This is a genomic window from Paenibacillus dakarensis (genome assembly GCF_001373415.1).
Taxonomy (GTDB): domain Bacteria; phylum Bacillota; class Bacilli; order Paenibacillales; family Paenibacillaceae; genus Paenibacillus_AQ; species Paenibacillus_AQ dakarensis.
Genome location: NZ_CDSE01000087.1, coordinates 1 through 57671 on the forward strand (window position 1 = coordinate 1; position 57671 = coordinate 57671).

The following is a 57671-nucleotide window of genomic DNA, read 5'->3' on the forward strand; positions in this document are numbered from 1 at the left end:
CCGCGCCCGCCATAACCATTTTAATCAGCTGACCGATGTAATCATTCATGATTACTCCTCCTTTTTTGTGAAAATCTATCCGTAAATAGAAAAATGAAATATTCTTCCCCCTCTCTTCCCTTAGAAATAAGTGTTCATATCCATTCACTCCTCTTGTCCCTTGCCTTTTGGCACTGAGTCACTTGTTCACTTGCATTACGAATATATGTTCGTATTTTTTATTAACATACCACTATTTGGTCATTCTAGTAAAACACAAAAATAACCGGTTCTATCCACTCTTCCGCCTAAAACCGGTACATTATCTTCATTTTTCTTGCCTTTTGGCAATGATATCTTCTTTTGTTTTACCTGTTGGCAAAGACCCTCGGCATGTTTATACTAGTATAAGAAGCACATAAGGAACTCAGGTAAGGAGTGGCCAGCACGTGGAGGAATCATTTGGTTCATATTTAAAACAGTTAAGGGAAAAGCGCGGCTTGAGCATGAATCAGCTTGCACAGGCTGCGGAGATCAGCGGTTCTCAAATATCGCGGATTGAAAGTGGGCTAAGGGGTATTCCCAAACCACAGACTATTCGTAAAATTGCTGACGCCTTGGATATTTCATATGAAGAGTTGATGAGACAAGCGGGTTATTTGCAGGATGAGCATTCTCAGGGGACATCCTCAGCAGGCTCGTCCATTCCTGATTGGGCAACAAGCAGGGACAAGCGTGACTTTAAACAAATGCTGGAGGATGACGGTGAGCTTATGTTTGATGGAATTCCACTGGATCAGGAGGACAAGCAGCGCATTAAGGACGTGCTGACAGGACTGTTCTGGGAGGCAAAACAGATGAACAAACGCAGCAAAAAATCGTAGGATTCTCACAAATGCATCATTTTTCTGAACAACATACTACTATTTTGCAGGTGAATTGGCATGGATGATCTTGTACAACCTCTAGTCCACAAACTGATAAAAAAACATCATACCAACTGCCCCTTTCAATTGTCAGCAGCACTTGGAATACAAGTACGCTATGCTGATCTCGGCAAAACGACCAAAGGCCTATACTTCCGCAAGCTTAAAAGGCGGTTTATCGTCATACATGCCCATCTTCCTAATGAATGGCAGCGTTTCGTATGTGCCCATGAATTGGGACACGATATGCTTCACAAAGGCATCAGCCGTTTTTTTCTGGAAGAGCATTCATACTTCTGCCCCGGCAAGCTAGAGAGGCAGGCAAACCGCTTTGCTGTTAATTTGTTAACCGTCGATATCACGCCACTGCCCGATGAAAGTATGCAGGAATATTACCGCCGGGCAGGCATCCCGCAAGAAATGCTATATTTTTTTGACACTTAACCAAACATATGCTCTTTAAAGAATATGATTTCCCATTAGAATCCAAATAGGACCGGACGCTGATAGCGCCGGGTCCCTTCTATGGAATCTGTTAATTATGCCTTCGGCCTCGCTTCAGCTGTGCTCTAATGAGGCACTTGTGAAGTAAAATCACTCTTGCTCGACTGATCTGCATGATAGAATACCGTGTCCCCGTCCTGTAGTACAAACCTGTGACCGTAAGGATTGGTGTAAGAATCCCCATATCCTTCCAGCCGCCATTGATTCATCAAGGGAGCATGGATGTATTGAAGATGAGGCTGCCTCAGATTGCCTGCCCGGATTGTCTCGATATTAAAGTTCACCACAATATAGCCTTTCTTCAGAAAAACATTCGACTTCTCATCGAGTCCATTCACACGGCTGTAAGCAGCGAGATCTGTCCCTTTTTTGACAACGTAGACGTCGGAGGGAATACTATATTCTCCGTACCAGCGCTGAACAGCAGCGTTAACACGCTCTTTGTCCACGGCTGCAGGAATCCCTGACTTAGGTCCGATAAGCGTCCGTACTCCTGAGGGGAGAAGCATCCAATCATAACGTCCGACCCAGGTCTTGTTCTTCGTTATTTTCCCGATGTACTGTTTGACGAAAGCCTGACTGGAACTGCCGCTTGGAGCACCCCCGTGATTGTACAAATACGATGCTGTGTCCTGAAGCTCACTCTGCGGCACATTGCGCAGCCTTTCATTAAGAATGACATACCGCTTCTCCTGATCCTGCGGTGATCCAATCCGGATGAAATTACGGCTGCCGCTATGATAATAAAGGTCAACCGGCTGGCGGCCTGTCCCGTCCTTATTCACGAAATAGAAGCTTGGGGTAATCGAGATGCCATCACTATCGCCGAACATATTTCCTTTGGTTTTAAGGTCGAACTTGAAATGGTAGCCTGTTTTTACTGAAACATTCTTATACCCCTGCTGTGGATGCTTGCCCGGTGCAATAGGCAGGGTATATGGCAATTGGTTTCCTCTTGCCGCTCCGTCAATGTCACGCTGACCTGTCCAATAGGAAATCCCACGCGGTACTGAGCTTCCCTTCTGTGTTCGGAAAACACTCTCCCAGTTATAATCCGTAATATCTGTAATTCGAAAATCATAGACACGCCCAATGACCTCCACCGGCTCCACATCTGTCGCTACATGGTGCGTTAAGTTCTGATTGGCGCTTGGCTGAGTGGAATAATCCGCAGGTGCATTCTCAGCAATTGTACGGAAAGAAACGGTATAATCTCCTTCATCCACCCATACCGGCAGGAAGAATTCTGTCTCGGTCTGATTTACCGGAATCGTGATCCAGGTATTCTTGGGATAGAAGATGGTCCGGTCCCGGCTGTACACGTCAAACGGAAAATACACCTGCTTCGTTCTCACATATTTGGCATAGTCCTTATTACCGTAACCTGGATAATTGACATGCTGGCCCGCGGTTGGAATCCGGACGGTAAATGGCCGATCCAGTATAAATGCTGCCCGGCTTGCATTCGGATTTGTCTTCTGATTATGCGCCTGATCATCTGATACGGATGAATAATTAACAACTGGAGTATGTACGGTTACGGTATTGATCCCGTTTATCGTAAACTGCTTGTTACTTCCACCGTTTATATTGCCAGGCATTAAACCATAGTGGATTTCGCCTTGGCTCGGTGTATTGGCCTTATTGATTTTATTGCTGCTAATCATATGGTTAGGACTGTACAGCACATTTTGCCCGATTTCTGTTGGTGCTGGCATTGTCCCAGGTGAGGGTCCGTTCTGGTCTACTCGGGCACCATTCATAATGGTCTGACTATTAAAATTTAATGTGTCGTTGGTAACCTGCACTTTTCCCACTGCTTTTTCTGCATAACTCTTTAAGTCCTCCTGGGGTGGGGACGGCCTTTCTTTTCCTCCGTTTTGGCTTCCCCCCGGAGCTGTAACCGTTCCCGGATCCGGCGGAGGATAATAGTTCCCGGTTTTATTTGCAGAATACTGCGGTGCTGTATATCCTTGCGGATACATAGTTATCGTTTCACCCGGCAGTGCATAGTTTCTAAGAATCCCCTGATCGATCTTGTAAACTTCGAGATTATCAATCACCCAAAAGGAGTAAGGACGTTCAATCGTGTAAGTCTGTGTTACCGTTTCACTATCTGACTGTGGATCCGGAACAGTAGTTTCTTTTCCATCTTTATCTTTTTCTGTCTTTCCGGGGTCCCATGTTAATGTCCAGGTTTTCTCAACATTCACGTTAAACGTACATATGCCTTTCATATTTACAAACTTATTTTGATACAGATAATTTTTGGCCAAGATATTTCCATATAGGGATTCAGATGTTGGAATGCCCCTTAGAACATCGAACCGCTCGCTGCCACGTTGATCGGCCAGGATTTTTGCTGTGGCGTCTGGATTCAAATAACGACCTTCTAATGGAGCGCCGCTAGGTGATGGAGCTGTGCAGGAAGCGGGCTGCGGTGGCGGTGGCGGATCGCATCCTGGGTCTCCTGGTTTGCAGGGGGGTGGTATGTCGTCTCCGACGGTTATAGTTATGTAATCATAAATGTAATATGGACCGTTCTTCCATTTAGCTGTGATTTTTGCAGTTCCTTTACCGCGTGCGGTTACTAATCCCGTATTAGGATCTACTGTAGCAACTGATGTTTTGTCAGAGGACCATTCAGTTTGATCTCGTTTGCTAACATCGATTGGGTCAGTAAATCCGTTCATATCATATTCTTGGGTTCGTACTTCAGCTTTTAGCTGTTTGGTCTGTCCCTTTTTTAAGGTTGCATTTGATGATACTGTAAGTTCTTTGGTTTCCTCTACATATCCCGAGTAATCAATTTCTAGTGGAATGTAATAATGTGCAATGTATTTGGGCGCCTTGTCGGGCCTATTTCCGTACTTAATCTTAGATGTGTATTCTAGGTCCCATCCTGTCCACGTCCACAAATTAGCAAATACGCTACCCTTTTCAAAGTCTGGCTTTTCCCCTTTTCTTTCGTATGATTTAGCATCAATATATCTAATATCATCAATACCTAGATTTTTTACATATTGCCTTTTATAAGCGTTTATGTTCTTGTCCAGTAATGAACTAGGAGCATAATCACGAGAATCTATTCTATTCCTAACCATACCTTTTAGTGGTTCTGCCTTTTCCCCACTTCCATGCGTACCTGTTTCAACTCTTTCTTCAATCCCATATTCATTAATTCTAGTGGCTGCCCAAATTTCTTTATCACCTTGAGTCCAAATGATATCTCCTTGAGGTTTAGCCCGACCCTGTACATTCACCTGAATTTTTTGTTTTTTGTAAGCTAGATTTTCTGGAATAATCATTATTTCTTCTGTTGGATATCCATTTGAAAAGTTAGCATCTGCGTTTAGAGAAATATTTAATAAGAGAATAATTATTATTGGTATTAATGAGAGGCATTTCTTCAAAACGGACTACGCCCTCCTTACTTTTGTCCAAGATATACGACCGATCCATCATCCATATCAATTTGACCCATGAAATTACCATCGTCTCTTAAATAGTGTACTACCCAAAGAGTCACTCCTTTTGATTTATCAGCAAAAAACTCTTTTGATCCCATTCGCGGCACGCTATAGTAGCCAAACTTTTTCGGTAAATCATTTGAAATAGGACCGCCACTTGTAAAATCAATTGTGCCCATATAATAATGACCAGCATCAAAGTTCTTGGATTTAGGGTAAATTGTAATCTGCAAAAAGGCTGGATATAATCCTTTGGTTTTAGTTAAAAATGATTTATCACTATCATCAATAAAGAATGAGGCATAGACACTTTTCTTGTCATTCCAATTTTGCGTATTTACAGCAATTAAGCGATGAACATTAAGGTATCCTGCACCATTTCTAAACGTTTTTTTCTTGCCTTGGACATCCGCAAACGAAGTATTTCCCGTAGTAAATGGCGTTACCAGCTCCAAATTCGTTTTCTTCGTCCCTACCATTCTCAACTCATTCAAATCTGCAAAAGAATCAGCTGACTGGCTGCTCACTTTTTCTAACCTTAAAAGAATCGCAGAGGTCTCAGCCCGTGTTGTCGTATTCTTTAATCCAAATGATCCATCGGGATAACCACTCATGAGATTGGTGCCCATAGCTACTGCAATATATGGAACACTAGCTTGTGAGATTCCTGGATTAAATGCCTCTTTCGCTGGAATAAGAGTCGTTTTCGTATCGATTAACGCCTGTTTGAACTCTTTATCAGCTGCTGCTAATCCAGAACTTAACCATTTGGCCATCTCTTCTCGGGTAAGAGCTGTATTAGGCTTGAATCCATTCGGATAATCCGCAGGGTTAATAAAACCCAAAGATACCGCACGATCTACTTCATTTTTACTCCAATGATTCTTCAAATCGTTAAACACATTCGCCTTTTCTATATTAGGGACTTCTTTAGATACGCGAGCCATCAAGGCAGCAAATTCTGCTCTTGTGACCGTTGCATTAGGTTTGAAAACACCGTTCCCATACCCCTTGAAATACCCCTTCTTCACAGCAGCCTCAATAGAAGAACTGGCCCAGTGACTTGCCGGTACATCCTTAAATTTCGCAGTGGTCGCTAACGCCGGATCAGCTCCGGCCAAACCGAACACTGCACCGCTTGTTACTACGGCGGCGAGAATCCCTTTAAAGATCGTCAACAAAGTAATCCCACACTCCCTCAACATATTCAGTCAGCATAAATTTCTCCTCATCCCATCAGCAGTAAAATTGTAACTATATTATCATATTTTAAAATATTTTAGCATAATATACCTATTCCTCCTTCTACTAAAATGGACATACTTTCATTCATCTCGCACATAGATAACAAAAAAAGCAGAGCCCGCCGCTATTTCGGCAAGCTCCGCTTTATACGGTAGCAGGAACGTATTTACAAGCAGTTTATCATCGTCTGCTCCCAAAATCAACAAATAAGCCCCGCTATTCATCAATCAGGTATAAGCTGATCGAAAACACACGGATCACCCAAAATTTTCAAGGTCTTTTATTTCAAATTGGCTTTTTATTGATTTACCCCCTATTCTATGTCAATATTATTCAGAGTGCGGATTGCCCTTGCTTCCCTTCCGCCTATTGTTAATGCATGTGAGCATTTTGCAAAATGCTGACGCACAAAAGGAGAATCACATGGCTAAACAATTGCTTAGATTGATGACAGAACTCTCATCCCGTAAATGGTTATCCCGTATCATGGGGCGTTTTTCCCACAGCAGATGGAGTCGTTATCTAATACCAACGTTTATCCGGATTTATCAAATTCCCGCCCACGAAGCGGAAAAGGAAATACATGATTACCGTTCGCTGAATGAATTCTTCTCCCGCCGATTGAAAATGGGTATGCGTCCCATCGACGAAACTGCAGGAGCGATGACCAGCCCTGTGGACGGGATTATCACGGGTATGGGACCTATTCATGCAGGTTCAATTCTGAATGTGAAAGGTCAGGATTATACGATTGGCGATTTGCTCGCGAATTCACCGCGCATGGAAAACTATATAAACGGATATGTATTCGTGCTGTATCTCAGTCCTACAGACTACCACCGAATTCATTCTCCCGTAACCGGAAAGAAAGCGGAAAGCGAGCATCTTCGCGGTAAGGTTTATCCGGTCAATGATTTTGCAATGACGAATATCCGCACGGTCCTTAGCCGTAACGAAAGGCTTATTACATATATTGCGCATGAACATGGCGAAGTGGCTGTCGTAAAGGTTGGGGCCATGAATGTCAGCAGTATTCGATACACAGATGAATCTGTAACCGAATGGCGTAATGGCGATGACCTCGCCTACTTTGAATTTGGATCCACCGTTGTCCTGCTGACAGAGAACGGAACCTTTACCCCACGCGGTGACCTAAAGACGGGATATAAAGTGAAAATGGGTGAACTGCTCGGTCTTCTCCATCATCCATCAGGTAAAAACCAATAATTTCAATCGTACAGAACCTCCTGATCATCTCTTGCTTAACATTTTCAAGACGATGCTCTGAAACCACCGGAAAGGAAGCAGTACCTTTGCTGCAACCGTCAGTCGGGTTCCTAAAGGCAGCCTGTACCTGAACCGAGGGGAAGCGCTTCGGGCGATTTCCCCGACCAGGGCAGCGACCTCCTGCGGATCACCGCTCTGGTCCGCGGTTGTTTTGGAGAAATTCAAGACCTCGGTCAGGGTTTTACGATAAGGAGACTCCTCCTTCGCCTGAATATCATTAAAACCCTTGCCCCAGATCGGTGTACCGTAAGCTCCAGGCTCGATCAAGACCACGTCTATGCCAAGCGGCTGTAGCTCAAACGAAAGACTTTCAGCCATCCCCTCTAACGCGAACTTTGAAGAAGCGTACGGCCCGTAACCTGGGAACCCAACAATCCCGCTTATACTGCTCATAAATATGATTCTGGATTTTGAAGACCTTCGCATGAGCGGCAGAGCGATTTGTGTAACGGATACAGCGCCAAAAAAATTCACTTCCATCTGATTTCTCCATGCCTCCAGCGGAACCTCCTCAACCATTCCTCCCAAGGCCTCTCCCGCATTGTTCACCAAAAGATCCAGCCTGCCCCATAGATGATCCATCTCCGCTATAGCATTCTTGATCTGTTCAGGCTCACATACATCCAGTTTAATGATATGGATTCTTGAGGTTAGCCCAGCTTTTCTGGCAGCGTCCAAAAGAGCTCCTGAAGCTTCCGGCCTTCGCATTCCTGCTGCCACTCGATACCCCTGTGCTGCAAGCTCGATGCAGATTAATAGTCCAAATCCGCTCGAGGCTCCGGTCACAAGAGCGACTTCACCTGTTCGTTCTCTAGGTTTCCCCATTCGTTATGCTCCTTTTTATTCAGCAAGCCTTATATGTATAATTCATGAGAAAAAGCACCCCGTAAGTCCACCGGATGATTCATATTTCCGGGAACGAACAAAGGTGCTGGTATGTGATAAATATTTATTAGAACCACAAATCCTGCTCAGGTCTTACATTTTTATACCGACGCAGCCGGTTTCTAAAAATGCCGCAACCTCCACGACTGCAGATCAAGCTGCGCATTCTTCTTCTTTGGCTCATTGTCGGCACCCCCTCTCTCCCTTTTCCATTTACTTCATCCTATTTACTACCCATTCTTATTCTTCTTGAAACATATGACTGACTTCCTCAACGAACTTCTGAAGGGCTTTTGCCCGTGTATTGTTTGAATTGACGACTGAAAAAGAAAATATCCCGATAACCCAAGGCATCTGCTACCTCGGTTACATTCATTCCTTGATGAAGCAGCAGATGCTGCGCCCGCTCAATCCTCATTTTGATAATATAGGACTGAACCGGTGTACCGATTAATTCCTTAAATTTGATCGAGAAATAACGTGGAGACAACCCGGCTCTGGCAGCCAAATCCTCAACCCGGTGAGGCAGTCCAGGATGCAGCCGGACATAATTCGCAATCTCATGAATCGACTCCGACAGATGGTTGCTCGCTTTCTTGCTCACCGGCTTTTCCCGATCATCCCGGAGCAAATAAATCATCAGCTGCTTTAAGATCATCTTTCCTTCTTCTTCCGCCCCGTAAGGATGGTCCAAATAAAGCCGGACGTATTTGGCAAGCAAATATTCAAAATCCATCGTCTCCTCCAGCCTCCGGTAAGGAACCGGCACCTCGCTGACAGGATCGGCAACATCGAAGTGTATATAAGTCAAAACCAGCGGCTTCTGCGGATTGTGCGTCGCACTCGTATGATCTCCGGGAGAGAACAGAAAACAGCTTCCCTTTCCTACTTCATAAGGCACATCATTAAGCACGACGGTTCCTTCACCGCTCCAAACGTAAAACAGATCATAATTTTGCATCGGTTTTTCACGCTTTTGCCATTTCCATCCGGGTTCGCAGACAATTTTGGCCAAAGCAGGCATTATTACAAAAGAAGACGACGATGCATTCAGCATCAAGTCATTCCCCCTTGTCTTTCAAAATAGAAATCTATTAACCTAGCACTATTTACTATGATACTCTCTTTCTAACCATTTTGCATGTCCTTCCAAGCTAAAGCCATTCTGGTAATGCCACTCTCAAGCTGGTCCTGGTCCAAATGTGAGAATGTGAAGCAGGCCGCAGGGGTCCCCATTGATAGATGGTATAAGGCAGCATCCCTGAATTCTACTCCCCGATTACGGCAGGCTTTTTTAAAAATATCATAGGTTTCTGGTCCATGCAGCCATTCGGCGTATACATGAAGGCCTGCATCACCCGGATTCATTCGAAACAAATGTGATAGCTTAGCTTCCATCAGCTTACCCAGCCGGGAATGCAATCCCTTATAAATCCGGGTCATCCGGCGCAGATGCCTGCCATATCCTCCTCTAGCCATAAAATGAGCCAGCGCCCTCTGTTCCAGAAGAGCGGGTGACACCGGTTCATACAGTGCTTTGGCAGACACCACGGGTTTAACAAGCATTTTCGGCAGCACGGCATACCCCAGACGAAGTCCAGGAAACATGGTCTTGGAGAAGGAGCCGATATAAATAACACGACCCGTATCGTCCAGCGCCTTAAGCGGCTCCATCGGACGGCCGCCAAAGCGAAATTCACTATCGTAATCATCCTCGATAATGATAGCCTTGTGAATATTCGCCCAGTTCAGCAGTTCTCTTCGCCGCTCCATAGACAGCACAGCACCGGTCGGATACTGCCGGCTGGGTGTGACGAATAAGAGCCGTGAGTCCCAGCGTTCAGGAATGAGCCCGGCGCTGTCAACCTGAGCAGGTACAATTCTTCCGTCGCAGGACAGCACTGCATGGCGAATTCCATGATATCCCGGATTCTCTATAACAACAGGGTCACCCGGGCTTATTAACAATTGGGAGAGCAGCATTATCCCTTGCATGGAACCGCTGAAGATCACAATATGTTCAGGATCCGCCTGTATTCCGCGAGTAAACTTTAAATGCCCCGCAATAGCCTGGCGAAGCTCAGGGTTACCTGCAGAAGGCAATTCCAGCTGGCTCTGGTGCCTTGGGTGGCCGGCTGCATAATGGATAGAGCTTTTCCATTCTGCAAAAGGGAAATGTGCTGACTCTGCGCGGTCACCGATAAACGATATAAGCTCCCTGTCCTCCATGGGCTGTTCGTGACCCAAATTAAATGATCCTCCATGGGACAGCATCCACTCTGTCATCCGCTGCCCCCAAATCGATAACACCGGTTCACAATCATGCTCTTCATGAGCCTGCTCTAATAATGATATTCCCATCGCCACATAAGTCCCGCTTCCTGTCATTGTCACTACATACCCTTCGGCAAGCAGCATGTCATAGCTTTGAGCAGCAGACCCCCGGGACATTTCATACAGACGGGCAAGCTCACGTGTGGCTGGAAGACGTGTTCCTCCAGGAAGAATCCCCGCAAGAATGGCATCCCGAAGCGCATGGTATAACGCCAAGTATTTATAACGATATTTCTCCAAGTAAGCCTCAAGCGATAATCCCAGTTCCATTTTGCCCTCCCATATTGGACCATTTAAAATAATGTAAATTGGATCTTTTTTCTTGTCAATTCGAAAGATATGCTGATTAAAAAACGAAGGGAATGCTGCCCTATGAGAAGAAGTGAATTTTTGATAGATAATCCAGAGGAAGTGGAGCAATTTCTGGGGGAAATGAGTTTTGGCTTTCTCGGGACCGTTGATGAAGCTGGCTGTCCGCGTGTTACGCCACTAAATTTTGTATTTGCAGAAGGTGCATTTTATTTTCATGGAAGCCGTTCCGGCGAAAAAATGGACCATCTGTTTCGGAATCCTCAGGTTAGCTTTACGGTAGCGGACGAATATGCTCTGATTCCTTCCTATTTTTCCGATCCGGTGATGGCATGTCCAGCTACAGCCTTTTTCAAAAGTGTCACTGCAAGCGGAAATGCTGTGGTCGTGGATGATCTTGAAGAAAAAGCATTGGCCCTTGGACATTTTATGCATAAGCTTCAGCCTGAAGGCGGATATGATCCGATTGATGCCGGTGATCCCAGATATGTCCCTCAATTGAAAGGTGTTGCACTGATCAAGCTTATTCCAGACCGCATGTCAGCCAAGTTTAAATTCGGGCAAAACATGAAACCACGCAGACGGGACAAGGTTGTGAACGGGTTAAAGAACCGTAATGAAAACCGTGATGCGGTTACCGTCGAACAGATATGTAAGTATCATCCTTCTTCTCCATAAACATGTCTCTTTCCCGTGACGCTTTTGCAGTCAAATGTTATAATGTTAGTCAATGAAAATAAATGAGAGATACTGCACCTTAACCTATAGTATTCGGAAGGATGGAATCCACTCATGAACCCATTGGCTGAACAATTGAACGAAAGCATCAAATCAGGGAGTCCTCATGTATACGAAATGCTGTCGACTCTTGGTAAAGAAATTTATTTCCCTAAGGAAGGTATACTGAGTCAATCAGCTGAAGCATCAAGCCATGCCAAAAAATATAACGCCACGATCGGTATTGCGACAGAAGGCGGTATTCCTATGCACCTGGATGTCATCCAGGATAAGCTGTCTGCATATCAGCCGAAGGACCTGTACAGCTATGCTCCTCCTGCCGGTAAACCTGATCTGCGTTCTGCCTGGCGGAGCAAGATGATCAAGGAGAACCCTTCACTTGAGGACAAAAGCATCAGCGATCCGATTGTGACCAATGCACTTACACATGGACTGAGCATTGTAGCCGATCTGTTTGTGAATGAAGGAGATGCCGTGGTCTATCCGGATAAGAACTGGGAGAACTATGAGTTAACTTTCGGGATCCGCCGTCATGGCGTTACAGTAAACTATCCGCTGTTTACAGATGACATGAAATTCAATGCAGCAGGCTTGCGTGAAGCTCTGCTCAGCCAGAAGGACAAAAGCAAAGCTATTGTGCTGCTGAATTTCCCTAACAACCCGACCGGCTATACTCCGGGAATTGAAGAAGGTAAAGCCATCGTAGCAGCAATTCAGGAAGCTGCAGAAGCGGGCATAAACGTTGTTGCTGTAACTGATGACGCGTACTTTGGTCTCTTCTTCGAGAATTCACTTAAAGAATCCTTGTTCGGACAATTGGCTGATCTCCATCCACGCGTATTAGCTGTAAAGATCGATGGAGCAACCAAGGAAGAATATGTATGGGGCTTCCGTGTCGGCTTCATTACGTATGCTTCGGATAATAAAGATGTGATTTACGCGCTGGAACAGAAAACACTCGGTATTATTCGGGCTACGATATCCAGCGGCTCCCATCCTTCTCAGACCTTCGTGCTGGATGCCCTAAAATCACCGGAATTCGAACAACAGAAATTAGAGAAGTTCCATATTATGAAAGGCCGCGCGAACAAAGTCAAATCCCTCCTGGATAGCGGCAAATACGGCGATGTATGGGAATATTACCCGTTCAACTCCGGGTATTTTATGTGCCTGAAGCTTAAGGACGTCTCAGCAGAGACGCTTCGTACCCACCTTATTCATCAATATGGGGTCGGAACAATCGCTCTTGGAGAGCATGATCTGCGGATTGCCTTCTCCTGCATTGAGGAAGAGCATCTTGAAGATCTGTTTGATCTGATTTACAAGGGAATCCAGGATCTGAAGCAGTTATAATCCCAAATATCAATTACGATAAGATCGGGCTAATCCCCGATCTTATTTCTTTATATAATCAACACTTGCCCATACCCTTAGCCTACGGGCTACATACTATACTGTGTACCAACCAAGAATCGAAAGGGGAATGAAGATGAGTGGAGTTGAAGAAGCAAGATACGGTGGATACGGGATGTGCGGAGGATTCGGAAGCGGCATTGGAGCCATTCTGGTACTGTTTATCCTTCTTGTCATCATCACACGTTCGTTCTGGGTATAATAAATAACTTGTGAAATGTTTGAAATCATAGGCTAAACCGATAATAAGGGCATCCTCATCCGTTCCATAGAACGGCGGGATGCCCTTTAAATCATAAGTAATAAGCAGTTACCTTTTTAGTTTATAAATCATCATCGTCTTCGTCTTCGTCTTCTTTACGCCCCCGTCTCAGAGCCGAGAACCGGAATAAAAAGACAAGTGCCACTCCGCATACTCCCGTGCCAAGCACAAGGGTGGGCTCGGTGCCGATTGAGGCCAGCAATGGAAGCCACATGAACAAGGCCCATAACAGCTGCACCTGAAATACAAGCTTTACTTCATTAGCACGCCGCGTGCCCTCAGGCAGAGGATATACATGCAGCCAGAAAGATTCATGGTGCAGCTTTCGCAGTGATGTAAGCTGCAGCCCGGCAATCATTAGGCTGGCCAGATAAACCACACTGGAAACGATCCCCCCTCGTGTCCACCAGACAAGCAGTGCACCAAGAATGCCAACTCGAATCAGAATACCGAAAATATCGCTCCGGACAAGGCTTTTGATTAATAAATAACGATAGGCTGTATCCTTGCGCCAAGGAAGCCCGCTCCCCCACCGGGAAAGCCACTTCCGCGCATATACCCGCTGCTCCCGCTGTGGAACATTTACGAACCAGCTCAGAATCATCATCACCCGGCCTGCCTGCCGTTTCTCCACCTGGATCAACCGTTCCCAAGGGACCGGATGCTTAGCCGGTATAGCCAAAGAAGCAATATAAGCAGCACCGATCAGTACGATAAACAAGAGGCTTTTGAGTTCCGGGTACCATAACCACGATGCAATCGCTAATGCCGTTATGGACCAGCGGAGGACACGGTAAGCTGCGGCTGCACTTCTCGATGTCATAGCAAGCTCCTTCCAGCTTCCATAGCTGGAGAGAAGCTTCAGTACGATCAGCACCGCCAAGGTGATCAGGAGAGATTTGGGAGCTTGGTCGCTCCGTATATACAGAGGCCATAACGTGAGCAGCACAAGGGCCAGACCCACTATTTTATAGATCGTTCCGCCTGCCCAGCCCTTGGAGAAATATTGCTTCATTCTTGATTCCTGAGGCATTAAAAATACGGTATCCGCTTGCTTGAGATAAGTCCGGACACTGCTGTTTACGGTTAAAGGTAAAAGGACAATCAGCATGATCCAGCGGATCGGTAAATTGGGCGGAATATGCTGTACCAGTGAAGTGTACCACGCCGAGAAAGCAATGAGCAGAAACAGAAAAACGACCGCTACACCACTTTGAATTACATATCCTAGGTAAGGCAGAATCTCGCCCCAGAATTGACTTCTCCTTTTGGCAAATAACTCCCGCAGATTCATCCGCCATTCCCGCCTTGAATGAGAGCATAGAACAATTCCTCTAGTGGAAGATCCGATTTTCCAGCCTGCTCTGCAATCTCCTGAAGCGTTCCCTGAGCAATAATTCTTCCTTGATGCAGAATGATAAACCGATCACAGTAATTCTCTATAGTCGATAAAATGTGGGAGCTCAGGAGCACCGAAGATCCGCCAGCTTTTAACTCCAGCATAAAGTCCAGCAGAGACCTGATGCCGAGCGGGTCCAATCCCAGAAAAGGTTCATCAATGACGTACAACGAAGGTCTTGCAACAAATGCGCACATGATCATGACCTTCTGCCGCATCCCCTTGGACAAGTGTGCGGACAGGCTGTCCATCTTGTCCTCCATACGGAACATGCCAGATAAATGGGCCGCCCGGCTTTCAAATTCCTCACGGGGCACGCCGTATGATCTTGCTGTAAATTCAAGATGCTCCCTCACCGTCATTTCCTCATATAGAAGGGGAGATTCCGGCACAAAAGCCAGTGCGCCATGATATGCCTCCGAGTTCTCATCCCGGGTCTGGCCCTGAACCCGGACTTCTCCTTTGTGCGGCTTCATAAGCCCCAGAATATGCTTCATCGTGGTGCTCTTGCCTGCTCCATTCAGTCCGATCAATCCGACCATTTCACCTGGCTGAACATGAAAATTAACCTCATGCAGAACAGGTCGGTTCAAGCTGTAACCCCCGCTTAAGTTTTGAACGGATAGCACTGGATTCTCATTCATTCCTGTTCACCCCGTTTTCAGCAGCGCTCGCTTTATTCCATACGTAAGCTGAGAGCGCTGGACAATATAATATTCCTAGAACCTTACTTATGCCTAACCTTGAGGCGGCTTATTCTTTAACCATTTCGGGGCACCCTTATTCTTACGGTCGCGCTCCCGCTCATTCTGCCGGGGCTTAGATACCTTACCCGATTCCGCTGAAGGACTCTTCTTTCCGGGTAACTTCGCCTGATTTCCGTTATTACCATGCCGCTTCGGCTCCGTGCGTTCTCTTGCCGGAGACGGAGAAGCCTGGCTCGAGCTGCGAATCACCGAACCCGAAGCCGCATCCCTGGGTGATCTAACCTTTCCGCCAAACATAGCCTTCTCCTCAATCGAAATGCCAAGCTCACGACTGAATTTTCGCATGATAAAGATTTGACGGTCCGTTACGACCGAGATGACCAGCCCGCTGCGTCCCATACGTCCTGTTCGTCCGGCACGGTGAGTATAAAATTCGGCATTCAGCGGGGGATCATAGTTTATGACCATACCAAGTCCCTCGATATCGAGTCCCCTTGCTGCCACATCACTAGCGACCAGCAGCTGTGTACGGCCTTCGCGGAAGGCATTCAACACTTTGCTGCGTGTCATTTTGTCCGCATCCCCATACAATGCCGCGGCGCTAAGTCCTACAAAATTCAGCTTGGCTTCTACTTCAGCGAGATCGGCAGTCGCATTCACGAATACAATTGCACGGTCCGGCTTATAGTGACGAACAATTCGGCGCACCATATCAACCCGGTCACGATCTTCACTCACGAAGTAGTAATGTTCCAATGCTGATGGAGTTCTTTGCTCAGGATTAATACCAATCTCTATCGGTCTGTCCATTTCCCGTTTGACCAATTCTGCGGTTTGAGGGCTTACTGTAGCTGACAGGAACACAAGCTGGCGGTCCCGCATTGCACTTCGGAGAATCCGCTCCACATCGCCTGCAGCCCCCAGATTAAACACCTGATCCACCTCATCCACAACGATGGTCGTTACGGCGTGCATTTTAAGCTTCCGAATTTCAATCAGCTCGCGCACACGTCCGGGTGTACCCACGATCAACTGAGGATGCAGCTTCAGCTTTTCCAGCTGGCGTTTCGCCGAAGCGCCTCCAATGAGCCCAAGGACCCCGATTCCTCTGTAGGTTCCGTAACGCTCCCCTTCCCGGACAATCTGGATCGCAAGCTCCTGGGTTGGTGCCAATATCACTTTTTGTACAGCCTTACTATCGGTATCAATACTCTGAAGCACAGGCAGTAAATACGCTAATGTCTTTCCGGTTCCTGTCTGGGAAGTTGCCAATACATCCTTGCCTTCCAGTACTTGCGGAATCGTCTCTGCCTGCACAGGTGAAGGCGTATGTATTCCAAACTCGCCCAAACGGGCGGCCAAATCCTCGTCAATACCGAGGTTCATAAATGTCGTTGAAGTCATAGGTTTGTCCATCCTTTATCTATGAGTATTGTTCACTCATGTTTCATTATATGCTAAAACAGAAGCTCCCACCAAATGAAGCTTAATGCATTTTGATTTCAATACATCTGTGCAGTCCAAAAAACCGGCTCAAGAGAGCCGGCTCCATTCATCCATGCTGGGTTTCGTCTATTTTATTTCTTATTCATCCACCGGTATGACAGCCGGTCAACCAGACGCGGAAACAGATTATAAAGCCTTATGCCGACACCTGCCAGCTTCGGCAGATCGATCTCGTCCTTGCGTTTGCGGATTAATGTAACGATACGCCCTGACACATGTTCTGGCTTCATCATAAACCAGCTCACATTCTTCACATAACCGCCTGATGGATCGGCAATCGAAAAGAATGGCGTATCAATCGGCCCCGGATTTACTGCTGAAACCGTTATCCCCGTTCCCCGCAGCTCCTGGCGCAGAGAATTCGTTAATCCCAAAACCGCATGCTTCGTTGCCGAGTATGCTGTTGATTTCGCTGAGCCCATCTTGCCGGCCATGGATGCGATGTTGACGATGTGCCCATCTTTTCGCTCAAGCATTCCAGGCAGGACAGCCTGAGTGCAGCGTACAATCCCCATATAATTAACATCCATCATATCTTCAAACTGGTCTTGCGGCATTTCGAGGAATGTTTCAAAAATACCATACCCGGCATTATTCACAAGCACATCTATTCTGCCATGCTTGTCCTCAATCTGATCAAATACCTCTTTTACCTGATATGTATTCTGCACGTCAAGCTGCACCAGCTCATGGGGACCCTTCATTCGGCTTCCGACCTGCTTTAGACGCTCTTCCGAACGGCCGGCAAGAACCACATAAGCGCCTTCACTTGATAGCATCTCGGCTGTGATGGCACCGATACCGCTGGATGCTCCGGTAATAACAATCACTTTATTCTCAAGCATGATTTCTTCTTCCTCCCTGCAGTCCGGCGGTCTACGACTAGCCACACATCCGTTAGCAAAGGACTGCTCTCTTCTCTATTCTAAGAAATCATGACTTGAATATCCAGTTCTCCAATTCCGTCCATAAGAAGTGGAATGCTTAGTGCCTTCTTGCGGGCGAAATCTGTTACGTTCACCGATCTAATAACTTTAGGTGGTGTAATATCTACACTGACCCCTTGATTGAATAATATGGTGCTGGCATTGCCGCTTATCATATTACCAAGTTCCGAAATTGCGCTCTGTCCCATTTCGTCCATTTCAGTCAGTACGTATCCGCCCATCATTACTGAAACCATACGCAATGCCACTTGCTCCTGTAATCCGAATACAATATCGCCATTCATTTGCCCGGTCATGCCTATCTGAATCCAAATATGGTTATCGATTAAAGATATCTCCTTAACCCCGAGATTGCCTGTGGAAGGCGAGACCTGTATGACCTGTTCAATGACGCGTCTTGCGGATTCTAAAAAAGGATTGATTACTTCCGCTTTCACAACCGATTAATCCCCTTTCACTGGGTTTGTGGTCAGGGTCCCAAAGTCCCATTCAAATATTGGTACAATCATTATAATGTATACCCTGCAATAAATCATCATAAATTAACGCTTAAAGACATAATCTTCTGGAAATACAAGAAAAATGTCGAATGAATTGCTTGCTATGTAGTTCTTTAGTCGTAGTCCGTGTTGCAACCTTATTATTATCGGTTTTTACTCATCATCATTGAATAATGATCGACCGAATCATGAAAAAAAATAAAACCAGTCCGCTTAGAACTGGCTAAAAAGTGCATGCATCATGCTGAATGAAAAGCTTCACATTGCTCCTCATTGCATAATAACCTATAATTTATAAGTAAACTATAACGCTTTAAAGTCACGGAACCTATGAAATCATGTTAGGAGGACGGCCATGAACATTAGCCAACTGGAGACGCTTATCACCATTTCCAAGACGATGAGCTTTCGTAAAGCGGGAGAATTACTTAATTTAACCCAGCCGGCCGTGTCGGCTCAAATCAAGAGCCTCGAAGATGAATTCAAAACCGTGCTTGTGGATCGAAGCCAGCCTGTTACATTAACGGATCGGGGCCAGGTGTTTGTAGAACACGCTGAGCATATCCTGAGAATTGTAGATGAGATGAAACAAAGACTGGCCGATTTGGAACAGATCCCTCAGGGTCATATTCGGCTGGGAACGACCACATCGATAGCTATTCAAATTTTGCCGCGTGTGCTCTCTTATTTCCAGGATCAATTTCCGCATATCAAGACAACGATCCAATCCATGGCCTCTTCCCAAATTTATCACAGTGTTGAGAATAACCTTATCGATATTGGAATTGGATATCTAATTGAACGGAATCCTAATGTTAACTCCTCTATTCTGTTTTATGACTCCTTTGAACTTGTCGTTTCTCCGCAGCATCCCTTAGCCAAAGCAAGCAAAGCAGAAATCGAAGTCCTTGGCCAAACACCTCTCATCTTGTTGACCCAAGATACCGTCGGTCGAAGATTTGCTGATGAAGTTATGCATTCTCATGGCATTCAGCCACAAGTGGTTATGGAGCTGTCCAGCAGCGAGGAGATTAAGCGAATGGTCGAGATTAATCTTGGAGCGGCGATTATATCCAAGCAATCCGTTTCATCTGAGCTTCGAAATGGCTCACTGAAGATTGTCCCTCTTACCGAGCTGGAGGTCAGCCATCCTGTCGGCGTTATTTATAAAAGCGGAAGATACGTCAGCTCGGCCATGCGTCAGTTTATAAGCGACCTGAAGGGAATGCCGGAAACCCAGTTCATCAGCAGCGAATAAGTATTGAATATTCTTTTTTTTAAGGAGGACATCATGAAATTCGATCTGCACACGCACCATTTCCGCTGCGGACACGCGGACGGTAACATCAGAGAATACATTGAGGCAGGGATAAGCTCCGGCCTTAGGGTCATTGGCATATCCGATCACACGCCTTACTTTGGGAGCCCGGAAGACCAGCCCTTTCCTTACATTGCCATGGGCAAGGCGGAACTGGCGAACTATGTAGATGAGGTCCTTCAATTGAAGCAGGAATATGAGGGGAAGATCGATGTACTGCTCGGGATTGAATCTGACTTTTTTCCTCAGCATGCTGAAGTTTATCTTCAGACTCTTTCAAAATATCCATTCGATTACATCATCGGCTCCGTTCATCAGGTCAGCGGTGTAAGTATTTTTAACAAGAATAGATGGAAAAACCTTGGTTCGAAACAGAAGGTAGCCGTGAAAGAAGAGTACTTCTCTCTCATCCGGCAATCGGCCCGCAGCGGCATGTTCCAGATTCTTGGACATATTGATGCCATGAAAGGAAACTATCCTTCCTTCACTGACATTATGACCGAAGACGCACTGGAAGAAACATTAAAGGTGATAGCCGAATGCGGTATAGCAATTGAGATTAACACCTCTGGCAAAACCAAACTAAGCGGCGGGTGGTACCCCTCCAACGCCATATTGGAACGTGCTCTTTATCATGGAGTTGAGGTTACATTCGGCTCCGATGCCCATAAACCATCCCGGGTCGGGGACGAGTTCGAAGAAGTGGCGGCAGCACTGAAAGATATAGGATTTAAAGAGTGGGTATACTACAAGCAAAAACGGAAGGTAACCGTCCCTCTTTAATTAGGGGCTGCGGTTGTCCTTCCGCTTTTTTTTATGTTCATACAAAAAAAAGAGACCCAGAACTCTGGGTCCAAAACCATTTATATATTCTCAAAAGGGGGTCATGTGATAAGTTTACCCTGCCGCTGTTAGAGTTTCATAACAGATATATTTCATTTGTGTAACAAAAATCATGCGTCGATACATGATTGCCATTTTTCATTTTCCTTCAGCCTCCTTTATAATCATAGAGAGAGAAAGAGTGCATCATTGCCCTATGTCCAAGAAAATCGGGCAGAGAGGAGTTCCCTTATGAACCTAAACAATTCCATTGAGGATTTGGTTTCAGCCCAGCGCCGTTTTTTTAAATCAGGTACGACCAGAGATATTCATTACCGGGTCACACAGTTGAAGAAACTGCGCAGTGCATTAATAGCAAAAGAAGCCGAGGTGATCCAGGCGCTGCGAACGGATTTAAATAAAAGCGAACAGGAATCATTCACCACGGAAATCGGTATTGTGTACAAAGAGCTTTCCTATGTGATTCGTAATATCCATCAATGGGCTAAGCCCCGTAAAGTTAAAACGGCACTGACGCATATCGGAAGCCGCGGAAGGATTCTTCCTGAGCCTTACGGGACAGTGCTTATTATTGCTCCATGGAACTATCCCTGGCAGCTGGCCATTTCGCCTCTCATCGGAGCCATGGCAGCAGGAAATACAGCTGTGATTAAACCATCCGAGCTAACGCCTGCTGTTTCGGCCGTGATCTCGGCACTCATTAAAGATACATTCCCTGAATCGTATGCAGCCGTTGTGGAAGGCGGACCGGACACGAGCACCTGTCTGCTCCAGCAGCCGGTGGATTATATCTTTTTTACAGGCAGTACTAGAATCGGTAAAATCGTCATGCAGGCGGCTTCCCAACATCTCACGCCCGTCACTTTGGAACTTGGAGGCAAGAGTCCTTGTATCGTGCATCGGGACGCTTCACTGAAGCTGACTGCGAAACGAATTGTGTTCGGGAAGTTTACCAATGCAGGCCAGACGTGTGTTGCGCCAGACTATCTGCTCGTGCATGAAAGTGTTAAGGAGCCTCTTCTGCAGTATATGAAAGAAGCCATCACGGAGTTTTATGGCGAGTCACCTCTTAAGAACCCGGATTACGGCCGAATCGTATCGGAGAAGCATTTTTTACGGTTATCCCATTTTCTTGACAATGGTTCTGTTCGCCACGGTGGTAATTATGATGAAAGTAACCTTCTCATAGAGCCGACCTTACTCGATGATATCACATGGGATATGCCTGTTATGGAGGATGAAATTTTCGGGCCTATTTTCCCGATTCTTACTTACAATGATCTGAACGAAGTCATTGCCACGGTTAATGCCAGACCTAAGCCGCTCGCGCTTTATCTGTTTACGAATGATGCCGGTGTCCAAAAGCAGATCATGTCAGAGATATCCTTCGGCGGCGGGTGTATAAATGACACCCTGATGCATCTGGCTACCCCTTATCTTCCATTCGGGGGCGTAGGTGCAAGCGGAATGGGTGCTTATCACGGCAAGCACAGCTTCGATACCTTCTCTCATATGAAGAGCATTCTACATCAGACCAATAAATTCGACTTCAGCTTCCGTTACCCTGGTAAAGATGGTCTTAAGCTGCTCCGTAAATTGATGAAGCCTTAAAATAGAGCACATCCGGATATTATCCTGGTGTGCTTTTCTCTGTGCTGGCTCACCGATCTCATTCGGAGCGCGAGGAGTTTCGCAGCCTTCATTCGATTCGATTTTCCTCTAACCATTTTACTGCATAATCCACCATCAACCGTTGTTGTGCCAGTACACATCTGCTGTTCTGAACAAGCCCCCGGGTGTAACCTTCTCCTTCTTTACAATCTGCTTCAAAAGCTGCTCCAATCTGTTCAAAATCATCCGAGTTAAAGTTAATATCGTAAAATGTTTCCCATAACGTTCGGTTGTTTTCCCTTCGGATTGGAGCACTTAACGATTCTTCCTTCTTACCGCCCCACTTCGCCCGGTATTCTGCCAGATGAAAGGATGTATTATTCTCATATGCTGATCCTAACATCAGTACATAAGCCCCCAGATCATATAGCTTGGCTAGCGGTGAATTGTCACCCAAACAATAAGATAACGGATGGGAACTGGTTATTATCTCAGCATTTCGCCCTCTTGCCGTAAAAGAAACATGAGGATGCGCGCTGCGAATAACCCCTTTCTGCTTCCGAAACGTTTCTGGAATAACTCCTACGTATGATGTCTTAGTAAAGTCCGCGTCAAATGGAGGCATGGAATCGCGAATCATCTGCCACCACCTGGGATCTGCCGGCGGGTTCTGCCATGTTGATGGATCCGTTAAATCAGCGGAGTGTGCAGGCATAACCAATGTCCCTTTATCCCCCAGTACGTCCTCTAGTGCAATGATTACCGCCTCCGCCCCGCCTACAATCCATCCGCCCAGACTCTTTAAAGAAGAATGAACCAACAGCGTCATGCCGGGCCTCACTCCCAGCTGTCTTAAGTCAGAACTGATATCCTCTATTGTAATTGGCTTTTCAATAATCAACCGTTTCCCCTCCCATTACATCCTGTGTAAAAAAAGAGCACTTGTCCGAATGCATATGCATCAGGGACAAGCGCTCTCTCATGATTCTCAACGTTCTTACGCAGCTGGAATGTTCTTACACACTCAACCAGCGTTTGAACAGATGTTTCGTTGTTTCCTTATTCATCTCTGCAATGGAAGTCGTAAGCGGAATTCCTTTAGGACAAGAACGCACACAGTTCTGTGAGTTACCGCAGCCTTCAATACCGCCATCCTGCATCAGGGCTTCCAGGCGCTCTTCCTTATTCATCTCGCCTGTTGGATGAGCGTTAAAGAGACGAACCTGTGAAATCGCAGCCGGACCAATGAAATCCGTCTTCTCGTTGACATTCGGGCATGCTTCAAGGCAGACACCGCAAGTCATACACTTCGACAACTCATAAGCCCACTGGCGCTTCTTCTCTGGCATACGTGGTCCTGGACCGAGATCATAAGTACCATCGATCGGAATCCACGCCTTCACCTTCTTGAGCGCCGTAAACATACGGTTACGATCAATAATCAGGTCGCGAACGACCGGGAACGTCTTCATCGGCTGAATACGAATAGGCTGTTCCAGTTTATCAATGAGAGCTGCGCAAGCTTGGCGAGGCTTGCCGTTGATCACCATGGAGCATGCTCCGCATACTTCCTCAAGGCAGTTGGAATCCCAGCAGACAGGAGTTGTTGACTGACCTTGAGCATTCTTCGGATTACGCTGAATTTCCATTAATGCACTAATTACGTTCATGCCGGGACGATATGGAATTTCGAATTCCTCAGTATAGGCTTTTGATTCCGGGCTGTCCTGGCGGGTAATAATAAATTTGACGCTCTTCGAGGCTGCTGTGGTTTGAGCCATGTCAAATCCCCCTTCTTACTTAATCTTTCGAATAGTCGCGAATACGCGGCGGGATCAAGGATACATCTACATCTTCATACGAAATTTGCGGACCATCCGGTGTCCAGGCAGCTTTCGTTGTTTTCAGGAACTCTTCATCATTACGATCCGGGAATTCAGGTTTATAGTGAGCGCCGCGGCTTTCGTTACGCAATAGCGCACCAAGCGTCATCGCCTCAGCCAGCTCAAGCATGTTCCACAGTTGGCGGGTAAACGCTGCGCCCTGGTTATTCCACCGGGAAGTATCCGTCATATTAATATTCTTATAACGCTGTTTCAGCTCTTTAATCTTGCCAATTGTTGCTTCAAGCTTATCGTTATAGCGAACAACCGTCATGTTATTGGTCATCCATTCTCCAAGCTCTTTATGGATAACGTAAGCATTCTCTGTGCCCTCCATCTTCAGAAGGCTTTCGAACTTAGCCGTGTTCTCTTTAACAGCCCGGTCGAAAACTGAAGATGAAACATCCTGAGATGATTTCTTCAAGCCCTTCACATACTCAATCGCTTTCGGACCGGCTACCATACCGCCATAAATCGCAGATACGAGCGAGTTAGCACCTAATCGGTTAGCACCATGGAATTGATAATCACATTCTCCGGCTGCGAACAAGCCCGGGATGTTTGTCATTTGGTTGTAGTCAACCCACATGCCGCCCATTGAATAGTGGACTGCTGGGAAAATTTTCATAGGGATTTTACGCGGATCGTCGCCCATGAATTTCTCATAAATTTCAATAATTCCACCCAGCTTAACGTCGAGCTCTTTCGGATCCTTGTGTGAAAGATCCAGATAAACCATGTTTTCACCGTTGATCCCAAGGCCTTCATCAACACAGACGTGGAAAATTTCGCGAGTAGCGATATCCCGTGGAACCAGGTTTCCGTATGCAGGATATTTCTCTTCGAGGAAGTACCATGGCTTTCCGTCCTTGTAAGTCCAGATCCGGCCGCCTTCACCGCGGGCAGATTCGGACATCAGACGCAGCTTGTCATCACCCGGAATCGCTGTCGGGTGAATCTGAATGAATTCACCGTTCGCGTAGTGTACACCCTGTTGATACACCGCGCTGGCTGCCGTGCCTGTGTTAATAACCGAGTTGGTTGTCTTGCCGAAGATAATGCCCGGTCCACCGCTTGCCAGAATAACCGCATCAGCCGGGAATGAACGAACCTCCATCGACCGCAGATCCTGGGCAGCAATACCGCGGCATATGCCTTCATCATCGATGACTGCTTTCAGGAATTCCCAGTTTTCATACTTGGTTACGAGACCAGCTGTTTCCCAGCGGCGAACCTGCTCATCCAGCGCATACAAAAGCTGCTGCCCTGTAGTAGCACCAGCAAATGCCGTACGGTGACGTTTAGTTCCGCCAAAACGCCGGAAATCAAGCAAGCCTTCAGGTGTCCGGTTAAACATAACACCCATCCGGTCCATTAAGTGGATAATACCCGGTGCTGCTTCACACATCGCTTTAACCGGCGGCTGATTCGCCAGGAAGTCGCCCCCGTAAACCGTATCATCAAAATGCTCCCAAGGAGAGTCGCCCTCCCCTTTCGTATTAACCGCTCCGTTAATTCCGCCTTGTGCGCACACAGAGTGGGAACGTTTAACGGGTACTAGTGAGAATAAATGAACATGGGCTCCAGCTTCAGCTGCTTTGATGGTTGCCATCAAACCAGCCAAGCCGCCGCCTACTACAATAATGTTAGATGCCATTTCTTTGTTCACTCCCTTTTAGCTCAAGACTGTCTTGTACACATCAATAAAAGCTGTAGCCGCAAACTCCGAATCACGGAATGCAGTCAATGCGAGCACGAACAGTACACTCATTATCACGAAAAGACCCAAACAGATATAAGAGGAAACGCGTTGTGCACGCGGTCCTACCGTAACGCCCCAGCTAACAAGGAATGCCCATAAGCCGTTAGCGAAGTGGAACGTCGCACATACGATACCGATTACATAAAGTACAAATAATATAGGACTGCTAACAATGTTGTGAATAGTAGCACCTAATTCATCATGCGTTATCTTGCCAATTGCGACTTGAAAACGAGTGTCGTACATATGCCAGATGATAAATACAAATGTAATGACTCCGGTAACCCGCTGCAGTGTAAAGCGAATGTTCCGTTCATAATTGTAGTTGCCGACATTGTTATTTGCCTGATAAGCAATATACAGGCCATAAACGCCATGGTACAAAAGCGGCAGCCAAATCAGGAGCAGCTCAAGGAAAAATATGAGCGGCAGGCCGTTAATAAATTCGACACCCTTGTCAAACCCTTCCTTTCCACCGTTGAAAGCCTTGAAATTGGTAATCATATGCATAAGCAAGAAGGCTCCCAGCGGTATGATACCAAGCAATGAATGTAGCTTTCTGGAATAATACCCTTTCATCAGTTGACGTTCCCCTTTCTGATCAACAGCGTTTTCATAAGACTCGTCACGAAACCTAACTAACTAAATACTACACTACTTATACACCACATACCTACAACGACAAAACATAACATATTTCGTCGAATCTGTGAACATCCTGTGTCATGTTTCATGTTACTCTTTTTTTTCTTATAATGGAATTGCAATATAATTATTAACCGTTATACTCTATACGCATAAGCATAATATAGGAAGTGAAAATATGTTTGAAGAATTGGACGTATTTGCCGTTGTTGTAGAGCAGTCCAGCATTAATAAAGCTTCCAAGCTGCTGAATTTATCGCAGCCCGCCCTCTCCCGTAAGATTGCCAAGCTTGAAGATGAGTTCGGGGTTCAATTATTTAACAGACGCGGAAAGCGACTAGAGCTCACCTCCATCGGCCAGCTTGCTTACACATATGCCTTGGAACAGCGTCAGCAGCAATTAAAGTTTTTGCAAACGCTTGCGCATTATCGCGTAGAAGATCAAATTACAATCAATCTCGGGGCCAGTCTTACTACGCTTCAGACCACACTTCCGCCCCTGGTTAACGCATTCATGGTGAAGCATCCTTCCGCCGAGATCAAGCTGATCACGGGTAAGACACATGAAATTGTATCCTCTGTCCGCGATAAACGGGTGGATGTCGGAATTGTAGCCTCATCAATCAATCAGCCGGGTCTGCACTGTGTTCCATTATTTGATGATCATCTGGAGCTTGTCCTGCCATCCTCTCATCCACTGGCTGAAAGCGGGGACGTTGGCATTGAACAGCTTCAAGGTCTGCCAATGATTATATTTTCAACGGGAACCTGGTACCGGAAGCTGACAGACGATCTCTTTCACCGGTGGGGAATCATGCCGGATATCCGTATGGAAATCGATTCGTTCGAAGCAATCGTGCGCCTCATCCCGACCTGTAAAGCAGCCGCCCTGCTCCCCAAATCATATCTCCGTCCGCAGCTGCTGTCTGATAACGGACTTGTGGATATCCACATTCCGGCACTGATCGAGACCAGACGGACGACAAGCCTTATTTTCGGCGATCCTTCCGAGCTCAGTAATGCAGCTACCTTTTGGATCGCTGAGACGGAAAAGTTATTTCGGCAGCTGGATGAGGACAGACAGCAAACAACCTGACGGGAAGCCTCCAGGTTGTTTGCTTTAAATATATTCAAGTGTTCACAACTTCGCCCTCAAAGCGGTCAATATTCTCCTTGGACCCGATGACGACCATAATATCACCTGCACGTAACACATCCATTGCCGTTGGTGCTACAATAACACCCGCACGCTGATTCAGTGCAACGACACTGATTCCGTAACGTACACGTGTATTCAGCTCACTTAATGTTTTGCCGTCCATACATTCCGTTACCGTCATTTCAACAATCCGGTAATCCTTGGACAGCTCAATGTAATCCAGAAGGTTTGGAGTAACAAGCTGATGTGCAACACGTATTCCCATATCTCTCTCAGGAAAAATAACGCGGTCCACCCCCAGCTTTTGCAATGCCCGGCCGTGAAGTACGGAAACCGCCTTGGCCACAACCGTGTCTACACCTAATTCCTTCAGAAGAATCGCGGCGAGAATGCTCATCTGGATATCATCCCCGATCGCCACAATACCGCAGTCAAAATTCCGAATTCCAAGCGATTTAAGCACTTCTTCATCTGTAGCATCTGCAACCACGGTGTGAGTGAGAAGTTCACTCATATCCTCGACGACTTCTTCATCCCGGTCGATCCCGAGTACTTCATATCCTAAATCCATCAGTTCAAGTGCAAGACTTGACCCGAATCTGCCCAGCCCAATTACGGCAAACTGCTTTGATTTCATGTTCTAGCCAATCTCCTTATCCAATAATCATTTTTCCTTCCGGATGGCGATACAATTCTTTACCCTTTTTAGGTCCTAATGCATAGGCAAGCGTTAATGGCCCCAGACGACCAGCAAACATCGTAATACTGATCAGCAGCTTGCCGAAGAGTGATAATTCAGGTGTCAGTCCCATGGACAAACCTACCGTGCCAAATGCAGAAGTAGCTTCAAAAAGAATAGAGAGAAAACTGCTGTCCTCTGTTGTTGAGAGAATCATGGATACGGTGATAATCAGCAGCAGTGCGAGCAGTGTGATCGTAAGTGCTTTAAGAATCCGTTCCTGAACAAGCCGGAAGCGAAATAATACGATATCATCCCGTCCGCGTATCATTGCAATAACTGCAGCAATCATCATCGTGAAAGTTGTCGTTTTAATGCCGCCTCCGGTCGAGCCTGGAGAAGCCCCGATAAACATCAGAATGACCATGAAGAACTGAGAAGCCTGACGCAGCTCGGTAATATCCACCGTATTGGCTCCTGCCGTCCTCGGCGTAACCGATTGAAACAAGGAACCGAGGATTTTGCCGCCCCAGTTCAGAGACCCAAGTGTTTTTGGATTTGTGAATTCAAAGATAAATATAACAATTGCACCTATAAGAATAAGTGTTCCTGTCATGGATAATACCACTTTAGAATGCAGCGACAGCTTCCGTTTATTTTTATAATCAACCAGATCAGCCAGGACGACAAATCCAATTCCTCCCGAGACAATCAGGAACATAACGACAAAGTTAACCAGAGGATCATACACAAATCCGGTCAGACTTCTGAAATCACCAAACAGATCGAAGCCTGCATTATTGAACATGGATATCGCATGAAAGATACCATAGTACAATGCCTTTCCAAACGGCATATCAAATGCAAAGCGCACGGTCAGCAGCAACGCACCGCAAGTTTCTATCACAAAAGAGTACAGAAGTACCCTGCGGATTAACTGAACGATTCCCGCCATCGCAGACTGATTCAGGGATTCTTGCAGCACCAGACGGTCTTTCAAAGTAATACGCCGCTTCAACACCAGCGCAAACAGCGTAGCCATCGTCATGAAGCCCACTCCGCCGACCTGAATCAACAGCATAATAACGACCTGTCCGAAGGAACTGAAGAACGTCCCTGTATCCACCACAACCAGACCAGTTACGCAAGTGGCAGACGTCGCTGTGAAGAAGGCATCCATAAAGTTCAGCGGTTCCCCTGTCGTATTGGAAATGGGGAGCATAAGCAGCATCGTTCCAATCAGAATCGTTGCCGCAAACCCGAACACAAGAATTTGCGGTGGTGAGAAACGAAGCCATTTCATTTTGGAGGTCAACATGTTCACCTTCTTCAAAAAAATCAAAAGAAAAAAGACACTGGAAATCCAAGTGCCTTAGCGTTTGGTTCCTGTGGCAGCCTACGAGGTTAGCTGACGGATTCGGGCATAACACAGGTGCCCTATTCACTCCTTCAGGAAGTGAAATTCACCCCAATTAAATGGTTCCCCCATTTTCAAAACGAAATTCGGCTGATCTATTCAATTAACATGATGTGATTATAACGCAATCTCTAATGGATACCAAAGCCGGTTTTGACTTGAATTATCTTAAAAAAGAACGGAATTGGGCATATTCTAGAATAGTAACCCATGATTTTCTGAGGTTTTCGAAATATTTTCTTTACTTTCATCGTATTTTCATAATTTTAAAGGGGATAAGCTCCTTTTGTCTTTCATATCTATGTTATATTGGCTCTATACCTTCATGAGAAAACCTTATAATAGATGAAACTTATAACCCTATTACCAGAAAGAGGAGGAATTACATGAATAAAGCGGGACACCCTCTAAAGCTTCACTCAAACAAAAAGCCTTTAGCGATTCTGGGGGTCATCGGCCTAATTCTGTTTCTTGTTTTTCAAGTGCTTCCATCGATAGCCTCTGATTCATTGGAAGTCAAATCTCCAGAGTTAATCAGCAAGGAAGAAGCGGCAAAAGCAGCAGTACGATTTGCAGAGGAACAATTGCAATACAGCAAGACTACTTCGGAAGAACCTCTTGTTACATATCAATCCAAATCAGATGTTTACGGGTATTTATCCAAGGAAAATTTGCTGCAGGAGTATAATAAAAAATTCCAAAGCAAATATCCGTATGATGTATACCGCGTTCGTTTAAAGCAGGCCGATGGAAGTGCTCTAAACATCGATGTACATATGGAAAATGCGGGAATTTCAGGTTTTACTCATGAATATTCAAATTCGGTCTATGAAGGGGCTATGCTGCAGACCGGCGGCGTACGCAACCAAATGCTTCTTATGATTGAAGGTGAGATGTCAGCAGCCGAGAAGACAGCCCTGGCCGAGCCATGGATCCAGATGGCAGGTTACAACACTTCGGATCTGGAACAGATTACACAGGAAGGTGAGCCTGGACTGGTATTTCAAGATCCGGATACAGCTGTTGGAGAATCACACCTTCAGCTAAAGTTCTCCTTCGAGGACCGCCAGCTGCGGTCATACCAGCCCGTCTTTTCCGTTCCGAAAGAACATACAGCTTACGTTGAGAAGCAGACACTGAGCGCGACCTTGCTTACCTTGCTTGGTTATGGTTTATTTACACTCGTTCTAGGCATATTGGCCATTGTATACAGCGTAAAGACAAGAGCCTATACTTCGTTTAAAAGAGGTATTTTTCTTTCCGTCCTGCTATTTGTCATTCAAATGCTGAATACCTATAACCTGCGCCCGGTCTTTCAAGCCGAAGGAATGTCGGATTCCGGCATAACGGGGATAATGATTTTTTATACCATTTATTCGCTTGTTTTCTCTGCGTTATTGTACTTCTCACTCGTCGGAGGAAGCGGGCTGTGGCGTAAAGAGGATGGATTAAATCCGTGGCCGCGATCCAAGGAAGCCGGTTATGGTTCATATGTGCTGGAAAGTATGAAGCTCGGATATATATGGGCTTGTATTTTGCTTGGGGCACAGTCTCTAATCTTCATTGTTCTCAGTCTTACGCTTCATACCTGGTCAACGACAGATGCGTCCCAGTCACCTTATAATATGCTCTATCCTTGGCTGTTCCCGCTCATGGCCTGGCTAGCGGGTATATCAGAAGAAGCTGTATATCGCCTGTTCGGAATCAAAATGGTGAAAAAAATCGTACGGAGCACATTTGCAGCGAGTTTAATCACCTCTACAATCTGGGCACTCGGCCATACTCTATATCCGATCTACCCTGTCATCTCAAGACCGATCGAACTTATCATTATCGGACTGATGTTCAGCTATATCTTCTTGCGGTACGGGTACTTAACCTCCGTATTTGCCCATGTCGTATTTAACAGTATTCTCATGGGATTCAGCCTCATGCTGATGGATAATACTTTCAACTTATGGATGGGAATATTCTATATTGTTCTGCCGGCGATTGTCGGCTATGTAATTTACAAATTTAATGGTTCCCGAACACTGCATTCTGTCTGACTTATCAGGAAATTCATAGCTTGTATCAAGAACGGCTCTGCATCCATCCCGGACAGAGCCGTTTTTTTTCATAAAAAAAAGAAGCCGTATATTACGACTCCTCATCACGCAGGGCGTTCAATATTTCATTAGCCAGTTTATCTCCTATAGAAAGCGGCCGGAAATCCTCAACACTCGCCTCTTTGATTTTTTTGATTGATCCAAAATGCTTCAGGAGCAGCTTACGCCGCTTCTCGCCAATGCCGGGAATAGCATCCAGCTTCGAGGTAACCATCGATTTGCCCCGCTGCTCCCGGTGGAATGAGATCGCGAATCGGTGAACCTCATCTTGAATCCGCTGAAGCAAATAGAACTCCTGACTGTCCCGTGGAAGTGACACCGGTTCAGGCGGGTCCCCTACCATCAACTGGGCCGTCTTATGCTTTGCGTCCTTCACGAGCCCGCAGACGGGAATAAACAGTCCCAGCTCGTTCTCAAGTACATCTACGGCAGCTGAGATTTGGCCCTTCCCTCCGTCCACGACAATGAGATCAGGCAATGGCAAATTCTCTTTAAGCACTCTTTCATACCGGCGGCGAATAACCTCGCGCATCGTCCCGTAATCATCGGGTCCTTGGACAGAACGAATTTTATATTTGCGATACTCCTTCTTTTCCGGCTTCCCGTCGATAAACACAACCATAGCCGATACCGGATTTGTCCCTTGAATGTTCGAGTTATCAAACGCCTCAATTCGGTGCAGCGTATCCAGGCCAATAACCTCGCCCAGATTAGCAGCAGCAATCGTTGTCCGCTCCTCATCCCGCTCAATAAGTCTGAATTTCTCATCCAGCGATACCTTGGCGTTCTGTGCCGCCATACCAACCATCTGGCGCTTCAATCCTCTTTGCGGCACGTGAACCTTCACACCGATCCACTCCTGCAGAGCGGCAGCGCCTCCGGCAGCATCCACGGTTCCTGCTCCTTCACCGAGATAATCATCTGTCTGTTCTGCAGGTTGAACTGCAGTCTCCTCGTTCCCGGCACTGGATGCAGCAGATGCATCAGCAGCCTTATCATCCTCCGCAGGTCCAGGCAGAAGGATTTCCTGAGGAAGCGCAGGGTTGTCACTGTAATACTGAGCTACAAAAGACATAAAATCACTGTATGCCTCACCATAATACGGAAATACAGATGCATTGCGCTGCACCATTTTCCCTTGGCGCATATATAGAATCTGTACACACATCCAGCCTTTATCCACAGAATAACCAAACACATCCCGGTCCTTCGTATCCGTGGTCGTGATTTTCTGTTTCTCCATAATGGCATCGATATGCATAATTTGATCCCGCAGCTCTTTCGCCCGTTCGAAGTATAGTTCTTCTGCAGCTTCCTGCATTTTGCGCTGGAGCTCCTTTTTGACTTCTTCATGCCCTCCGCTCAGAAAAGAGCTGATCTCATGTCTAATTTCATCATAAGCAGATTGAGGAATCTCCTTAACACATGGTGCCATACACTGCCCCATATGGTAATACAGGCAGACCTCCTTTGGCATTACGCCGCATTTACGCAAGGGGTACATCCGATCCAGCAGCTTTTTGGTCTGCTGTGCCGCATATGCATTCGGATAGGGTCCGAAATACTTTGCTTTATCTTTAAGCACCCGCCGGGTCACTTCCAGCCGGGGATGCGCTTCATTCGTGATTTTTAAGTAAGGATATGTCTTGTCATCCTTCAAGAGTACATTATAACGAGGCTGATGCGTCTTGATCAGGTTACATTCCAGAATCAATGCTTCCATGTTGCTGCCGGTAACGATGTACTCAAAGTCGCGGATTTCAGATACGAGACGCTGAGTCTTCCCGTCATGGCTGCCTGTAAAATAGGAACGCACCCGATTCTTTAGCACCTTGGCTTTACCTACGTATATAATTGTCCCTTCATTATTCTTCATCAAGTAACAGCCCGGAAGATCGGGCAATAGAGCCAGCTTATTTCGAATATTCTCCATCGCTTTCTCCCGTTCCTGATGCTCCTTCGATATATCTTCCATTCTTTCACTCCTCTCCAAGGAGATAATTATATCAAAACCACACAAAGCGCCTCCGGTATGAAACCGAAGGCGCTATATGGGTACAAGTCCATCCTATATTAAAAGATGCTTGCTTACTGATGTTTGGCAATAATGCCTTTCAATGCTTCTTTGGAGTTCAACCCGACAACCTTGTCGACTGGCTGACCGTTTTTAAAGAAGATAAGAGTTGGGATACTCATTACACCGAAACGGGAAGCAGATTCAGGATTTTCATCTACGTTCACTTTCGCAATTTTAACATCATCGCCGAGTTCTTGAGACAATTCGTCCAGAATCGGAGCAAGCATTTTACAAGGACCGCACCAAGGCGCCCAGAAATCAACTACAACCGTTCCCTGTCCTTCTACTTCACTAGTAAAAGTCTGGTCGGATACATTGACGATAGCCATGAGTTTTTCCTCCTTATAGGAATGTCCATTATATGCTTAAACTAATTATGTCTAAGCTAACCACTACAGTATACCACATCCTTATCCTATAAGTGAAATAGGTGATCCACATGGAATGTTAAGCCATTCTTTACAAATGATTTCCTCATTGGTTATACTACAAGTACAAACCGGGTGATCATGTCAATAAGATACATCACACGGCAGTTCATCTTTGAGGAGGCAAGCACCATGGATGTTAACGTGCGCGCAATGGATCCTCGGGAGCATATTAATGAAGAACCACGTAATGATTTTGGCGATTTAATGTTGGGCTTTGGCGGCATGTTCGGCTTTATGTTCGTCATTTTCTTCGCTATGGTTATTATTAAGTTCATCGCTGGTTAATGTTCCTTGGGATTGTTCTTCTGTGAAGGGCGAAATCTCTTCAACCCAAAAAGTCTGATCACATGCCGCTTTGGCAAAGGATCAGACTTTTTTCATGTTCAAATGACTGAACTTATATAACGAGCTTTATATTTTTCCCCGTTGATTCTCTCCATATAACTGTACGGCATCCACAAAAGGCGAAATCCGGTTCATCAAACGCTGACCTTTGTGCGCTTCCTCCCCGTCTTTGCTTGTGAAGCTTAGGTGCCTCTCCAATCCGTCCAGCGGATAGTTGGAGGTATAGAAAGTAGGCTTACGGTTCATCCGGTAATTCAAAATGGCTCCAAGGACATGATCTCGAACCCACGGATTCAAATTCTCAGCACCGATGTCATCGAATATAAGCAGATCACAATTTTTCATCGTGTCGACCGTTTCTTTTAACTTGCTCCCGTCCTGCATCATGAATTTCAAATCTTCAACGAAGTCCGGCATATATACTATAACGCCTGTATAGCCCTCTTTTGCTAATTCATGCAGCATATAACACATCAGATATGTCTTTCCTGTTCCGAAGGATCCGGATAGATATAACCCTCGCGGTGATAACCCCTTTTCCTTGGTATCCTGAATATACCGGAACACCTGGGTTACAGCCGGAGCGCGAAGGCGGTCCTTCGTCATAATTTCAACCTCATTATACCCTTCAGTGAGTGCCCGCTCGTCCAGATAAAAGCTCCGCACCCGCTTCCGAATCTGTTCCTCATTGTTCTTGGCAATCTGCAGCGCACAAGGAGTTTTCCGCTCATATATCTCCATAGTGCCGTTCACACTCTGAACATCCAGTTTACTGTAGTGGCCTTGAAAATCATTAGGACACCGCTCCAGCCCCGGGCAATTCTCACAGTGCTCATGATCAGAGACATATTGGTACAGACGGCTTAAATTCGTTCGCATTACCTTTTCATCAAGCTCCGGGTGTTCCGCCCGGAGACTTAGAATGAGCGGATGATGCAGCAAATTTTCGGCTATTTGCTCTGAGCGACGACGAAACGCCGGACTCTTCATGCTTTCCAGTAATTGACCTAGAGAGTCCACCTGCTCACCTTCCTTTTATTAGAACGGACATTTCTTTATCCGCCCCTTTTCTTGCTTGCCTGCATCTCTGCAGCAAGCTTCAACATTTCCTCGTATTCCTCTTCCGACACGGCCTCGCCCTGAGCAGATTCATGGGCAATAGGAATCTCCGGTTTAACTTTACCGTTCTTGGCATTAGAACGTGTACGTGCCGCCGCAGCCTGTTTGCCTTTCATCTTGGCTTGATCGCGTATATATTGAACCGCCTTCTCATAACTGTTAACCTGCTTCAGCAGCATATTGGAAGCAATCGCCTCAACAAAATTCCGATTGATCCGCTGCTCTCCGCCAGCTGCAATGAGAGACATTAAGTAATGAATTAATACGTTGATCACTTCACCCGGCAATTTGTAGCTGAGGTCGATCTTTTCGAACATCTCCATAAAATGCGCAGGAACTGTGCCTGGAAAAAAAGTCTGAAGAAGCTTCGTATAAGGCTCATTGCGAAGCATCATATTATATTGGTGGATATCACACTTCGATTGAAACTGGGATGGGACCTCTACATAGTACTCCATCTGTACTGCATGTTCTTCTGCAGGAGCATCGGGATCTGTATTCAGCTCCTGGTGCAGCGCTACAACCTTCCCGGCTGTAATCTGCCGCTTTTCCTGCATCTTCATGCCCTGACGAAAATGAAGGCTCGCTCTGTGCTGAAGCTCATCCAGTATCACTTCACCTGTGCCTGAGAAAATATCATCTTCATCTAAAAGCCGGCATAAATCTTGCACACTAAGATCATATTTACGTACAACATAATTCACAATCCCCATCTGTTCATGATCATACCTGAGACGCTCTACAAATACCCGATTTTTGGACTCACGCGGAAAACGCAATATGATATCGGAATAGTTCAAGCCCTCACCCTGGGGTACACTTTGTTGTACGGCAGGACTGCGCACGGGCTCCACTTCGGTTAAAGCCTGCTCCAGTTCATAATCGATAACATGGGTGTTCAATTCAAAAATATCGTAAAATGGCACCGAAATATTCTCTTTATTAAGTGATATTCCCGACCATTCTTGCGGTTCCTTGCTCCACAGCTGTTCTCGAAGGGACATCACGGCAAACTTGCCGACCTTGTCCCGCAGTAATAATGTCAAATGCTGTGTATTAAAAAACTCCGACGGAGACAGCGGTGCTTGAAGCTCATATTCATATACATAATCATCTGTCTCCGGAACGTACATGCGGCTCGTCTGAAGCAGTCCTACGGCTTCGAGCTTCGACGTCTGCTCAATCAAATATCTACGGCCCTTTTCGCTCGGCTCCAGCCCTAAAGTCAAAAAAAGTCGACGCTGCTGCTCGATCGCTGAATATCCGACCTTCTCCATCGGTACGTGCATGATGAGAAGACGATAAAAGCTGATCCCGAACGCACCAACCATCGGCTGATAAATGGAACTGAGCATTTTGTCATCCAAACCGCTCAGGCAGAAGTCGCGGTATACGCAGTAACGGTGGTTCTCCGTAAAATGTAAAAAGTTTGTCATGCGCATCGTGATTGCTCCTCCCCTGTCGCCTAAAATAGACTTCTCTATTCTATCATAAAAAGGAATACCTTAAGTCTGTTTCATAGTTCAAAATTTCTGGAATTCATGAACTTATTTTCTCGGGCAACAAAAACGACCCTCCCGAATACGGGAGAGCCGCCGATGCCTATCATCTGGGAGAATTTGATTAAATCACTTATTTTAGAACATTTTAAATCCTTTAACCCGTAATGTTTGGATAGTCCAGCCGCTTAAAAAGGCTCCCGCCAAACCCGCTGCACCTGTCAAATAATCCACCACCTGGAATGAGCTTACGTGTGCCCAAAGGGTGGTCTCATCCCGGTTCCATAAGCTGTAAATGACAGCCGGCAATATGACAATCACGAACAAATAGCATGGAAACCAGGTTGTCTTCATTAACATATTGAGGATAAATCCGATCCCAAACATCATGACAAAAAATAAAATCATCAATACAAGCACGGGAATAAATTGCAGCATAATTGCCAGTCACCTCTTCTTCGTCACCATCACAGCCGCGGCATACTCTTTGCTATGAAGAATAGCACACGATAGACGGGCTAGTAGATAGTGTACTAAAAAAAATGTCACATATCAACGAACATTCCGTGAATAGATTGTGTCAACGTTTGCCCTTCTCGCGGCGGTTAGATACAATGAAGAAAGATTTAACAAGCGGGTTATCCGCTGTAGGAGAGCATTTACAAGAATATAATTAGGGGTGATCCTATGAATGAAGCTGCAATGACGCTTGAAGGCTGGTATGCACTGCATGATTTCCGTTCAATCAACTGGCCGGCATGGAAAGCTGCAGATGACGAGGAACGTGCAGTGGCACTGGACGAGCTGCATGCATTTCTGGAAGAGTGGAGAAACGTTGAAGAATCTAAGCGTGGAAGCACTGCTGTATACACGATTGTAGGGCAAAAAGCTGATATTGTGTTTATGCATTTGCGTGAAACGCTTGAAGAGCTGAATGCAATCGAGAATGAATTTAACAAAACGACATTTGCTCAATATACGACTAAATCTTACTCCTATGTCAGCGTTGTCGAGCTCAGCAACTATTTGGCAGGTTCTTCGGAAGGAGATCCGATGGAGAATCCCCATATTATTGCACGCTTGAAGCCGGTCCTTCCTAAGGCGAAGCATATTTGCTTCTACCCAATGAACAAAAAGCGTGATCTTAGCGATAACTGGTACATGCTTAGTATGGAGGAAAGACGTTCAATGATGCGCAGTCACGGGCTTATCGGCCGCGGCTATGCAGGCAAAGTGAAACAGATTATCACGGGTTCTGTCGGATTTGATGATTGGGAATGGGGCGTTACCTTATTCGCAGACGATGCACTCCAGTTCAAAAAGCTCGTATATGAAATGCGCTTTGATGAAGTCAGCGCCCGCTTCGGCGAGTTTGGCCCTTTTTATGTCGGCAATCTGCTTGAGCAAGATGCCTTTGGCCAATTAATGAAGGTATAATCATATTTCATTGAAAGAGCTGTCCCTAAGTGTTTTGGGGGCAGCTCCTTTTTGGATTTTGGATTCTGTTATTTTCCACCTAGATTTTTAATCGCCAACATCGAGCTTTCCTGAATGATTCCTGTATCTATGAAACCAAGTGAAGCGTATAATGATTTAGCTATGACATTACTTGTTCGATAAAAGAGTGCTGCATATTCTGCTTCCCCATCTGGCTCAGCTTCAATATCCATCAACATTTTTTCAAGAGCAAGTTTGCCGTATCCTTTCCCCTGATACCCCTTTCCAATCATAATATGCCAAATAAAATAGCTCTTCTTCCCGTAAAAAACTTCATTTTCAAATAATTCATGATCCAACGTATCATAAATATACATCAAAAATCCAACCGCAACTTCATCGGCATAAATGGCTAATGGAGTCGCTGGTATACCGTCTGCGTTCAGCATGTGAGCATCTGCAAAGCTTCTGAGGTTAGTCGTTTCTATAAAGCTTTTCTGGTTTTCTTCAACATCAAGTGCCACCACTTCATCTATGTTATCTCCGGTTATCCTTCGTAATTCAATCATAGCTTTATCTCCTCTCCTTAAACAATCCACTTCCACACCTGCCTTAACATTTCAATTCATATAACAAAAGTAGGATGAGAAAGGGGAAGAATCCCCATTGTATGCTCATCCTACTATAGATAGTTTAAAAGTGTATTTAATTGCTTATTATTATCGGTTAAAGTGGGCTTTCGTCTTTATTTATAGATTCCAAATATTCTGCCGTTGCCCGGTCACGCTCCCTGCTCTTGTCCTTCAATCTCTCAATCGAAGGCAAAATCAATATATCTACTTCTTGCTGAATAATATAAGCCAGATCATACTTCTCCTGGGACTCCAGATATGATCCTACTTCCATGAGTCTGTTATACCGATCAAGTTCTTCTCGTGTCAGCAGACCCCGGACTTGAACGCTGCAGTGTCTCATTATATAAACCTTCCCTTTTTCAGGACGAGCGGTATGCCCCCAATAATGAAGAGGTACCGCAGGTCAACCAGTTTTTTCAGCTGAGCTGCTTTAAAGCCTGTGTATTTCTTATCTCCTACAACAGCGATTCCTTCTCCCTTACCGAGCGAAGCGACGGTACCCTTGTGATGAAACTCAAACTTTCTAAGCTCTTTGCCTCGGATGGATGCTACGATGTTCTGCGCACAGGAAACGCCTTGCTGCATCGCCATCTGCGCGGTAGGAGGATAAGGCTTGTCCCCATTGAAGATAAGAGAATTATCACCAATAATAAAAATATTCTCATATCCTGGAGCACGTAAGTATTCATCGACTTTCACACGTCCGCGCATCGTCTCGAAGCCGGCCGATTCGACGAGACGGTTACCCCGGACACCGCCGGTCCAGACGATTGTAGCCGACTTTATCTCTTCACCCGTACTGAGAATGACACCGTTCGGCATGCATTCTTTTATTGCAACCCCGAATTTGAATGTTACACCCTTCTTCTGCAGCACTTCAACCGCATAGTCAACCAATTCAGGTGCAAACCCCGGTAAAGCGGATGACGCAGCTTCAATATTATATATGTTCACAAGAGCAGGATCGACATCGTACTCTTTACACAGCTTCGGAATACGATCGGCAAGCTCGGCTACAAATTCAATACCGCTGAAACCTGCTCCTCCAACAATAAAATTAATCCGTTCTTGAGGTCTCTGCTCGTTCTTGTACATTGCGAACTGATATTCAATATGTGCACGAATCAATCGAACAGAGTTAATGCTGCGTATGGACATTGCGTACTCTGCCATTCCTGGAATACCGAAGGTCTCCGGTTCTCCTCCAAGCCCGATAATTAAATAGTCATAGGATAATGTCCCATCCTCAAGGATCACTTTTTTATCATGCAGACGAATTTCTTGAACAGATGATTTCACCAGATCAATTTTAAACTCATCAATGAGTTTTGATATGGAGACGCGAGTATGTTCTATGCTATCTGTACCTGCTGCAGGCATATGCAAATGGGTCGTTATATAGTGATAATCATGTCTGTTAACCAACGTTACGTCAGCTTCATTATAATTGAGTTCCTTCTGCAGCCGCTGCGCTGTCAAAATGCCACCGTAACCCGCACCAAGGATTACGATTTTAGGTATGCTGCTCATTCTCCTGTTCCTCCCGCCGTACTTCTATATATAGTATAAAATCAAATGTTTTAAATTCTGTATTTTTCACTTTTAAAAAAAGAGAAGAGCTCTATATCAGAGCCCATTGAATCTACGACTTCATCTCATCATCATAGTAGAAAACTCATAACCTTGCATGCTCAAATATGTAAAAAGATTGCTTTTAAACGCAAGTTGTCACGTTTATCATATGCATAAACAGGTTAAAGATCAAGGATTATTTTGACCAAAAAAAGGGTGAAATCCGTTACATGACAAGCAGGATAATAAAGAAAGCGCAACCAAAATCCATAGCAGTTATTTTCGGATGGTTCACCGCTTTCATTGCTGGTTTTGGAAGATTATAATAGTAAAAGAACTCAATGAATCAGGGTAATAACAAATGTCCGTCTGATTCCAATATATATGATGGAGGTACTTCCCCATGACAACAGCATCACAGGAACAACAAATGACCGACCTGCTTATAATCGGCGGTGGCCCTGCGGGTATGTTTGCTGCTTTTTACGGCGGCATGCGACAAGCTACAGTCAAACTAATCGAAAGTATGCCTCAGTTGGGTGGACAGCTAGCTGCTCTTTACCCGGAAAAATATATTTACGATGTTGCCGGTTTTCCTAAAGTTACAGCTCAAGAACTCGTCAATAACCTTTCCCGCCAGATGGAGATGTTTGATACAGATATTCGCCTTGAAGAAAAAGTTGAATCCGTACAAAAGCTGGAGGAACATCACTTTGTCGTAAAAACAGATAAAGATGTTCACCACGCTAAGGCCATCATCATTACAGCTGGCGTGGGCGCATTCGAACCTCGGCGTCTGGAGCTCGATAACGCTTCTCTATTTGAAGAGACCAACCTTCATTACTTTGTCAGCGACCTTAGCCGTTTTCAAGGCAAGAGAGTACTCATCAGCGGAGGCGGCGATTCCGCAGTGGACTGGGCGCTTATGCTAGAACCTATCGCAGAGCAGGTAACTCTGGTTCACCGCCGCGACAAATTCCGTGCTCATGAACATAGTGTGGAAAGACTGCTTGCATCCAAGGTTAACATCATAACTCCAACGGAGATCAGTGAACTTCACGGTGACTCCCACATTACCAAAGTTACATTGTCTCATATAAAAACAAAGGAAACACAGGAGATTGAAGTAGACGATGTCATTGTCAATTTCGGTTTCGTTTCCTCCCTTGGTCCAATCTCTGAATGGGGCATAGCGATCGAGAGCAACTCGATTGTCGTAGATTCCCGAATGGAAACAAGCATCCCTGGAATTTTTGCTGCCGGTGATATTACAACTTACCCGGGTAAAGTGAAGCTCATTGCCGTCGGATTCGGAGAAGCGCCTATCGCAGTTAACAATGCCAAGGTTTATTTTGACCCTGATGCACGACTGGCACCGGGACATAGCAGCAACATGAAACTCTAAGATTAATATTTATCAACAAAAAAAGGTATCTTCTATCCACCAACAGATCAATCTGCGGATACGAGATACCTTTTCTACTCAATGTACGACATTTATATGTAGATATAAGCTGGATGAATGCCGATATGTTCTTCTATCTGTCCTTGTAGATTCTAGTGCAGGATACTGATGGAATCGGTGTCTAAGTTCCGTTTATGAATTTCGGCCAGCAATAAAGTAATAAACTCCCGTTCTAGTTTCAGCTCAATAGCCATATGATAGGAATCTAATAACATTTCGTCCGTTAACATAGCCATCACCCTCACACCCTTTCCTCAATTTTCCTGAATCTATCATAGCAAACATCATAAAAAGGAACAACTGTTCCCTTATCCACAAGTGGTTGTGGAAATCCTGTGTATAATTTGTTGGTAAGTGTATTAAAACTAGAATTATCAAGGGCGATTTTGGGGATAAATGTTATACACAGGAGATAATACAAAATTTTCATCAAAAAAATAATTAATATATTTATCGGGATATCATTCATATTTTTTAATTACCCGGATTTTAATTAATATAAACCCTTATCAGGATATTAATGGAATTTTATTATTTAGCTTGGTCGAGTATTCACTTCCAATATCCATATGGCACCTGTTTGATCGAGTCCGTAATCAAATCCAAGTTCACGGATGCCCGGAAAACTTGTTTCTAACACAGCTATGCAAGTTCGGGTTAACTGTCTCATCTCATTTCTTTTTTCGGCAGAATTGATATGGGGTAAAGAGCGCCTAATTGCAGGCCTGCAGTGAAGCAGGGTACCGCCTTTACACAGATTGGTCACGAACAGACCTCGTCTGGCAAGCCTGGCCACCGTAGCTTTAAAAATCCACCTCCCTCTAATTTTGACGACTTTAAAACGGTAATCCAATGGTCGATCACCGATTCGGGCCAGTTCAATGCCCTGCTGAATCAAATATCTCCGTTTCATCTTTAATCTGGACAACAAATGAACCAGTGAAGGAAAAGAAGCCACATATTTCTTAGATCCTTTATATCTAACCTGATAGCCCTCATTATGCTCTTCGATACGTATGACGCCGTTTCCGCCTGTCCCCACAACCGGCTTGATTACAACCATGTTGTACTGCGAAAGCATCGACATCAGATCATCCCTGTTATAAGCCTTTGTTTCCGGGATATAAGGGATTATCTGAGGATCGGTCAGCAGCGCTTCCGTTTTTAGCCACTTGTTCGCCAATTGTCTACCCGCCATGCTGCCTACGCCTCCTTATAATCATGACATACGTTATACTACTCTAAATCCCCTGTTTGTTCTTGGATGATTGTCCGTGTCACAGTGCCTATTCCCTAAACGTAATGTCTTGATGGATAGCTTTTTAAGGAAGGTTCTCCCTTTTCAAAATTACCAATCTATCGTATAGTAGAAAGCGGATATTTAAACGCTGAGAAGGAATCCGTGACTGAAATAAAGGAGGCTTTTATCTTGGCAGCTCTGTTTGAGGTGTTGTACTGGATTGCTATGGTCGGAATGTCTATTGCACTCGCGGCCATTACGGTATTGATATTTGTTATCGGTTTCAAGTTTATTAAAGACAAGCGCCGAGCTCTTGGTGCAGGCTGCATTGCCTTTTCACTCGTAGCTGCCAGTATGATTGTGTTTATGCTAAACAGGCAGTTCTTCTATGTTTAGCAGCAGCTTTTATGAGATGAAAAGAACCCTGTCCGCTATAGAATAGGGTTCTTTTCATCTCTTTTTCTTCTTTTTTTAATATCATGGACTTGGAGGAGATCAGGATGAACTTGGAGTTTGGTGAACTGAATCAACTTGAAAAAAAGCTGAAGACCATTCAAGAGAATACCGGAAAACTCGCAGAGATGAAACAGGAGGTCCATACCGATGATCTGTTTCCAGATTCGTATGTACAAATGTACACCTCTTTCTCTTCTTTTAATGAGTTATTAAAAGCTGCCGGTTACACAGGTCAAAGCCAAGAGGAATTCGAACAATTCGTGGAGACGGAATTGGACCCGTACTTAGCGAAACATTCCCAGCTTACCACCTGGAAAGAGTTTCAGGACAAGGCTGTTGCCGCATATGTTGGGAGACATTTAGGGCTCTAAGCAAAAAAGGACCTCTATAGAAGATTGCGTTCTGCAATCTTCTATAGAGGTTCTTCTCCCTTTAATTGATTTTTTCTATATTTATAACTGTTCTAATAGGCGGAAAGGATTCCAGTTGGTCAAAGTCAGCAGTGATTTTTACTCTTTGCCCTACTTGAAGTGATTCGTAAGTCTCTTTATCAACTAAATAATATGAAGCTTCCGGTTGGTCATGGGCTAGTTTTATAAAATCCTCAATATTTCCATTCTTCAAATCTTCCTCACTTATTTGTTGAAGAACGAAGAGTTTGTGCTGCTTGTTACTTTCATTGGTTTTATACACCACAATACCCTTGTAAACCGGATACTCCTCTTTCTCATTCTTATTTGAACAACCAGGAAGGATAATCATACTAATTAAGATACACAGCATTATTGTTCTCATCATGACCCATCCTCTATTTCAATTTTTTTGACTATAGTCTTCGCAGGATCATATGAATCTCCCTTTGCTCTGCTTTCAACTTCCGCTTTAACCACATCACCAAGATTATAGGCTTCCACATCTCGAACAGGCAACCAGAAGCCATCTACATAAATTTGCTGCTCATCTAAGTTTACATCTGTAATCGTACCTTCAACCATAAATATATTCTTATCCTCAGCGCACCCTGCTATGACCAGGAATAAAAGCAAAAATAAAATTTTACTTCTCATCCATACCCTCTCCTTTTTAGCTAAAGGTACTAATAACAAAAAAATTCATATTAAAAATAAAAAAAAAGACCTCCATAGGTTCGATAGTACGGGACTATCTTCATTACAGAGGTCGTGCTTCACACCCCTGAACCGCTGTGTTCTCTGGGGTGTTATTATGCATTAAACAATTTGTTAAAGCTTTCTTTGGCTTTTCGTTGAATCAACGGATTGAAGACCGCATCAGCTTAAATGATTAGCAAGGCTCTGCGCTTGGCTTACCTGCATCTTCCTTTGTGCGGAAGGATGAACCGCAGCCGCAAGTGACAGTAGCGTTCGGATTGTGAATGGTAAAGCCGCCAGTCATGCCGGATTCCTCGAAGTCAATCTCAAGCCCATTCAAATATTTCACGCTATCCTTGTCGACTACAATCTTCATATCGGCAACATTCATATATACATCATCTTCCGTTTCGTCGTCGTCAAAGCCCATAGCATAGGAAAATCCGCTGCATCCGCCTGCAGTGACGCCTAAACGAAGGAACATATTCGGTGTTTCCTGCTCAGCAAGCATATCCTTCAAACGTGCTGCCGCTGTATCACTTATTGTAATCATAGGTCACCCTCCTTTTCGTTCACTTTTCAGTATACTCTACATCCATGCATCCCTCAAGGAGCACAACTACCGATCATTCACAATTTCTAGTATTTCCTTTCTGCCTGTTTGTATTGCCGAGCCGCTAGGTGCGGTTTATAATAGGGAAGGATTCATCGGAAGTTTCGATTTCTGTCACATCCGGCAGCCCCTGGCTGCCTTTTCAGTGTGTTCCGGTCCTTAATTGCATATATTATCACTACACTATTAAAAATGGTTAATGGACAGCGAGCGTAAAGAGGAGGAAAATTCATGAACCATCTTAATCCTTTTATGGATAAGAAAATGGCTGAAATTGTTGAAAAAGTTCAAAATGGAATCCGTCTAAATCTCGAAGACGGTGTCTATTTATACCAAACCGACGACCTTCTAACCCTCGGGCAGCTTGCGAATGAAGCAAATCTGCGCAAAAACGGGAAAAAGGTCTATTTTATTGAAAACATGAGCTTATATTTTACCAATGTATGTGAATCGCGTTGTGCTTTTTGTAATTTCCGTAAAGATCAAGGCGAGGAAGGTTCTTATACACTCTCCGGCCCGGAGATGGTTGAATACGTGGAGCAGCATTTCCATCCCGGCATTCGAGAATTTCATATTGTAGGGGGCCATAATCAGCATGTACCGTTCCAGTATTATGTGGATTCCCTTAAAGCACTGAACGAACGCTTTCCGGATGTCACACTAAAGGCTTATACAGCAGCTGAAATTGACTTTTTCACAAGAATCAGCGGCCTAAGCATACAAGAAGTTCTGCAAGAGTTGCAAGCAGCGGGGCTTAAATCCTTAACCGGTGGCGGCGCTGAAATTCTATCTGATCACTACCGGCAGAAGATGAAAGTGGATAAAGCAAATGTAGAGCAATATCTAGAGGTTCATCGCACCGCACATAAGCTCGGTATGAAGACACACACCACAATGCTTTATGGTTCTATCGAAAGCCATGAGGACCGAATCCGTCATATGCTTCAAATCCGCGAATTACAGGATGAGACGAATGGATTTATGGTGTTTATCCCGCTCTCCATGCAGCCGAAGAACAAAAATGCGGGCATTATGCGCCGCAACTCCGCATACGAGGACTTGAAGACCATCGCAATCAGCCGGCTTATGCTGGATAACATTGATCACGTAAAAGCTTATTTTATAAATATTGGTCCTCAATTAACACAGGTAGCTCTCAGCTTTGGAGCCTCTGACGTTCACGGCACCATTCTGAAAGAGCAAATCAGCCATGCAGCGGGTGCGTTAACACCGGAGGGATTGACTCGTAAAGAACTGATCTGGCTCATTCAGGGGGCAGGCAGAATTCCGGTTGAACGCGATACATTTTACAATGAAATCAAGGTATATGAGTAGCATTTTGCCAAACGATAGAATGGATGGAACCCCAAAATACGATGTGAGATTAATGAGGTAGTATATATTTTCGCTTTCCTATCTCTTTAGAAAGGAAGACATTTATATGAAAAAACTCGTTATACTCGGCGGAGGCTATGGTGGTCTTGCCTTGATTCAGGAATTATTCAGCAGTTATCTGCCTCCCGATCTGGAAGTGGTGCTTATTGATCGCATGCCATACCAGGGTCTTAAGACAGAATATTATGCTTTAGCAGCAGGAACTGTGGCAGATACAGAGTTGCGTGTAAAATTCCCCACATATGATAAATTAAGCATTCATTACGGGGAAGTTACCTCTATTGATCTAGAGTCAAAGCTTGTGCATTTATGGAATGACGACCCGATTGAATATGATCAACTTGCAATCGCACTGGGGTGTACCGATCAATATCATGGTGTTCCTGGGGCTGAAGAATTCACATGCAGTCTGCAATCTTTTTCCGGAGCAAGAGAAACCTATTTACGTTTAAATAACCTTAAGCCGTACAGCCAGGTTCATATTGTTGGTGGAGGTCTAAGCGGGATCGAGCTCGCTTCCGATTTACGGGAAAGCCGTCCTGATCTCAACATTGCGATATTGGATCGGGGAGCTCGTGTTCTTTCATCTTTTCCGAACCGGTTATCTTCATATATACAGCGCTGGTTCGAGGAACATAATGTCGAAATATTAAGCGGGGTTTCGGTATCCAGGGTGGAACAAGGTGTTGTCTATAATATGGATAAGCCCATTCCAACAGATATGACCGTCTGGACAGCAGGAATCCAGCCCGTTTCTGTTGTCCAGCAAATGGATCTGCCCAAAGACCGAAGTGGACGAATACTGCTAAATGATCTTTATCAAGTACCTTCCCATCCAGAGGTATATGTGATTGGTGACTGTGCCAGCCTTCCATTTGTGCCTAGTGCTCAAGCTGCCGGTGCGCAAGCGGAACAGATTGGCCACGTGCTGAAGGCATTGTGGAGAGATGATACACCAAAGGTTCATCCGCTTAAATTAAAGGGAACCCTCGGTTCTCTCGGTAAACATGCCGGCTTCGGCTTGATGGGCAGTACCTCGGTTATGGGACGTGTTCCAAGACTTCTTAAGAGTGGAGTGCTATGGAAATCCAAGCGGAATTTCTAAGCGGTATTTACAGCTCTTCTATTTCCTTTATTTTATACAGAATCGCTGAATATAATTCTTCAGCCGTAGCGGCCTCCACGATTTCATCATTTACGAAAGCAAACGGAGCTAAGTAGCATTGACCACAATTAGTGAGACAGCCGTACTCCACAACATCCATATCCGGATGTTCATCAAATGGCTTTAAGACTTTGTCTGTCCCAAAATGAGCATTTCCTGAACAGAATTCAATAATAGGTCGCACAATAATGCACCTGCCTTTAATATTGGCATTTTATTTTGCCGGTTTATGTACTATAATATAAGGTGGAAAGGAGTTGAACAATATGAGTGATAACGCACAAAGCACCATGTATGATGAAGTGGCTGACGTGCTGGATAAGCTTCGCCCGTTCCTGCAGCGCGACGGCGGTGACGTGGAATTGGTCGACGTTGAAGACGGCATCGTAAAACTGAAATTGGTAGGTGCATGCGGCAGTTGCCCTAGCTCCACCATCACATTGAAAGCCGGTATTGAACGTGCCCTAGTCGAAGAGGTAGAAGGCGTTCAAGAAGTCATGCAAGTATTTTAATACAATATACAGCTTAGAAATAACTCCGCTTTCCTTTATCCAAGGACAGCGGAGTTTTTTTCTGTTTATTGCTCTGGTATAATTCTTGGCCGAATAGGATCTAGACCGCCTGATATGTCCATTATATTTCCCGTAATAAAATCCGACTTATCCAGGCACAAATATTCGATAACCCTGGCAATGTCCTCCCCGCTCCCGGATCTTCCGAGAGGAGTCAGCTCATCCATGATCCCGGTTACCTCATCAATCGTTTTTTCTTTATTTGCTCCGCGAATATCACCGGGACACACCATATTTATCGTTATTCCGTATGAAGCTTCCTCCACGGCAAGCGTCTTCGTAAATGATACCAGACCAACCTTGGCAGCAGCATAGACTGAACGATGCGGCCATGATCTGGCTTCCCCCGCATGACCAAAACCAAAATGAATGATACGCCCCCACTTCTTCTCCCGCATGGAGGGAAGTACAAGGTGATCCAGCAGCATAACGCTCGTCAAATTTCCGTTAACCAGATGGACAATTTCATTTCGGTTATACTGGGAGAATAGTTTCCGTTCACGAATAAAGGGCCCCGCATTATTAATCAATATATCAACATTTCCGAGCGTGCTCTCCGTCTGCTCTACAAGTCTGTACAATTCCTCTTCTACAGCAATATCTGCTTTAACCGCAATGGCCTGAACACCCATGCCTTCAATTTCCTGCTTAAGGGCACTAGCTTCATCTTTGCTGTTAACGTAATTTAGTGCAATATGGCACCCCTGGCGAGCAAGCGTCAAGGCTGTCATCTTACCTAACCCTGTCGCACTGCCGGTAATGAGAGCTACTTTCCCCTTCAAAGCCTTCCCCCCTACGTAAACAGATCTCCCTTCAGTATAAAAGATTTACCCTTCACCCACAACTTGACTTTATTCTTAGATAGGCTTTATTAACAAGAAAAACCCCGGACTAAAAGCCGGGGTTATCATCGAATTCGTTAATTAAAACGCTGGAACAATCGCGCCTTTATATTCTTCTTCAATAAATTTCTTCACATCTTCTGAAGTCAGCGCCTTGGCCAGCTTCTGAATCGCTTCGGAATCTTTATTGTCTGAACGGGCTACCAGGAGATTCGCGTATGGATTATCCTTGTCCTCGATGAACAGCGAATCTTTAGTCGGATCTAAATCAGCTTCCAACGCATAGTTGGTGTTGATGATGGCCATATCCATCTCATCCAGCATACGAGGCAGCATTGCCGCTTCTACCTCTTTAATCTGAAGATTCTTAGGATTTTCAGTGATGTCCTTCGCAGTAGCCTCCAGCTTGTTCTCATCCTCCAGCTTAATCAAGCCCTGCTTAGCCATAAGCGATAGAGCACGGCCGGCGTTGGATGGATCATTAGGAATAGCTACAACTGCGCCGTCCTTCAACTCATCTACAGATTTGATCTTCTTAGAATATGCACCCAAAGGTTCAATGTGCACAGCTACAACCTCTACTAAATCCAAGCCGCCCTTCTTCGCCTCGCCCTCCATATAAGGCTTGTGCTGGAAGAAGTTCGCGTCAATCTCTTTTTGATCCAGCTGTTTATTCGGGAGCACATAATCCGTAAACTCCACGATCTCCAGCTTGATGCCTTCTTTTTCAAGCGCCGGCTTGATATGTTCCAGAATCTGAGAATGCGGCTCTGGGGAAGCGCCCACACGAAGTGTTCCGTTCCCTCCATTTGATTCTGTTTCGGACTTGTTTCCGCAAGCTCCCAATACGACTACCAAAGACAAGCTGAGAAATGCCAGTGCCCATTTTTTCATGTTATGCTCTCCCTCCTGATAAATAAAATGATATATTTTTATTTCTTAAAACCCTACCTAGCTTTACCCTTATTTCCTTGTAAAATGCCGTACCAGTCGATCCCCTGCCATCTGCAGCAATTGAACCAGCAGGACCATTAAGACAACCGCCACTATCATAACCTCGGTTTCATAGCGGTTATAACCATATTTAATCGCTAAGTCACCAAGTCCTCCGCCGCCTACCATACCCGACATGGCTGTGTAGGAAACGAGAGTAACCACCGTAATCGTCATCGCTGCCAGCAGACCTGGTCTGGCTTCCGGAAGCAGTACCCGCCATATTACTTGCCGTGTAGATGATCCCATTGCATGAGCGGCTTCAATGACACCTCGATCCACCTCATTAAGAGATGTCTCTACTAATCTCGCAAAAAATGGCGCTGCCCCCACAACAAGCGGTGGAATTGTACCAAGTACACCATAAGATACACCAACAATCGATTTCGTAATCGGAAGCATCGCTACAATCAAGATAATGAACGGTATGGAACGAAGAATATTTACAATAAATGACAGGATTCCATATCCGAAACGTACCCATCCGGATGTGGAGCGGGCCGCCATATATAACAGCACGCCGAGTGGGAGACCAATCAGGAAAGCAAACAATGCAGACGAGGCTAGCATTTGAATGGTGTCCAGCGTCGCTGTTCCAATCTCCTTCCAGTCTACTTCAGAAAAATCAAGCCCGAACATCAGTCAATCACCTCCACATCAAGCCCTTGCTCCTGCAGCTTCTGAATCGTCAAGTCGATCGCTTGCATATTTCCCTCGAAACGAACGATCAGCTGACCGTATGGTGTATCTTTAATTGTCGAGATGGTGCCCTGCAAAATAGCAAAAGCTACCCCGGTTTCCCGCACCGTTTGCGATAGAATCGATTCATATGTTTTGGAGCCAAGGAAAGTAATCTTCGCTGCACGGGATGATTCAGCATGCGGTGCATGAATAGCCAGCTTCAGCGCCTCTCCGCTGCCCATTTCTTGACGGATAAATTCACGTGTTACTTCATGTTTAGGCTTCAAGAACACTTCCGTCACAGGGCCCTCTTCTACAATCCCACCTTGATGAATAACAGCAACACGGTCACAGATCGTCTGAATGACATGCATTTCGTGCGTAATGAGCACAATGGTCAGATTGAAACGCTGATTAATGTCGAGCAGCAAACGAAGAATCGAATCCGTCGTCTGCGGATCTAACGCTGAAGTTGCTTCATCACAGAGCAGTACTTCCGGATCACTTGCGAGTGCTCTTGCAATACCTACCCGCTGCTTCTGTCCGCCGGACAGCTGGGACGGATATTTGTCACGGTGAGCCTCCAAACCAACAAGTGTCAAAAGCTCATTCACCTTGCGTTCAATCTCAGCTTTAGGTGTTTTAACTAATCGAAGCGGAAATGCAATATTCTCAAAGACTGTTGCCGAAGACAGCAGATTGAAATGCTGAAAAATCATACTGATCTTCCGCCGTTCAGCCTGAAGCTGTTTTTTGTTAAGAGATGTCAAATTAACTCCATCAACCCATACCTCACCGGAGGTAGGGCGTTCTAGCAGATTGATACACCGGATGAGTGTACTCTTGCCGGCACCGGAATGTCCGATCACGCCGAATATTTCACCTTGTTCAATCGACAGATTCAATTCGGACAATGCGGTGGTTAACGTTCCGGCTTTTCCGTACTGCTTCGTCAATCGTTTAAGTTCGATCAATCCCTGTTCCTCCTTTTCATATAATCATCCATTATAAACAAATAAAAGAGCCCTCTCTTTGCAGAATCAAAAAGGGCCCTCTTTACGTAAAGACGAATGCCTTTTCTCATCTGTCAAAACTGTATAATTGACCACAGTTCTGAAGGAATTAGCACCATGACACTTCAGGGCAGCTAAGCTAGCTGTTATCCTAAAGTCGGTTGCTGGGTTTCATCGGGCCTGTCCCTCCACCTCTCTCGATAAGAAAACATCGATATGAAATTATAATTGATTTACATTCAAAACCATATCAAGCAATGTAATTGTTAGTATAGTTTTTTTTCAGATATTTGTCAAAAGGAATTTATAGGCTTTAAGTCATAAGTTAGGCTCAGGATAATTTTAGGAGCTTACTCCTTTTTCCGCCCAAAGATCATTCGTATAGTGAAATGCAGTCGACAGGGTTTTACATACCATATCTACCCCTAGCTTTAAGTCCTCCAAATGCTGATCCAGATCCTCAATCTCCACTTTAGCATGAAGCCCTTTGTGCCGCTGCCAAAGATCATCCTGCATTTCTGAGTTCATGTAATGAATTTCTGCATTTCGACGTTTTCGTAAAGCATTCATGGGTGAGTTATAATGATCCTTTATATCCTGCAGCTTATCAGCTAATTCGTCATGTGTTTTCACGTATCTAAACTGTCGAAGCACCGTAAAGTAAGAGTAATGTGCCTTTACCTTTGATGTGTTCAGATCATACAGCTCATTCAACACGGTTCCGAGTTTATCAAGTACGGAGAATATCCGAATGAATCCATTTTTATAAAAATACACATACCGTGCGTATTCCCCTTGTTCTTGAACAGACATATCATCAACATATCCAGACTTTACTGATTTACGAAAATGACCTGCAGCAAAATAACTTTGCTCCAGCTCATCCAATGAATTGATCAAGCCAAGCATCCAAATCTCAAGCTTACGAAAGTCGTGGGTAGGATCTTGATTCCTCTCAATCTCCTTCTGCAATAACTGGGTTGTCTTAACCATGGTTTCAATTGCATCTTTAAGCAGTCCTTCATTCACGCGTGGTGGTTCTCCGAGCAAAATCCGAAGCATGGTGTTACCCCCTAAAAGTAAATTGTGAAGCAATATTGGGTTGCTCCAGTGTTCGATTGATCTTTATCATTAAAGTGTCCTGAAGCCCCCTCTCCTCATTCCGTTTGGTTGTAAACACAGGTTAATATAGCCTTTATACAACAAAATCCCCGTACAGCGCCGTGGGATTTTGCGTATTGGTTTCTATACCGTTTTTTGTAACAATTCCTTAGTAATCGCAGCCGGCGTTCTGCTTAGCTGCCATGTTCTCACGCTCAAATAAGATAAAACTCCAAATAACATGGATATAAGCAGCGTATGGCCAAGAGCTGCAAAAATATACAATTCCTCATTGTGAAGTGTTGCCATGAGTAAAGGACCGCTTAGGATCTGCATCGAACAGAGGATGACTGCTGCTACACCAAGCATCTGTATTTCACGGTTATTCCGGTTCCGCCAAAAAGCAATATGCCCCATAATCGCTACTATGAGCAGCAAAAGAGCCGCGGCAACCCTATGCATGAAAGCAATACCGACTCCGCCCGATAGTTCCGGTATAATCTCTCCATTGCAAAGCGGCCAGCCGGAGCATCCTTCTCTCGAATCCGTATGGCTGACGAACGCTCCTATGTATACAACGATGTACGAATATATCGTAGTTGCCCATACGAGATTACGAAATGATTTACTAACTGCAGGCAGCTGCTCAAGCTTCTTATGATCCTTCGCCTGTTCAACTCTCCGCATGGATAATGCAAGCATCACAGAGCTTGCAAATGCGATAAGCGAGAACCCGAAGTGCAAAGCCATGACCGCTGCCGATTGCGGTACCATTACAGCCATCGCTCCCATGATAGCTTGAAGAACAACAAAGATGGAGGTTAGGACTGAATAGGTAACCATATCGCGGCGTTCACGTTTGAATTTCAGGAACGCAATCAGTGAAGCTAACGCGGACAAGCCTGCCAATCCACTCACTGCCCTGTGAGAATATTCAATCATCGATGACAGGGTGTATGCAGGGACAAATTTCCCGTTGCACAAAGGCCATTCTTGCCCGCAGCCCATACCTGAATCTGTCTTCGTTACGACCATTCCGCCAAAGGTTGCTAAGAACATAACCAGACATGTCAAGTAGCTGAGCCATTTCAATTGTTTATTATTCACGCTTTTTTCACCTGCTGCCGTATTCATAATATATCGATCTTTGACAAACAATAATTCAGATAATACGCAATCCAATATATATTATAACTGATTGGCACACCCGGTGATAGACTGATTCTGACAAAAAAGTTCAAAAGCAGCAAAACACCGCTGATCCATGTAAAGGTCAGCGGTGTAATTCTTTACTTATGAATCGTTTCATAAACCTCAAGCGCACGGTCTAGGAAAGACTCAATTTCTTCCCGGGACTTACGCAGCTTATTTACAAACCGGACCAGTTCACGGCCATCTGTATAAGCTACAAAGCTAGGGATGCCAAGAATATTCTGCTGCTGACTTACGTCACCGACTTGATCCACGTCGACTTCTACAAGCGTTAACCGGTCAGAATACTTCGTCTCCAGCTCCGGCATAAATGGATCGATAAACTTGCAGTCAATACACCAATCTGCTTTAAATACAGCTACCGTCAATCTCGGGGATTGAATCGACACCTGAAATTCTGCTTCTGAAGTGATCTTTTTCAAGGAAATCTCCCCTTTCCGTATGATTTCGTTCATTCTAAGTGAAGCAAAATGTGGAGTGGAAGTCAAATTTTAAAGGCCGTACTGATAATAAATTCACTGACATCGAGAAAAGAAGGTGCCTTATGAATTATTCCGTATATCCCAAGACGAGCAACCGCTCGATATGGTCGCTGCTGCGTTCTCTCCCCCGTACGGCTGCGGAAGCAATCAACGGTTTTGCAGCTGCTTGGATGGCGTCCAGTGAGCTCCGGAGGAACCGTACCGACTTGAAATGGAATGAAGGTGCTGCCAGAAGCATCTTGTGCTTACTGGATAAAACAGCTGAAGGGTGCCTTCGTGAACGTGCCGGCCAAACAATAAAACTAGACAGTGAACCGAAAGAACTGGCAGACCTAAAGGACCTAAGGAACTCTGCTCAGATGTCCTCCACTGATCTTCAGCTTGTTCAGCACATTTATGAAGCTGTTGCCGCCGCTAATCAAAGCAATATTACACGAACACGCGCTTATCTTGAATTGTTTAATGAATTCCCGGAGATCCACTGGGCATTACTGGCCCACATGGTTTCAAGAAACGGCGGCTGGAATATGTCCGACATCAAAAGTGGTCTTATGTCTGATTTAACAGACGACCGCTTTAAGAACGATTTATACCGGTTCCTTGAACGCTGTAACGCCCTGATCTTTCAAGATGCATATCCGCAGCTGCTGCTCTATAAGTACAGCAGACAATGGAAACAAAGCTGTTTTCACCTGCTTCCGCATTTTCATATATCTGCATTCATGACACCATTCTGGGACAGATTCTGGCTGGATCGAAACAGCAGTTTACTGACTGTTGCCCTGATCATCAATGAACAGAACTATATTGAAGGCCGAGTGGTGAAGCATCCCTTTTTTCGCAAACATGTGTTGAATAATCCTTCTTTTCGACTACATGAGCTCGCTCGTTTAAATCAGATCATCTTTCCACTCGGCGAAATGAGGTGGAAGCATGATCTGTTCCATGAATCCATAATCCCGCTCCGGCCTTTAGCCGGGCTAACCTTAAATCATTTTGATAATCCGTCAGCCCGGATTAAAAGTGGTAAAGCACTGTATGCAATGCTGTTTGGATATGAACAAATTTATCGGGGCGTTCTTGAATATGTTCAGGGCACACCCCATCTAGGCTCGCGTGCAGAATACTGGCCCGCATTGTTCACAACCCAGCCTTGTCCTGCCATGAATTCCAATACAGAAAGCACAGAGCTGCTGAAATCCGAGTGGCTTGCAGCCGATCATCGGTTATACAGTCCTCTGCTGGAGGATGTCTGGCGTGATACGGAATACGAGCCTATTCCTCGGTATGATTGGTTCCGGGATCCTTCCATGCTCCGGCATGTTACCAAGCCTGTACGTCCTCTCCTCGTAGATATGACCCATGCTCACAGAGCCGGACTTGAAAGGGTCGCCTATGTTCATGATATCCAAAGTCACATGAGCCAACCATGAATTTCACATTTCTTTGAACTAACAAACAGGCCGCTCAAGGATTCCCCCTGAGCGGCCTGTTGTTTAATACAGAGACTCACCACAGCCTCTTATTCATATATATAGACTCTTACCCGCGCTCACGAAGCCGTGAAGGCTGAAGCCGCATAAGCGGCCGGAACAGCTTCTGTATTACCCGAGGATAGCTGGAGAGCTCTGCCTGGCGAAGTACACCGAGCATGATGAGCAGTACCAGATAGATAACTACCACGACTGCTCCTACCAACAAGCAGCTAATAAAAAATGCAATGCGCGCTGGTATGACATCAACCAATTGATTCCCGAGCTGGTTAACCCCGTAACCTGCAGCTAAGGCTGCAAGACCTGTGATGATAAAGCCACTCCAACGGGAACCCAGTATAGAGAATGGAACAATGGTTTTAATTGAACGCAGGTTAAGCACCGTAATAACGAGGAAACAGAGTGCCGTCGCACCGATAATTCCATAGATCCCAAAGAGCGGAGCGAGCAGCACACTTGCAGCCAGCTTAACGATAATCCCGATCATAACGTGAACCATTGAAATTTTGGCTTTACCAATCCCGAGCAGGATTGAGCCTGAGGTCATCATCGTAATCTGGAATATCGTACCGAAGGTCAGCATGGCAATGATTCCGCTGCCGTTCAACGAGCTGAACAGAAGTCCGTTCACAGAATAGGATGCCGCAACCAGAGCAAGCACAATAGGCATTCCCGTAAGTATCGATATTTTAAGTGCAAGTGTGACCTGGCGCTGCAGATGATTCTGATCTTTTCTAGCATAAGCTGCAGAAATGATCGGTATTAATGACTGACTGAGCGCGATGGCTAAAATCGGAGGAATACCGGCAATACTCTGTGCACGTGTACCAAGAACTGCAAGAGCGGCAGTTGCTTCCTCTGCTCCGAAGTTTCCAGTCAACAGCGGTT

Annotated in this window: 58 protein-coding genes and 2 riboswitches (1 of these 60 running past the window's edge); of the genes, 20 read left to right on the forward strand and 38 right to left on the reverse strand. The window is 45.2% G+C overall.

The window, feature by feature from the left end:
* Positions 1-428 precede the first annotated feature (428 nt).
* Positions 429-863: a transcriptional regulator gene (locus tag BN1234_RS18670; protein ID WP_054958156.1), complete on the forward strand. Its 435-nt coding sequence runs from the start codon at positions 429-431 to the stop codon at positions 861-863.
* 60 nt (positions 864-923) lie between these two features.
* On the forward strand, positions 924-1349 hold the full coding sequence (locus BN1234_RS18675; RefSeq protein WP_054958157.1) for an ImmA/IrrE family metallo-endopeptidase: 426 nt from the start codon (positions 924-926) through the stop codon (positions 1347-1349).
* Positions 1350-1474: 125 nt separating this feature from the next.
* Here the strand turns inward: BN1234_RS18675 and BN1234_RS18680 are convergent, their stop codons facing one another.
* Both BN1234_RS18680 and BN1234_RS18685 read right to left on the reverse strand, forming a co-directional pair.
* Positions 1475-4717, reverse strand: a complete 3243-nt coding sequence (locus BN1234_RS18680) for a DUF5704 domain-containing protein (RefSeq protein WP_082423289.1) — start codon at positions 4715-4717, stop codon at positions 1475-1477.
* Between the two features lie 122 nt (positions 4718-4839).
* Complete coding sequence (locus tag BN1234_RS18685) at positions 4840-6060, reverse strand: S-layer homology domain-containing protein (protein ID WP_054958159.1); 1221 nt, start codon at positions 6058-6060, stop codon at positions 4840-4842.
* Positions 6061-6547: 487 nt separating this feature from the next.
* On the opposite strand from BN1234_RS18685, the gene asd reads away from it, so the two are divergent.
* Positions 6548-7351, forward strand: a complete 804-nt coding sequence (gene asd, locus BN1234_RS18690; RefSeq protein ID WP_054958160.1) for an archaetidylserine decarboxylase — start codon at positions 6548-6550, stop codon at positions 7349-7351.
* A 24-nt stretch (positions 7352-7375) separates the two neighbouring features.
* On the opposite strand, the gene BN1234_RS18695 is transcribed toward asd, so the two are convergent.
* From BN1234_RS18695 to pdxR, 3 genes are all read right to left on the reverse strand, one after another.
* A complete protein-coding gene (locus BN1234_RS18695; protein WP_054958161.1) occupies positions 7376-8236 on the reverse strand; it encodes an SDR family oxidoreductase in 861 nt (286 codons plus the stop codon).
* Positions 8237-8567: 331 nt separating this feature from the next.
* Positions 8568-9353 carry a helix-turn-helix domain-containing protein gene (locus BN1234_RS18700; protein WP_054958162.1) on the reverse strand — a complete coding sequence of 262 codons (786 nt, stop codon included), beginning with the start codon at positions 9351-9353 and terminating at the stop codon, positions 8568-8570.
* A gap of 71 nt (positions 9354-9424) precedes the next feature.
* Positions 9425-10900 (reverse strand): MocR-like pyridoxine biosynthesis transcription factor PdxR, encoded by a 1476-nt coding sequence (pdxR, locus tag BN1234_RS18705; RefSeq protein ID WP_054958163.1) that lies wholly within the window; start codon positions 10898-10900, stop codon positions 9425-9427.
* Positions 10901-11002: 102 nt separating this feature from the next.
* On the opposite strand from pdxR, the gene BN1234_RS18710 reads away from it, so the two are divergent.
* The 3 genes from BN1234_RS18710 to BN1234_RS22030 all read left to right on the forward strand — a co-directional run bounded on the left by BN1234_RS18710 (position 11003) and on the right by BN1234_RS22030 (position 13292).
* Positions 11003-11617 (forward strand): pyridoxamine 5'-phosphate oxidase family protein, encoded by a 615-nt coding sequence (locus BN1234_RS18710; RefSeq protein WP_054958164.1) that lies wholly within the window; start codon positions 11003-11005, stop codon positions 11615-11617.
* Positions 11618-11731: 114 nt separating this feature from the next.
* Positions 11732-13030 (forward strand): aminotransferase class I/II-fold pyridoxal phosphate-dependent enzyme, encoded by a 1299-nt coding sequence (locus tag BN1234_RS18715; RefSeq protein WP_054958165.1) that lies wholly within the window; start codon positions 11732-11734, stop codon positions 13028-13030.
* 136 nt (positions 13031-13166) lie between these two features.
* On the forward strand, positions 13167-13292 hold the full coding sequence (locus BN1234_RS22030; protein WP_082423287.1) for a YjcZ family sporulation protein: 126 nt from the start codon (positions 13167-13169) through the stop codon (positions 13290-13292).
* Between the two features lie 121 nt (positions 13293-13413).
* On the opposite strand, the gene BN1234_RS18720 is transcribed toward BN1234_RS22030, so the two are convergent.
* The 5 genes from BN1234_RS18720 to BN1234_RS18740 form a co-directional block, all read right to left on the reverse strand.
* Positions 13414-14646 (reverse strand): ABC transporter permease, encoded by a 1233-nt coding sequence (locus BN1234_RS18720; RefSeq protein WP_054958166.1) that lies wholly within the window; start codon positions 14644-14646, stop codon positions 13414-13416.
* A complete protein-coding gene (locus tag BN1234_RS18725) occupies positions 14643-15395 on the reverse strand; it encodes an ABC transporter ATP-binding protein (RefSeq protein ID WP_054958167.1) in 753 nt (250 codons plus the stop codon). The genes BN1234_RS18720 and BN1234_RS18725 overlap by 4 nt, the downstream gene beginning before the upstream one ends.
* A gap of 93 nt (positions 15396-15488) precedes the next feature.
* On the reverse strand, positions 15489-16862 hold the full coding sequence (locus BN1234_RS18730; protein WP_054958168.1) for a DEAD/DEAH box helicase: 1374 nt from the start codon (positions 16860-16862) through the stop codon (positions 15489-15491).
* A 173-nt stretch (positions 16863-17035) separates the two neighbouring features.
* Positions 17036-17809, reverse strand: a complete 774-nt coding sequence (locus BN1234_RS18735; RefSeq protein ID WP_054958169.1) for an SDR family NAD(P)-dependent oxidoreductase — start codon at positions 17807-17809, stop codon at positions 17036-17038.
* Positions 17810-17889: 80 nt separating this feature from the next.
* Entirely contained in the window at positions 17890-18348 is a 459-nt protein-coding gene (locus tag BN1234_RS18740; RefSeq protein ID WP_054958170.1) for a chemotaxis protein CheX, read from the reverse strand.
* A gap of 418 nt (positions 18349-18766) precedes the next feature.
* Between BN1234_RS18740 and BN1234_RS18745 the strand changes: the two genes are divergently transcribed.
* From BN1234_RS18745 to BN1234_RS18755, 3 genes are all read left to right on the forward strand, one after another.
* On the forward strand, positions 18767-19669 hold the full coding sequence (locus tag BN1234_RS18745) for a LysR family transcriptional regulator (RefSeq protein ID WP_054958171.1): 903 nt from the start codon (positions 18767-18769) through the stop codon (positions 19667-19669).
* Positions 19670-19702: 33 nt separating this feature from the next.
* Positions 19703-20512: a histidinol-phosphatase gene (locus BN1234_RS18750; protein WP_054958172.1), complete on the forward strand. Its 810-nt coding sequence runs from the start codon at positions 19703-19705 to the stop codon at positions 20510-20512.
* 291 nt (positions 20513-20803) lie between these two features.
* Positions 20804-22183 (forward strand): aldehyde dehydrogenase, encoded by a 1380-nt coding sequence (locus BN1234_RS18755; RefSeq protein ID WP_054958173.1) that lies wholly within the window; start codon positions 20804-20806, stop codon positions 22181-22183.
* Positions 22184-22271: 88 nt separating this feature from the next.
* On the opposite strand, the gene BN1234_RS18760 is transcribed toward BN1234_RS18755, so the two are convergent.
* From BN1234_RS18760 to BN1234_RS18775, 4 genes are all read right to left on the reverse strand, one after another.
* Entirely contained in the window at positions 22272-23084 is an 813-nt protein-coding gene (locus BN1234_RS18760) for an AAC(3) family N-acetyltransferase (RefSeq protein ID WP_054958174.1), read from the reverse strand.
* 115 nt (positions 23085-23199) lie between these two features.
* Complete coding sequence (gene sdhB / locus BN1234_RS18765) at positions 23200-23964, reverse strand: succinate dehydrogenase iron-sulfur subunit (protein ID WP_054958175.1); 765 nt, start codon at positions 23962-23964, stop codon at positions 23200-23202.
* A gap of 19 nt (positions 23965-23983) precedes the next feature.
* A complete protein-coding gene (sdhA, locus tag BN1234_RS18770; protein WP_054958176.1) occupies positions 23984-25723 on the reverse strand; it encodes a succinate dehydrogenase flavoprotein subunit in 1740 nt (579 codons plus the stop codon).
* Positions 25724-25741: 18 nt separating this feature from the next.
* Positions 25742-26407, reverse strand: coding sequence for a succinate dehydrogenase cytochrome b558 subunit (locus tag BN1234_RS18775; protein ID WP_054958177.1), 666 nt, complete (start codon positions 26405-26407; stop codon positions 25742-25744).
* A 244-nt stretch (positions 26408-26651) separates the two neighbouring features.
* On the opposite strand from BN1234_RS18775, the gene BN1234_RS18780 reads away from it, so the two are divergent.
* Entirely contained in the window at positions 26652-27569 is a 918-nt protein-coding gene (locus BN1234_RS18780) for a LysR family transcriptional regulator (protein WP_054958178.1), read from the forward strand.
* A gap of 34 nt (positions 27570-27603) precedes the next feature.
* Here the strand turns inward: BN1234_RS18780 and BN1234_RS18785 are convergent, their stop codons facing one another.
* Together BN1234_RS18785 and BN1234_RS18790 are read right to left on the reverse strand one after the other, a co-directional pair.
* The gene (locus BN1234_RS18785) at positions 27604-28269 is read right to left on the reverse strand and encodes a potassium channel family protein (protein ID WP_054958179.1); all 666 of its coding nucleotides are present in this window, start codon (positions 28267-28269) and stop codon (positions 27604-27606) included.
* 16 nt (positions 28270-28285) lie between these two features.
* Positions 28286-29629 carry a TrkH family potassium uptake protein gene (locus tag BN1234_RS18790; RefSeq protein WP_156337273.1) on the reverse strand — a complete coding sequence of 448 codons (1344 nt, stop codon included), beginning with the start codon at positions 29627-29629 and terminating at the stop codon, positions 28286-28288.
* Positions 29630-29689: 60 nt separating this feature from the next.
* Positions 29690-29830, reverse strand: a riboswitch (cyclic di-AMP (ydaO/yuaA leader).
* A gap of 284 nt (positions 29831-30114) precedes the next feature.
* Here BN1234_RS18790 and BN1234_RS18795 point away from each other — a divergent pair.
* On the forward strand, positions 30115-31776 hold the full coding sequence (locus BN1234_RS18795; RefSeq protein ID WP_054958180.1) for a CPBP family intramembrane glutamic endopeptidase: 1662 nt from the start codon (positions 30115-30117) through the stop codon (positions 31774-31776).
* A gap of 91 nt (positions 31777-31867) precedes the next feature.
* Here the strand turns inward: BN1234_RS18795 and uvrC are convergent, their stop codons facing one another.
* Both uvrC and trxA read right to left on the reverse strand, forming a co-directional pair.
* Complete coding sequence (gene uvrC, locus BN1234_RS18800; protein ID WP_054958181.1) at positions 31868-33811, reverse strand: excinuclease ABC subunit UvrC; 1944 nt, start codon at positions 33809-33811, stop codon at positions 31868-31870.
* Between the two features lie 113 nt (positions 33812-33924).
* Positions 33925-34242, reverse strand: a complete 318-nt coding sequence (gene trxA / locus BN1234_RS18805) for a thioredoxin (RefSeq protein ID WP_054958182.1) — start codon at positions 34240-34242, stop codon at positions 33925-33927.
* A gap of 231 nt (positions 34243-34473) precedes the next feature.
* On the opposite strand from trxA, the gene BN1234_RS22340 reads away from it, so the two are divergent.
* Positions 34474-34629, forward strand: coding sequence for a YqzM family protein (locus BN1234_RS22340; RefSeq protein ID WP_156337274.1), 156 nt, complete (start codon positions 34474-34476; stop codon positions 34627-34629).
* 126 nt (positions 34630-34755) lie between these two features.
* Here BN1234_RS22340 and dnaI read toward each other — a convergent pair whose 3' ends face one another.
* From dnaI to BN1234_RS18820, 3 genes are all read right to left on the reverse strand, one after another.
* Positions 34756-35709, reverse strand: a complete 954-nt coding sequence (gene dnaI, locus BN1234_RS18810) for a primosomal protein DnaI (RefSeq protein WP_054958183.1) — start codon at positions 35707-35709, stop codon at positions 34756-34758.
* A gap of 35 nt (positions 35710-35744) precedes the next feature.
* On the reverse strand, positions 35745-37250 hold the full coding sequence (locus BN1234_RS18815) for a replication initiation and membrane attachment family protein (protein WP_054958184.1): 1506 nt from the start codon (positions 37248-37250) through the stop codon (positions 35745-35747).
* A gap of 195 nt (positions 37251-37445) precedes the next feature.
* Positions 37446-37745: a YuiB family protein gene (locus tag BN1234_RS18820; protein WP_082423288.1), complete on the reverse strand. Its 300-nt coding sequence runs from the start codon at positions 37743-37745 to the stop codon at positions 37446-37448.
* 249 nt (positions 37746-37994) lie between these two features.
* On the opposite strand from BN1234_RS18820, the gene hemQ reads away from it, so the two are divergent.
* The gene (gene hemQ / locus BN1234_RS18825; protein ID WP_054958185.1) at positions 37995-38744 is read left to right on the forward strand and encodes a hydrogen peroxide-dependent heme synthase; all 750 of its coding nucleotides are present in this window, start codon (positions 37995-37997) and stop codon (positions 38742-38744) included.
* A gap of 68 nt (positions 38745-38812) precedes the next feature.
* Here hemQ and BN1234_RS18830 read toward each other — a convergent pair whose 3' ends face one another.
* From BN1234_RS18830 to BN1234_RS18840, 3 genes are all read right to left on the reverse strand, one after another.
* The gene (locus tag BN1234_RS18830) at positions 38813-39313 is read right to left on the reverse strand and encodes a GNAT family N-acetyltransferase (protein WP_054958186.1); all 501 of its coding nucleotides are present in this window, start codon (positions 39311-39313) and stop codon (positions 38813-38815) included.
* 157 nt (positions 39314-39470) lie between these two features.
* Positions 39471-39719 (reverse strand): hypothetical protein, encoded by a 249-nt coding sequence (locus BN1234_RS18835; RefSeq protein ID WP_054958187.1) that lies wholly within the window; start codon positions 39717-39719, stop codon positions 39471-39473.
* The gene (locus tag BN1234_RS18840) at positions 39719-40909 is read right to left on the reverse strand and encodes an NAD(P)/FAD-dependent oxidoreductase (RefSeq protein ID WP_054958188.1); all 1191 of its coding nucleotides are present in this window, start codon (positions 40907-40909) and stop codon (positions 39719-39721) included. Before BN1234_RS18840 ends, BN1234_RS18835 begins: the two co-directional genes overlap by 1 nt.
* Before the next feature lie 445 nt (positions 40910-41354).
* Between BN1234_RS18840 and BN1234_RS18845 the strand changes: the two genes are divergently transcribed.
* Complete coding sequence (locus tag BN1234_RS18845) at positions 41355-42356, forward strand: NAD(P)/FAD-dependent oxidoreductase (RefSeq protein ID WP_054958189.1); 1002 nt, start codon at positions 41355-41357, stop codon at positions 42354-42356.
* 152 nt (positions 42357-42508) lie between these two features.
* On the opposite strand, the gene BN1234_RS18850 is transcribed toward BN1234_RS18845, so the two are convergent.
* Positions 42509-42652: a sporulation histidine kinase inhibitor Sda gene (locus BN1234_RS18850; protein ID WP_106766872.1), complete on the reverse strand. Its 144-nt coding sequence runs from the start codon at positions 42650-42652 to the stop codon at positions 42509-42511.
* A 299-nt stretch (positions 42653-42951) separates the two neighbouring features.
* Positions 42952-43614 (reverse strand): YheC/YheD family protein, encoded by a 663-nt coding sequence (locus BN1234_RS18855; protein WP_054958190.1) that lies wholly within the window; start codon positions 43612-43614, stop codon positions 42952-42954.
* 231 nt (positions 43615-43845) lie between these two features.
* On the opposite strand from BN1234_RS18855, the gene BN1234_RS18860 reads away from it, so the two are divergent.
* Both BN1234_RS18860 and BN1234_RS18865 read left to right on the forward strand, forming a co-directional pair.
* Positions 43846-44052, forward strand: coding sequence for a hypothetical protein (locus BN1234_RS18860; RefSeq protein WP_054958191.1), 207 nt, complete (start codon positions 43846-43848; stop codon positions 44050-44052).
* Positions 44053-44156: 104 nt separating this feature from the next.
* Entirely contained in the window at positions 44157-44483 is a 327-nt protein-coding gene (locus tag BN1234_RS18865; protein WP_054958192.1) for a hypothetical protein, read from the forward strand.
* A gap of 61 nt (positions 44484-44544) precedes the next feature.
* Here BN1234_RS18865 and BN1234_RS18870 read toward each other — a convergent pair whose 3' ends face one another.
* From BN1234_RS18870 to BN1234_RS18880, 3 genes are all read right to left on the reverse strand, one after another.
* Positions 44545-44910: a DUF3221 domain-containing protein gene (locus tag BN1234_RS18870; protein WP_245640223.1), complete on the reverse strand. Its 366-nt coding sequence runs from the start codon at positions 44908-44910 to the stop codon at positions 44545-44547.
* Positions 44907-45179 carry a hypothetical protein gene (locus tag BN1234_RS18875; protein ID WP_054958194.1) on the reverse strand — a complete coding sequence of 91 codons (273 nt, stop codon included), beginning with the start codon at positions 45177-45179 and terminating at the stop codon, positions 44907-44909. The genes BN1234_RS18870 and BN1234_RS18875 overlap by 4 nt, the downstream gene beginning before the upstream one ends.
* A gap of 235 nt (positions 45180-45414) precedes the next feature.
* Positions 45415-45774 (reverse strand): HesB/IscA family protein, encoded by a 360-nt coding sequence (locus BN1234_RS18880; RefSeq protein WP_054958195.1) that lies wholly within the window; start codon positions 45772-45774, stop codon positions 45415-45417.
* 291 nt (positions 45775-46065) lie between these two features.
* On the opposite strand from BN1234_RS18880, the gene mqnE reads away from it, so the two are divergent.
* Together mqnE and BN1234_RS18890 are read left to right on the forward strand one after the other, a co-directional pair.
* Positions 46066-47169, forward strand: coding sequence for an aminofutalosine synthase MqnE (mqnE, locus tag BN1234_RS18885; RefSeq protein ID WP_054958196.1), 1104 nt, complete (start codon positions 46066-46068; stop codon positions 47167-47169).
* A gap of 106 nt (positions 47170-47275) precedes the next feature.
* Positions 47276-48334: an NAD(P)/FAD-dependent oxidoreductase gene (locus BN1234_RS18890; RefSeq protein ID WP_054958197.1), complete on the forward strand. Its 1059-nt coding sequence runs from the start codon at positions 47276-47278 to the stop codon at positions 48332-48334.
* 7 nt (positions 48335-48341) lie between these two features.
* Here the strand turns inward: BN1234_RS18890 and BN1234_RS18895 are convergent, their stop codons facing one another.
* Complete coding sequence (locus tag BN1234_RS18895; protein ID WP_170308085.1) at positions 48342-48581, reverse strand: YuzB family protein; 240 nt, start codon at positions 48579-48581, stop codon at positions 48342-48344.
* A gap of 79 nt (positions 48582-48660) precedes the next feature.
* Between BN1234_RS18895 and BN1234_RS18900 the strand changes: the two genes are divergently transcribed.
* The gene (locus BN1234_RS18900; RefSeq protein WP_054958199.1) at positions 48661-48906 is read left to right on the forward strand and encodes a NifU family protein; all 246 of its coding nucleotides are present in this window, start codon (positions 48661-48663) and stop codon (positions 48904-48906) included.
* A gap of 65 nt (positions 48907-48971) precedes the next feature.
* On the opposite strand, the gene BN1234_RS18905 is transcribed toward BN1234_RS18900, so the two are convergent.
* From BN1234_RS18905 to BN1234_RS18935, 7 genes are all read right to left on the reverse strand, one after another.
* A complete protein-coding gene (locus BN1234_RS18905) occupies positions 48972-49748 on the reverse strand; it encodes an SDR family oxidoreductase (protein ID WP_054958200.1) in 777 nt (258 codons plus the stop codon).
* A gap of 141 nt (positions 49749-49889) precedes the next feature.
* Positions 49890-50702: a MetQ/NlpA family ABC transporter substrate-binding protein gene (locus tag BN1234_RS18910; RefSeq protein WP_054958201.1), complete on the reverse strand. Its 813-nt coding sequence runs from the start codon at positions 50700-50702 to the stop codon at positions 49890-49892.
* 69 nt (positions 50703-50771) lie between these two features.
* Positions 50772-51440, reverse strand: a complete 669-nt coding sequence (locus BN1234_RS18915; RefSeq protein ID WP_054958202.1) for a methionine ABC transporter permease — start codon at positions 51438-51440, stop codon at positions 50772-50774.
* Entirely contained in the window at positions 51440-52456 is a 1017-nt protein-coding gene (locus tag BN1234_RS18920; protein ID WP_054958203.1) for a methionine ABC transporter ATP-binding protein, read from the reverse strand. Before BN1234_RS18920 ends, BN1234_RS18915 begins: the two co-directional genes overlap by 1 nt.
* Before the next feature lie 103 nt (positions 52457-52559).
* Positions 52560-52702: riboswitch (SAM riboswitch) on the reverse strand.
* Between the two features lie 135 nt (positions 52703-52837).
* A complete protein-coding gene (locus BN1234_RS18925; RefSeq protein WP_054958204.1) occupies positions 52838-53557 on the reverse strand; it encodes a Cthe_2314 family HEPN domain-containing protein in 720 nt (239 codons plus the stop codon).
* A gap of 183 nt (positions 53558-53740) precedes the next feature.
* The gene (locus tag BN1234_RS18930) at positions 53741-54703 is read right to left on the reverse strand and encodes a COX15/CtaA family protein (RefSeq protein ID WP_054958247.1); all 963 of its coding nucleotides are present in this window, start codon (positions 54701-54703) and stop codon (positions 53741-53743) included.
* Between the two features lie 182 nt (positions 54704-54885).
* On the reverse strand, positions 54886-55230 hold the full coding sequence (locus tag BN1234_RS18935; protein ID WP_054958205.1) for a thioredoxin family protein: 345 nt from the start codon (positions 55228-55230) through the stop codon (positions 54886-54888).
* Between the two features lie 122 nt (positions 55231-55352).
* Here BN1234_RS18935 and BN1234_RS18940 point away from each other — a divergent pair, with 122 nt between their 5' ends.
* Positions 55353-56723: a DUF2515 family protein gene (locus BN1234_RS18940; protein ID WP_054958206.1), complete on the forward strand. Its 1371-nt coding sequence runs from the start codon at positions 55353-55355 to the stop codon at positions 56721-56723.
* A 109-nt stretch (positions 56724-56832) separates the two neighbouring features.
* On the opposite strand, the gene BN1234_RS18945 is transcribed toward BN1234_RS18940, so the two are convergent.
* A protein-coding gene (locus BN1234_RS18945; RefSeq protein WP_054958207.1) for a putative polysaccharide biosynthesis protein crosses the window boundary here: on the reverse strand, positions 56833-57671 show its 3' portion. Its footprint extends 787 nt past the window's final position; the window shows 839 of its 1626 coding nt (coding positions 788-1626); its start codon lies off the right edge, out of view; its stop codon occupies positions 56833-56835.

Bases quoted from the DNA above. Each gene is read 5' to 3' on its own strand.
- BN1234_RS18675 (WP_054958157.1), top strand. From the start codon at position 924: ATGGATGATCTTGTACAACCTCTAGTCCACAAACTGATAAAAAAACAT.
- BN1234_RS18680 (WP_082423289.1), bottom strand. From the start codon at position 4,717: ATGATTATTCCAGAAAATCTAGCTTACAAAAAACAAAAAATTCAGGTG.
- asd (WP_054958160.1), top strand. From the start codon at position 6,548: ATGGCTAAACAATTGCTTAGATTGATGACAGAACTCTCATCCCGTAAA.
- BN1234_RS18695 (WP_054958161.1), bottom strand. From the start codon at position 8,236: ATGGGGAAACCTAGAGAACGAACAGGTGAAGTCGCTCTTGTGACCGGA.
- BN1234_RS18700 (WP_054958162.1), bottom strand. From the start codon at position 9,353: ATGCTGAATGCATCGTCGTCTTCTTTTGTAATAATGCCTGCTTTGGCC.
- pdxR (WP_054958163.1), bottom strand. From the start codon at position 10,900: ATGGAACTGGGATTATCGCTTGAGGCTTACTTGGAGAAATATCGTTAT.
- BN1234_RS18710 (WP_054958164.1), top strand. From the start codon at position 11,003: ATGAGAAGAAGTGAATTTTTGATAGATAATCCAGAGGAAGTGGAGCAA.
- BN1234_RS18715 (WP_054958165.1), top strand. From the start codon at position 11,732: ATGAACCCATTGGCTGAACAATTGAACGAAAGCATCAAATCAGGGAGT.
- BN1234_RS22030 (WP_082423287.1), top strand. From the start codon at position 13,167: ATGAGTGGAGTTGAAGAAGCAAGATACGGTGGATACGGGATGTGCGGA.
- BN1234_RS18720 (WP_054958166.1), bottom strand. From the start codon at position 14,646: ATGAATCTGCGGGAGTTATTTGCCAAAAGGAGAAGTCAATTCTGGGGC.
- BN1234_RS18725 (WP_054958167.1), bottom strand. From the start codon at position 15,395: ATGAATGAGAATCCAGTGCTATCCGTTCAAAACTTAAGCGGGGGTTAC.
- BN1234_RS18730 (WP_054958168.1), bottom strand. From the start codon at position 16,862: ATGACTTCAACGACATTTATGAACCTCGGTATTGACGAGGATTTGGCC.
- BN1234_RS18735 (WP_054958169.1), bottom strand. From the start codon at position 17,809: ATGCTTGAGAATAAAGTGATTGTTATTACCGGAGCATCCAGCGGTATC.
- BN1234_RS18745 (WP_054958171.1), top strand. From the start codon at position 18,767: ATGAACATTAGCCAACTGGAGACGCTTATCACCATTTCCAAGACGATG.
- BN1234_RS18750 (WP_054958172.1), top strand. From the start codon at position 19,703: ATGAAATTCGATCTGCACACGCACCATTTCCGCTGCGGACACGCGGAC.
- BN1234_RS18755 (WP_054958173.1), top strand. From the start codon at position 20,804: ATGAACCTAAACAATTCCATTGAGGATTTGGTTTCAGCCCAGCGCCGT.
- sdhB (WP_054958175.1), bottom strand. From the start codon at position 23,964: ATGGCTCAAACCACAGCAGCCTCGAAGAGCGTCAAATTTATTATTACC.
- sdhA (WP_054958176.1), bottom strand. From the start codon at position 25,723: ATGGCATCTAACATTATTGTAGTAGGCGGCGGCTTGGCTGGTTTGATG.
- BN1234_RS18775 (WP_054958177.1), bottom strand. From the start codon at position 26,407: ATGAAAGGGTATTATTCCAGAAAGCTACATTCATTGCTTGGTATCATA.
- BN1234_RS18780 (WP_054958178.1), top strand. From the start codon at position 26,652: ATGTTTGAAGAATTGGACGTATTTGCCGTTGTTGTAGAGCAGTCCAGC.
- BN1234_RS18785 (WP_054958179.1), bottom strand. From the start codon at position 28,269: ATGAAATCAAAGCAGTTTGCCGTAATTGGGCTGGGCAGATTCGGGTCA.
- BN1234_RS18790 (WP_156337273.1), bottom strand. From the start codon at position 29,629: ATGTTGACCTCCAAAATGAAATGGCTTCGTTTCTCACCACCGCAAATT.
- BN1234_RS18795 (WP_054958180.1), top strand. From the start codon at position 30,115: ATGAATAAAGCGGGACACCCTCTAAAGCTTCACTCAAACAAAAAGCCT.
- uvrC (WP_054958181.1), bottom strand. From the start codon at position 33,811: ATGGAAGATATATCGAAGGAGCATCAGGAACGGGAGAAAGCGATGGAG.
- trxA (WP_054958182.1), bottom strand. From the start codon at position 34,242: ATGGCTATCGTCAATGTATCCGACCAGACTTTTACTAGTGAAGTAGAA.
- BN1234_RS22340 (WP_156337274.1), top strand. From the start codon at position 34,474: ATGGATGTTAACGTGCGCGCAATGGATCCTCGGGAGCATATTAATGAA.
- BN1234_RS18815 (WP_054958184.1), bottom strand. From the start codon at position 37,250: ATGCGCATGACAAACTTTTTACATTTTACGGAGAACCACCGTTACTGC.
- BN1234_RS18820 (WP_082423288.1), bottom strand. From the start codon at position 37,745: ATGCTGCAATTTATTCCCGTGCTTGTATTGATGATTTTATTTTTTGTC.
- hemQ (WP_054958185.1), top strand. From the start codon at position 37,995: ATGAATGAAGCTGCAATGACGCTTGAAGGCTGGTATGCACTGCATGAT.
- BN1234_RS18830 (WP_054958186.1), bottom strand. From the start codon at position 39,313: ATGATTGAATTACGAAGGATAACCGGAGATAACATAGATGAAGTGGTG.
- BN1234_RS18835 (WP_054958187.1), bottom strand. From the start codon at position 39,719: ATGAGACACTGCAGCGTTCAAGTCCGGGGTCTGCTGACACGAGAAGAA.
- BN1234_RS18840 (WP_054958188.1), bottom strand. From the start codon at position 40,909: ATGAGCAGCATACCTAAAATCGTAATCCTTGGTGCGGGTTACGGTGGC.
- BN1234_RS18845 (WP_054958189.1), top strand. From the start codon at position 41,355: ATGACAACAGCATCACAGGAACAACAAATGACCGACCTGCTTATAATC.
- BN1234_RS18850 (WP_106766872.1), bottom strand. From the start codon at position 42,652: ATGGCTATGTTAACGGACGAAATGTTATTAGATTCCTATCATATGGCT.
- BN1234_RS18855 (WP_054958190.1), bottom strand. From the start codon at position 43,614: ATGGCGGGTAGACAATTGGCGAACAAGTGGCTAAAAACGGAAGCGCTG.
- BN1234_RS18865 (WP_054958192.1), top strand. From the start codon at position 44,157: ATGAACTTGGAGTTTGGTGAACTGAATCAACTTGAAAAAAAGCTGAAG.
- BN1234_RS18870 (WP_245640223.1), bottom strand. From the start codon at position 44,910: ATGATGAGAACAATAATGCTGTGTATCTTAATTAGTATGATTATCCTT.
- BN1234_RS18875 (WP_054958194.1), bottom strand. From the start codon at position 45,179: ATGAGAAGTAAAATTTTATTTTTGCTTTTATTCCTGGTCATAGCAGGG.
- BN1234_RS18880 (WP_054958195.1), bottom strand. From the start codon at position 45,774: ATGATTACAATAAGTGATACAGCGGCAGCACGTTTGAAGGATATGCTT.
- mqnE (WP_054958196.1), top strand. From the start codon at position 46,066: ATGAACCATCTTAATCCTTTTATGGATAAGAAAATGGCTGAAATTGTT.
- BN1234_RS18890 (WP_054958197.1), top strand. From the start codon at position 47,276: ATGAAAAAACTCGTTATACTCGGCGGAGGCTATGGTGGTCTTGCCTTG.
- BN1234_RS18900 (WP_054958199.1), top strand. From the start codon at position 48,661: ATGAGTGATAACGCACAAAGCACCATGTATGATGAAGTGGCTGACGTG.
- BN1234_RS18910 (WP_054958201.1), bottom strand. From the start codon at position 50,702: ATGAAAAAATGGGCACTGGCATTTCTCAGCTTGTCTTTGGTAGTCGTA.
- BN1234_RS18915 (WP_054958202.1), bottom strand. From the start codon at position 51,440: ATGTTCGGGCTTGATTTTTCTGAAGTAGACTGGAAGGAGATTGGAACA.
- BN1234_RS18925 (WP_054958204.1), bottom strand. From the start codon at position 53,557: ATGCTTCGGATTTTGCTCGGAGAACCACCACGCGTGAATGAAGGACTG.
- BN1234_RS18940 (WP_054958206.1), top strand. From the start codon at position 55,353: ATGAATTATTCCGTATATCCCAAGACGAGCAACCGCTCGATATGGTCG.